This is a genomic window from Allobosea sp. Root381, assembly GCF_001429395.1.
Classification (GTDB): domain Bacteria; phylum Pseudomonadota; class Alphaproteobacteria; order Rhizobiales; family Beijerinckiaceae; genus Allobosea.
In genome coordinates this window covers 727,377-774,907 of sequence record NZ_LMJT01000001.1, presented here as the reverse complement: position 1 = coordinate 774,907, position 47,531 = coordinate 727,377, and the positions used below count along the sequence as shown (strand labels likewise).

Here is a 47,531-nt window from a genome sequence, read left to right as displayed (position 1 = left end):
CATCGGCACCAACAGCTTCAGCAATATCGAGAAGCTGCTCTTCGGTGCGGGCGACGACGTCGTCACCGGCGGCAATGGCGATGACGTCATCGACGGCGGCCTCGGCAACGACACGCTGAAGGGCGGCGCCGGCGACGACACGCTCTGGGGCGGCGCGGGCGACGACACGCTCGACGGCGGCTCGGGCGATGACGAAATCTTCGGCGGCATCGGCAACGACACGATCAAGGCCGGCTCCGGCGACGATCGGATCGAGGGCGGTGACGGCGACGATGTCATCGACGCGGGCTCGGGCGACGACATCGTGCTCGGCGGCGCGGGCAACGACGTGATCGACGGCGGCTCGGGTGCCGACCGCATCGAGGGCGGCGCCGGCGACGACATCCTGACCGGCGGTTCGGGCCACGACGCCTTCGTCTTCGCNGACGTGATCGACGGCGGCTCGGGTGCCGACCGCATCGAGGGCGGCGCCGGCGACGACATCCTGACCGGCGGTTCGGGCCACGACGCCTTCGTCTTCGCRCCGGGCTTCGGCCGCGACACGATCACCGACTTCAGGACGACGGGMTCGAGCGCGGACGTGCTGGAGTTCGACACGGACGTCTTCGCCGATTTCGAGGCCGCGATGGATGCGGCCGCGCAGGTCGGCAACGACACGGTGTTCACCGTCGATGCCGACACCACGCTGACGCTGAAGGGCATCCAGCTCGCAAGGCTCGCCCAGGACGACTTCCGCTTCGTCTGAGCGGACGGCTCGTAGCCGACAAAGGAAGGGGCGCCCGAAAGGCGCCCCTTTTCCTTTCAGTCGGAAAATTCAGCACTGTTACGAAACCGTTAACCCGGCGTCATGCGCGAGGGCGAGGAACGACGTACCGATCGGTCAGGGCCCTGGAGTGCGCACCGATCAGCTTGCGAAGCAAGCCGATCAGACCACGCGTTCGATGTTCTTGAATTGGAGACGGATCCGGTCCCAGGGCCCGATCGTCTGCACCCGGTCGGAGCGGTTTTCATTCGCCGCCCAGCGGCGAGGCCGCGCTTAAATGCCTAATGGAGACAAATCCGTGACGAACCTCACCATCTACGCGCATCGCGGCACCAATCCCTATCCCGATCATTCCCGCGACGCCTATGTCTGGGCCGTGAACTATGGGGCGGACTTCATTGAGCCGGACCTGTTCCTGACCAAGGACGGCGTGCTCGTCGCCAGCCACGACAACCACAACTACGCCAACCTGACCTATGCCGAGGCCAAGGCGATCGAGCCCGCGCTCATGACCTTCGGTGAGGTGATCGAGATCGCCAAGCAGATGTCGATCGAGACCGGCCGCCAGATCGGCGTGATCCCGGAGACCAAGAGCGCCAACTACGCGACCAGCGAAGCCGTCATCCGCGACCTGATCGCGCATGACTTCACCGACCCGAACCTTGTCGTGATCCAGAGCTTCCAGTCATCGAACCTCAAGATGCTGCATGAGACCATCATGCCGCAGTACGGCGTCGACCTGCCGCTCGCCTTCCTCGGCTACAACATGAGCGCGGCCACGATCGCGGACACCGCGACCTACGCCGACATCATCGCGCCGAACCAGGCCGCCCTGACCGCGGCCGGTATCGAAGCCGCGCACGCCGCCGGGCTGAAGGTCGTCACCTGGACGGTTCTCGGCACCGAGGCACAGATCCAGCGGCTGGTCGACCTTGGCGTCGATGGCGTCTTCGTCGATGCGACCAACACCGCCCGCGAGGCTCTCTCGAAGATCAACGGCGTGACCGTCGGCTACGGGACCGAGGGCGACGATGAGATCGCCGGGACCGACGGCGACGACCTGATCTACGGCATGGCGGGTGATGATGAGATCAGCGCCGGCGACGGTAACGATGTCGTCTATGGCGACGCCGGCGACGACATCATCGAAGGCGGGGCCGGCAATGATGTGCTGGTCGGCGGTGCCGGTGACGACGAGCTGTTCGGCGGCGCGGGCGACGACGTGCTCAAGGGYGGCGTCGGCGACGACCTGCTCGATGGCGGCGACGGCGTSGAYACGGCCGATTATTCCGACGACACGGCCGGCGTCACCGTCGACCTGTCGGCCGGCACGGCCTCGGGCGACGAGGCCGGCGACGACGAGCTCATCTCATGACGGCGACAACCGCCTGGTCGGCGGCGCCGGCGACGACGTGATCCGGGCCGGCGGCGGCGACGACATCATCGTCGCGGGTCCGGGCAACGACGTGATCGACGGCGGCGAAGGCTTCGACACGCTYGACCTCTCGGGCGCGACGGGGGCGATCAGCGTCGACTTCGCGGCCGGCAAGGTCTCMGGCGAGGGCATCGGCACCAACAGCTTCAGCAATATCGAGAAGCTGCTCTTYGGTGCGGGCGACGACGTCGTCACCGGCGGCAATGGCGATGACGTCATCGACGGCGGCCTCGGCAACGACACGCTGAAGGGCGGCGCCGGCGACGACACGCTCTGGGGCGGCGCGGGCGACGACACGCTCGACGGCGGCTCGGGCGATGACGCGGCGGCTCGGGCGATGACGCCATCTACGGCGGCATCGGCAACGACACGATCAAGGCCGGCTCCGGCAATGACGTGATCGATGCCGGCGACGGCGACGATGTCATCGACGCGGGCTCCGGCGACGACCTCGTGCTGGGCGGCGAAGGCAACGACGTGATCGACGGCGGCTCGGGTGCCGACCGTATCGAGGGCGGCGCCGGCGACGACATCCTGACCGGCGGGTCCGGCCACGACGTCTTCTTCTTCGCGGCCGGCTTCGGCAAGGACACGGTCACCGACTTCAGGACGACGGGCTCGAGTTCGGACGTCCTCGAGTTCGACACGGACGTCTTCGCCGATTTCGCGGCGGCGATGGAAGCGGNCGCGGCCGGCTTCGGCAAGGACACGGTCACCGACTTCAGGACGACGGGCTCGAGTTCGGACGTCCTCGAGTTCGACACGGACGTCTTCGCCGATTTCGCGGCGGCGATGGAAGCGGCTGCGCAGGTCGGCAACGACACGGTGTTCACCGTCGATGCCGACACCACGCTGACGCTGAAGGGCATCCAGCTCGCCAGCCTCGCCCAGGACGACTTCCGCTTCGTCTGAGCGGAAAACAGGTCCAGACGACAACGAGGAAGGGCGCCGAACTGGCGCCCTTTTTCGTGCTTTTTGCGCCGGCAGCGCGCCAGCTCCGGACATTGGGATGTCCCGGAAAACGGCCGCTCGCGTCGAACCCGGAGGCGATTTTCAGTTCAGAACGGACTTTCGATCACGGCGCGTGGCCATTCTCGGTCGTCAGTTCGCGCTCTTCACGATGGCATCGAAATCGCTGTCGAGACGCTTCAGTGCCGCCTCGATATGCGCGCGCCTGTCCTTGATCCAGTCGCGCTGCGCGGCCAGGGAGGCTTCGGCCGCCTTCAGCATCCGCTCCATTTCGGCTGGTTGCGGGCCGCCGACGGTAGCGCGGTTCTTGACGATGGCGACGGGATCGAGGGTCTCGCGGAACTCGGTCTCCGACATCGGCAGGACGCCGGCCTCGACCTTCATCTCCTTGACGGTGCTCGCAAAGATCCGGACCGCCTCGGCATAGGGGAAAGCCGTCGGCTTGATGTCATGGGCCTTGGCGTGGTCGACGACTTCGGATGCGAAATGATGGCCGACGCGGAAGGGCAGCTTGTATTTGCGCATCAGCAAGTCGGCGAGTTCCTGCGACGCGGTCCAGTCGCTGTTGAGCTCTTCGAGCGCGCGATCAGGACTGATCACCAACGCCTTCACGATACGCTCGAGATCGCGCAGCGAGGCGACGGCGCTGTCGATCAACGCGGCATTGGCCTTGACGTCCTTGGCGTCCGGCATTCCCGGGCCGAGATTATGCGCCTTGAAGACCGGCCCCAGCGCCTGAGCCAACACGCCCGATGCGGCCTCGCGCGTGCCGTTCAGCAGGCCGGGATTGCGCTTCTGCGGCATGGCGCTCGAGACATAGGTGTTGCTGCCGCCCTCCTGCAAAAGGATCCAGGGGCGTGATTGCGCATATTGCGTCATCACATCCTCGACGAAGGCTCCAACATGCAGCGCGGTGCCCGTGACGATGCCTGCGATCTCGACCGGCAGGTCGGCGGAGGCGATCTGCGAGGCATCGTAGGCATTGTCGACCAGCGCGGGGAAGCCGAGGAAAGCCGCCATGCGCTGGCGGTTCAGCGGCCAACTCGTCCCGTTGAGCACGGTGGTGCCCATCGGCGACCGGTCGATGCGCGCATAGGCTTCGCGGATGCGCTGGGCGTCGCGATCGAGCCCCGCGACATGGCCGAGCAGATAATGCCCGTAGCTGTTGGGCTGGGCGGCGACGCCATTGGTATAGTTCGGCACGACGGTGCCGGCATGGGTGCGGGCGAGCGAGACCAGCGCGGCTGAAGTCTTCTCCAGCTGATCGGCCAGGCGCAACAGTCCGTCGCGCAGCATCGCGGCGCGGTAGGTCGCATGCATGTCCTGGCTCGATCGTCCTGCATGCAGAAGCGTGACCTCGACACCGGCGGCCTCGATCAGAAGCGGCTCGAAGGAGATCACGGTCGAGGGACGCTTCGCTCCGGGCTTGCCGCCCTCGGCGATGACTTTTGCGACGCCGGCGGCGATCTTCGGCGCGAGCGCCTTGTCGAGCAGGCCCTCGTCGCTGTTGATGACGAGGGTGGCCTTGTTCATCTCGCCGAGCCAGAAGAACTCGTCCCGCGGTGGCGCCGTTTGCGCCAGTGCCGATAGCGATAGCGAGCAAAGCAGGGCTGTGCCGAGACCCAGCGGCTTCATCGACATGAGCGCGTCCTCCGGTGTTTTTTAGTCTGCTCACAATGACCGCAGTGGTCACTGCTGGCCCGACTTGACGACAACCTCCGGCCGATCGCAACCCGTCGGTACCGCTCAGGGGCGTTTCCGACGCGCACGGCAGGCTGCATCGGACATCGCGCGTCGGTAGCGAAGGACAGCTTCCCGGCAAGCTCTCAATGTCTGGCAATGGTGCAGACTGCCTGCCGTCGCCGGGCGAAGCGACGCGTGCAGAGTTCATTATGGCATCGGCCCGAAAAGCGGCATGCGGCGTTCGGGACACGACGATGCAAGGTCAAAGGCCGACATCATCGGGCCGAATATGATGTTTGGTCGCTGGTAGGTTCATCACCGCGATCCCGGTGGCACGCCGGCCTGGCGCGGCCGGGCAGGATCATCGGCGTTCCAGAAAGGGAATCGGCTGTGATGATGCAGGCGATGCCGAAGATGTGCTCGATAGATGTGCTCGATGGTTCGGCCGCGCGCCATCGAGGAGGGCAGGCCAGCGCCTTGAAATCTCAGTGGCCGACGCGCGGGCGCTCCTGCGCGGCCCGGACGAGCGCCAGGAACCGGTAGATGCCATGGACGAACCTGCCATAGGGCATCGTCACGAAGAGAGCGAAGACGACGCCGAGATGGAGCGCCAGCAACAGGCCCATGGCGGGCGTGGCGCGGAGAAACAGCAGCGCGAGGCCGGTCACGCTCGTCAGCAGCAGCATCAGCAGGAAGGCGGCGTCCATGCCGTAGGGCGTACCTTCGCGAAGCTGTGGATCGCGACGCCATTTCTCTGCGATGAGGCCAATCGGGCCGATCACGAGCCCGATGCCGCCGAGAGTGCCGAGCAGCACCGGCAGGTCATACCAGGGGTAGGGCGCCTGCATGCCCAGGAGGTAGTGATAGAGCGTCGCCGTCGACGTCGAACCGAAGCACAGCATGAAGCCGTAGAAGGTCAGGTGATGGTAGACCCGGCGGCGGTCGTCTGGCCGCTCGCCTGCATTCATGCAGCCGGCGCGCCCTCCGTCGAGATAGCGCAGGCTTCCTGCGTCCTTCACCGCCTGCCAGAGCGAGCGACGGTCGCCGGGGATTGCACCGGGCGCGCCGATATCGCGCCAGAATGCGCGGGCGCCCATGGCGATCGCGACATTCGCATAGAGAAAGGCGAGCCCGAAGATCGCGACCATCGTGTTGTGCGGCATCAGCCTGTAAAAGGCGCCCGGGCCGGTATGGACCCCGAACAGAACGGCCGGCTCCGTCCAGGCGACGAAGCCGGCGATGAACGCGGTGACGGCTGCGGCCAAGGCGACGGCGATGAACAGGCCGTTGCGCTCGAAGACGCCGGCGAAGGCGCGCGGCCAGGCATAATGCGCATAGGATTGCGTGCGCACCTCGGCGAGCGTCGCCGGGACATGCACCGCGAATTCGTGCGGCGGCGAGAACTGGCAATCGTAGTAGCAGGCGCCGCAGTTGTGGCAGAGATTGGCGAGGTAGTTGAGATCCCCGTCCGAGAAGGACCGGCGCATCTCCATGGCCGGGAAGACCGCGCAAAGCCCCTCGCAATAGCGGCAGGAATTGCAGACCGTCATCAGCCTGTCAGCCTCGGCGAGGGCCGGCGTCGCGTGGTCCTGCAGGGATCCCGCCGTTCCGGCCGGCCCCGAGCCAGCCGTGTCCCGCAGCCAGGCGAGCTCCGTCATCACGAGGCGCTCTCGTGAAGCCGGCTTTCCGCCCGTGCGCTCTTCGCCGCCTGGCAGCCGGCGACGCGCCCGAAGACGGCTCCGATCGTCATGCCGATGCCTGCGGCATAGCCTTCGCCCAGCACATTGCCGGCCATGATCTCGCCGGCCGCGAACATGTTGGCCGCGCCGCGTCCATCCGCCATCAGCATCCGCGCCTCATCGTTCACCCGCACGCCGAGATAGGTGAAGGTGATGCCGGGTCGGACCGGATAGGCGTAGAACGGCGCCGTCGCGATCGGCCGCGCCCAATGCGATTTGGGTGGATCCAGCCCCTCGGTCCGGCAATCGTCGAGGATGCTGTCGTCGAAGCGGCCCGGCCGGCAGGCGGCGTTGAACGCCGAAACGGTTTTGTCGAGCGCGCCCGGATCGAGCCCGAGCCGGGCGGCCAGTTCGCCCATCGTCGGCGCGCTGATCGGCGGATAGAGCGACGGCATGAAAAGCTCCAGCGAAGACGCATCGAAGAGGATGTAGGCGATCTGGTCGGGCTGGGCGGCGACGAGCCGCCCCCAGATCGCATAGCGCTTGGGCCAGATGTCCTCGCCCTCGTCGTAGAAGCGCTTCGCCTCTTGGTTGACGACGATGCCGAAGACGACGCAGTCCAGCCTGGTGATGATGCCGCCATCGTATTTCGGGGCGCGGGCATCGATCGCGACCGCATGGCACTGCGTGGGATCGCCGACCTCCTGCACGCCGTTCTCGAGCAGCAGCTTCAGGATCGTGCCCATGTTGTTGCGCGTGCCGCGGATCAGGAAGTTCTCGGCCGCCTCGCCCCAATGGCGCTTCAGCCATTCGATGTTGGATTCGAACCCGCCGGCCGCCGCGACAAGAGCCTGCGCCGGCACGCGCTCCGTACCGATGAACGCAGCCCGGAACCGGCCATCCTCGATGTCGAGACCGGTGACCTCGGCCCTGTAGCGGATGACGACACCGAGATCTTCCGCCGTGCGATACAGCGCGTTCAGCATGGCGCGGCCGCCGCCGAGAAAGAAGGAGTTGGTGCGGCCGAGCGAAAGCGTGCCGCCGAGCGAGGGCTGCCAGCGCACGCCCTGCTCCTCGATCCAGCCGAGCATCGACTTCGATTCCCGGATCATGAAGCGCGCCAGCGCCTCGTCGGTCTTGCCCTTGGTGACGCGCAGGAGATCGTCGAAGAACTCCTCCTCGCCATAGGGGCCCGACAGGCTTTCGGTCGCGGCGTCATGGGCGCAGCGCATGTTGCGGGTGTGGCGCGTGTTGCCGCCCCGCCAGAATGCGTCGGCGGCTTCCAGCACGAGCACCCGCGCGCCCTCCCGACGCGCGGCAATGGCCGCGCACAGCGCCGCGTTGCCGCCGCCGACGACCAGGACGTTCGGCCTCTCCTGCACCCCGGCAGCCATCGTCATGCGGATCGGCCAGCCTCGCCTATCATCAGGGCACCCAGGTGGTTTCAGGCGCCTCCTCGGTCCCGGCCGCCGCCAGGACGATGCGGGCCGGCGGCCGGCTGTGCTGGGGGCTGACCTCCATGAGCCGGGAGAGTTGACTCATCTCCGAGACGCTGTCGAGCGTCTCCAGACGTTCGAAGAGCGGCGCCACCTGCTCGCGCGGCAGAGCCCGTTCCGCGCAGTCGGAGAACTTGTCCCACAGTTCCTGCGAGGACATCGGATAGGCGCCGCCGCGGCCGACGAGATTCTCGATCCGGCGGCTGACGCGGCGGCCGTCCTTCAGATCGACGATCACCTCGGAGCCCCATTGTTCGGGCGCGTCGTCGCGCATCTCGGGATGGGCGCTCGCCTGCGTCACATCCAGAAGATGCTGGATCACCGGGTCGAAATGGGCCTCGCCCTCGAAATCCTTCAGCCGCACCGTGCCGTCCTTGAGCGCGCGCGCGCAGACATACTGGACGCTGAACTTCGCCTCCAACGCGGTCTGCGGGCGCGGATTATCGGTGTGCCGAAGCCTCCGGCCATGCGGCAGGAGCGTGATCGCCGCGACATCGTCGGGCCGCAGGCCATGCTCGCGGCGCAGCTGCTGCATCATGAAGATGGCGGAATGCGTGCTGCCGCAGCAGGGATACTGCTTCAGCCCGATGGTGTCGTCGGCGATCTCCAGCGGGTCGGCCCAGTTCTCGAAGAGCTTGTCGACGTCGTAGGTGCCCTGGCCGTTGAAGACGTCGAGAAAGCCCTGCTTGTGCTCCATCGCATCGAGTGCTGCATCGAAGCCGCGCTCGGCCAGAAGCGCCGCCAGCAGGCCGCTGCGACCGCATTGGCCGATATGAAGCGGCTTCGTCATCGTGCCGAAATTGGCCTTCAGCCCGCTGGCCGACGATGCCGCGATCGCCAGCGCCGTCGCGGTGCGCCTGGCGTCGAGCCCGATGAAATGCGCTGCCGCGGCGGCGGCGCCGAACACGCCGAGCGTCGCCGTCGGATGCCAGCCCTTGTCGTAATGGTGGAAATTGACCGCCCGGGCGAGGCGGATCTCCGTCTCGACGCCGACGGCATAGGCCGCAATCAGCGCCTTGCCCGTGCTGCCGCGCTCGTCGGCGAGTGCGAAGAGCAGCGGCACGAGTGGCACCGACTGATGGCCGCCGAGATGCCCGCTGAAATCGTCGAAATCGAGCGCATGCGAGGCCGTGCCGTTGATCAGCGCCGCATCGAGCATGCTCGTGCGCTGCGCCGTTCCCATCAGCAAGGCCTTGCCTGGAGCCTCGGCGACACCCGGCGTCTCAGCGAGGATGCGGGTGCAGGGCTCGCCAGCGCCGGCGAGCGTGACCCCGATCGTGTCGAGGATGCAGGTTCTCGCCTGCTTCAGCGCCTTCGCGCTGACCTGCCCGGCGTCGAAGCCGGCAATGCGGGCGCCCAGCCGGGCCAGAATCGTGTCTGTATCCGCGTTCTTCGACATGGCGAGGCTCACATCGTTGCCGCATTGCGGCCGGCGATGCGCCCGAAGGTCGCGCCCGAGACGAGGCCGGTTCCCGCCGGATAGTTGTCGTAGAACAGCCCGCCGACCATTTCGCCGCAGCAGAACAGCCCGTTGATCGCGCGCCAATCGGTGCCGATGACCTGCGCGTCCTTGTTCACCTTGAGACCGCCGAAGGTGAAGGTGATGCCGCCGGTGGCGCTGTAGGCGACATAGGGCGGCTTATCGAGCTTCACGGCCCAGTTCGTCTTGGGCAGCGCTAGCCCCGTGGTCGAGACTCCGTCCTTCCGGGTCGGGTCGTAGCGGTCGTCGGCATCGTTGGCGGCGGCGTTGTATTCGGTGATCGTGCGCAAAGCCTGCGCCTTGTCCTCGATATCGAGCTGGTCGATCAGCCCCTCGATGGTGTCGGAGGTGATCGGCTGGCTGGTCTGGTAGCGCGGTTCCAGCAGGTGCACGACCTTCTGGTCGAAGATCTGCCAGGCCTTGGCGCCGGGTTCCGCGAGGATCGCGCGCCCGAACTTGGCATAGGTGAAGAGCGCGCCGTCCTCGCCCTCGTCGACGAAGCGCAGGCCCTTGCGGTTCAGCATGAGGCTGTAGACGTAGCTCAGCCGGTTGCTGCGGTCCGTCATCTCGCGTGGCGCGAAATCGCCCCAGTCGGCGCTGATCGGGGTGGCGTGGCAGCCGCTCCACTGCCCCCAGGGCATGGCGCCGATCTGCATCGCCATGCGCAGGCCGTCACCCTGGTTGTGCGGCGTGCCGCGCACCTTCGCGCCGCCGACCAGCGGCCCGATATGCTGGGTGCGCATCTGCACATTGGCCTCGAAGCCGCCGCAACCCAGCACCACGGATTTCGCCCCATAGGTCGAGACCCCGTCATCGCTGCGAACCTTGACGCCGCTGACGCGCCCCTTCTCGTCCGTCAGCAACTCGGTGACGGCATGGCCGTACCGGATGTCGATGCCCATCTCCTCGGCGGTCTGGAACCAGCTGCGCGACAGGCCGACGCCCTCATGGGCCGCCCGCACGACCAGGCCGCGCGCCCAGACCATCATGTTGCCCTTGCGGACGGCCGACAATGTTACGGCCGGCTCCATCTTGATGCCGCCGGTCTTGTTCATCCAGAAGACCGTATCCTTGGAATTGTCGACGAGGACGCGCGACAGCTCCGGGTCGGTCCGGCCGCTGGTCACCCGCATCAGGTCGCCGTGATAGTCGCCGCGCGTATAGGGCTGGATGCCCTCGTAGAAGTTCTCGAACTGCTCCTCGGCGTCAGGGACCAGCGGGCCGAGCTCGCGCGGATCGTCGAAGGCGAAGCGCAGCACGCCGCCGCTCCAATGGGTATTGCCGCCCCGCATCTCGCGCGGTGCCTTTTCGAGCACCAGAACGCGCTCCGCGCCGTTTTCCTTGGCGGAAACGGAGGCGGCGAGCGCGGCGTTGCCGGCGCCGACAACGATGACGTCGAAATTGTCCTGCATAGGGTGCTCCTTGGGCGCGAACATCCACGGCGCCTTCTTGGGCGCGCTTGGCTTTGTTGGATGCATTCTTATGGGTACGACTGTATACAAAGGAACGCAAGTCAAATCTCGCCGAGGGCTCGCCTCATGCCGCGCAGCCGGAATTCGTCGGAAAGACGGGTTGCCCCTTCTGCGCGCCGCTCAGCCTGGCGCGCCATCCAGTCGCTGGAGCATATGCTCGCGCGAGCGTTGGATATGGCTGCGCATCGCCGCCTCGGCCATGGCCGGGTCCCGCCGCTTCAACGCATCGAGGATGGCGTGGTGCTCGTCATAGGCGTCGCGGGCGCGGCCGCCGAGCGTGCTGGACCGGTAGCGATAGATCCGCAGCAGATCGTACATGTCGTTGCACAGCATCTGGATCAGCCGCGCATTGCCGCTGGCGCTGACGATCCTGAAATGGAAGTCGAAATCGGGTGTTCTCTGGTAGTAGCCCGTCCCCGCCTGAACGTCGCGAGCCTCGCCATGCTGGGCGAGAAGCGCTTCGAGCTCGGCGAGCTGAGCATCCGTTATGGCCTGCGCCGCGAGGCGGCAGGCCATGCCTTCCAGCGCCTCGCGCACGATCATGAGCTCCGCGAGATCGTCGCGGGACAGCTCCGTGACGTGAACGCCGATATTGGTCGTGCGCCTCAGCAACTGGCGGCCCTCGAGGCGGCGGATCGCCTCGCGCAGCGGCCCCCTGCTGACCCCGAAGGAGACGGCGAGGCGCTGTTCGCTGAGGCGGCTGCCGGGCGCAAGCTCGCCGCTGACGATCGCAGCTTCCAGCCGCTCGGTCACCGCGTCGACCAGCGATTTCGCCCTGACGGGGCTCGTCAGCAATTCCTTCGACGGCGCAGACATAAGCTCTCCATCGTCAGCCGAAGCGACCGCTCGGCTTCGGCGAGTCAACTGTTGACAGTCCTACAATAGCGGTTCCACAGTTACGACGGAAGCCACAGAAGTGGCCGTATCATGGGAGGCATCATGCACGCGACAGCGCAATTCGCGCTCGGCGACACCACGCTCAAGCCGGCGCTTGCCCTCGCCGAGATGGCAGCGAGTCTGTCGTTCGAGGATGTGCCTGCCGCGGCGCGACATCGCGGCAAGCTCTCGATTCTTGACGCTCTCGGCGTCGGTCTCGCGTCGAACGCCTTTCCCTATGCCGGCCGGGCGCTCGCCGGCATCACCGCCATGGCTGGCCCCGGCGGCAGCTGCAGCGTGCTCGGCCGCAGTGAGCGCCTGCCGGTGCGCGACGCCGCGCTGGCGAACGGCATCCTGATTCACGGCCTCGATTTCGACGATACGCACCTGACCAGCATCGTTCATCCGACGGCCGCCTGCCTGCCTTGCGCCCTGTCGCTTGGCGAGGCGCTGCAGATCGACGGCCGCAGCTTCCTGACCGCCTATTTCGCCGGAATGGAAACCGCCGTGCGGGTCGGAGCGGCTGTCCGCGGCGGCTTCCACCATGTCGGTTTCCACGCCACCGGGATCGTCGCGCATTTTTCCTCTGCGGTGATCGCGGCCAAGCTGCTCGGGCTGGACGCGCGCCAGATCGTCGAAGTGCAGGGCATTGCGGCGAGCACGGCCGCGGGCGTGCAGGTGTTCCTGGAGGAGGGCGCCTGGACGAAGCGCTTTCATCCTGGCTGGGCAGCGGTCGCGGGTATCACCGCCGCCTATCTCGCCAAAGCCGACTTCAAGGGGCCGAGCCGACCTTATGAAGGCCGGTTCGGCCTGTTCGACACGCATCTCCAGCACAAGGCCGACAACGTCGATCTCGAGGTGATGGTGTCCGAACTCGGCTGCCGCTGGCACTTCGCCGACACCGCCCTGAAACCCTATCCCGTCTGCCACTTCATCCATGGCTGCGCCGATGCGGCGATCGAGCTCGGGGGACTGGTGGACTGGACCGAGATCGCCTCGGTCGAAGCCTTCCTGCCACGCGACACGATGCCGATCGTCGCCGAGCCGGCCCATGCCAAGGAACGTCCGACGACCGATTACGAGGCGAAGTTCAGCGCCCAGTTCGTCGTCGCGACCTGCCTGATCAAGCAACGGTTCAACCTGCCCGAGTTGCGGGACGAGGCTTTGCGTGATCCGGAGGTCCGCGAGCTCGCGACACGGGTGAAGTGCTCGGTCGATCCCGCATCCGCCTTCCCGGAGTTTTTCTCCGGTGGCGTCCGCCTCGTGCTCAAGGACGGCCGCGAGCTCTTCCGTCATGTCCGGGTGAACAGCGGAGCCGGCGAACGCGCGCTCGACACCGACGCGGTCGCGGCGAAGTTCATGGCTTCCGCCTCGCTCGCCATCGACGAGCGCAAGGCTGCAGCCATCCGCGACATCGTGCTGGATATCGAGAACCACTCGGTCGCTGCGCTTGCGACGGCGCTTCGGTTCGATCGCTGACGCTGGCGATCAGGCGCCCGGCGCGGCGAGGACGCGGATGGGCTTGCCCATCCGCCAGGCCTGGATCGCGTCGACCGTGTCCTGGTAGAATGCGCGGTATGCGCCTTCGGTGACGAAGCCCAGATGCGGGCTCAGCACGACATTCGGCGCGGTGCGCAGCGGATGATCTTTCGGCAGGGGTTCGATGTCGTAGACGTCGAGCCCTGCGCGAATGCGCCCCTCCTTCAACGCGGCCAGCAGGGCGGCCTCGTTGACGATCGGCCCGCGCGAGGTGTTGACGAGGATCGCGCCGGGCTTCATCGCGTCGATCTCGGCTGCACCGACGAGATCCTTGCTCGCGGCCCCGCCGGGGATATGGATCGATATCGCATCCGAGGTCTCGAATAGCGACGTCTTCGACACGGCCTCCGCGCCATGGGGGGCCGCCTTCTCCTGCGTCAGGTTGGGGCTCCAGGCGACGACCCGCATGCCAAAGGCGCGGCCGATCGGCGCCATGCGGCTGCCGAGCTTGCCGAGGCCGATCAGGCCGAGCGTCTTGCCGCCGAGCGTCGTCCCGATGGTCTGCTGCCAGCTGCCCTCCCGCATGCGCTGGAATTCGTCCGGCAGATGGCGCGCCGCCGCCAGTATCAACGCCCAGGCCAGCTCCGGTGTCGCATGTTCGGACTCGCCGGCACTGGTGTGACAGACCGTGATCCCCTGCGCGACCGCGGCGTCGAAATCGATGACCCGCACCCGTCCGCCGGTGACCACGACGAGCTTCAGCCGCGGCAGCTTCTCGATCAGGCTGCGGGGCAGGGGCAGGCGCTCGCGCATCAGGCACAGCACGTCGTAGTCCGCCAGGCGTGCCGCTGCCTCCTCGGAACCGAGGGGTTCGCCGAAGACGTCGACCGTGACGTCGTCGCCGAGGCTCGACCAGTCGACATAGCGACGCGCGACATTCTGGTAGTCGTCCAGCACAGCGACACGGATCATCGGAAGACCTCCACCTCGACCGGAAACAGCGCCGCAGGATCGTCCATCTCGATAAGATGGAAGACGTTGAAGCGATAGGCCGCACCGGCCGAGAGCTCGGGCGGCGTGAACGGAAAGGCGAGATTGCCCGCCGTGGAGAGCCGGCCCTCATAGCCATGGTGCAGGAGATATTGCTTCGTCGTGCGGATCACCTCCTCGGCCCGCTCGGCCGTCGGCGCGATGCATTCGCCCATGACGAAAGCCTCGCGCGGCAGGCTCGCTGCCGCCTCCGCCCAGTTCCTGACGCCGTCCACCCCGTAGAGGCGGAAGCCCAGCCGGTAGTCCTCCGGCTGGTCCTCGCAGACCAGATCCCGAACTACATTCGTTACCTGGGCGAAGATCTCGCGGTGACCAGCGATGAAGCGCGGATCGGCCGCGCCGGCCAGCAGCAGAGCACGGTGGCCGACGAAGGCCGCTCCCTCGAGCTTCAGCGTCCGGCGCTCCGCGGGCCGGAATACCGCGCCCTCGACACGGGTGCGTCGCGCGTCGAGGGCGCGATAGGTGACGTCGCGCAGATCGGCCCAGCCATCGGGCTCGCGGATTTCGAAGGGATCGGCCTGCTCGTAGAGGCTGTGTGCGGCGACGGAGGCGGGTGTCGCTGCGCGGCTCAGTGCCATGCTCTCCAGTTCGAAGCCATCGTCATCGAGAACGCCGAGGATCGTGTCGCGACCGCCGGGCATGCAGCACAGCGAGGCGCATTCGACGATCTTGGCCATGTGCATTGCGATGCCCGGCGGAAAGCCCAGCATCGCCGGGATGCTCGCGAAGATGCCAGTGTCGCAGGCGCGGCCGAGCACGACAACGTCGACATCGGCCTCCAGCGCGCGCCTGAATGCCTCGAGCCCGAGCTGCGCGACGAGATGGCTGGACGCGTCGACCTCCGCCTCCGTGAGCGGCGGCATTGTGTCCATGGGGCGCACCTTGCCGGCGGCGATCCCGGCCTTCAGCACATCGCGCGGCATGTCGGACGCGACGACGCCCATCCGGAAGCGCAGTCCGTCCTCGGCGGCGATCTCGCGGATGATCTCCAGCGTAGCGTCGAGATGCGGCTTCGCGCCGGCGGATCCCGCCGAGCCGACGATCAGCGGGATGTCGAGGCGCCTTGCGGCATTCAGCACTTTCCTCAGATCGCGCCTGGCGCCGCTGCGGGTCGGTGCGAGCTTGCCGCCGCCAAGATAGTTCGGGCCGATGTCGATCGAGCCCATGTCGACCCCGATCATGTCGGGCGACCGGGTAAGCCCAGCCTCTAGTGCCGGGGTCGGGATGCCGTAGCCGAGCTGGCCCGATGCACCGAGCGAGCGCAGAGGGCGGCGCTGGCGGGCGAAGTCGTCGAGGAGCCGGCCGATCGCGGTCACAGTTCGATCTCCAGCAGCGGCGCGTGCTGCTGCGCGCCGTAGACGTCGCGGTCGCCGATATCGCCGGAGACGACGTCGCGCGGGAGCGTGATCTTCACCGCCAGCGCGGGCCGGTAGGCGATAACGGCGACCTCGTTCTCGCTGCGGCCATAGGCTCGCGCGACCTTCTCGCGCAGTGCCGCCAGACGGGCGGAAACCGCTTCGAATGCCGTGGCATCGGGGAGCATCACGTCGAAAGTCAGCAGGCAGGGACCGGCATTCTTGCTGCGGATCACCCGGGCGATCTCCTGCAGCCTGAGCGGGGGCGATGACGTCACTTGATCAGCTCCGAGGCCTGGTCGCCGTTGACCACGCGGATGGGCGCGCCGGCCAGCCAGGCCTTCGCGTTCTCGAGAGACTGCTCGTAGAAGATCCGATGGTTTTCCTCCGTGACGAAGCCGATATGCGGCGTCGCCAGCACGTTCGGCAGCGAGCGGTAGGGATGGTCGACCGGCAGCGGCTCGACATCGTAGACGTCGAGCCCGGCGCCGCCTATGCGCCGCTCGAACAGAGCAGCGGTCAGGGCCTTCTGATCGACCAGCGCCGGCCGCGAGGTGTTGACGAGATAAGCGTCGCGCTTCATCCGCGCGATGTCCGCGGCGCTCACGATCCCGACGGTGCTGTCGGCCAGTGGGATATGGATCGTCAGGACATCGGAGTTGGCGAAGAGCTCCTCCTTGGATACGCAGGTCACGCCGTGGGGTGCCGTCCGCTCGGGCGTCAGGTTGGGGCTCCAGGCGGTGACGTTCATGCCGAAGAGCTTGCCGATCTGCGAGACCGGCACGCCCATGCTGCCCAGGCCGAGCACGCCGAGGGTCTTGCCCGAAAGCCCACGGCCGAAGCCGACCTGCCAGCCGCCCGCGCGGAAGGAGGCGGCCTCGGCATGGATGCGGCGCATCAGCCCCAGGATCAGCCCCCAGGTCAGTTCGACGGTGGTGTGATGATGCACTTCGGTCGAGCAGACGGTGATGCCGAGCTCGCGCGTCGCCGGGAGGTCGACGGAGCGCGAGATGCGCATGCCCGTCGCCAGCATCAGTTTCAGCCGCGGCAGCGCCTCCAGCACTGCGCGGGGGAATTCCGTGCGCTCGCGGATCCGCATCACCGCATCGAAGTCACGCAGCCGCGCGACGAGCTGGCGCGGGTCATGGGCGTGATCGGTGAAGGGCACGACTTCGATCTGCTGTGCGCTGCTCCAGTCCGCCATGCGCAGCGCGGCGTTCTGGTAGTCGTCGAGGATGGCCAGGCGCATCGATCGCGATCCTTTGTCGTCTGCGTGCGGAAATGCGGCTGCCGAGGGCTCAGGCAAGAAAGGCGGGCAGCGTCAGGCCGAACTTCGCGGCGGCCTGCGCGAGACCGGCGCGATCTTCGGCTGAGAGCGGGATGCCCTCGCGCTGCCGGCGCGCGGCAAGGCGAGCCTCGGGCTCGCCGGGAAACAGGATCTCCGCTCCCGGCTCGACCGGCGGGCATGCCTTGGCGCGGGAGGCGAGCGCGTCCATCCGCGCGCGGTAGTCGGCGGCCGAGACCGCGAGGTCAGGCCGCAGGGCGATGAAGAGATGGCCGACATCCTGCGGCCGGTCCTCATCGGCGTACTGGTTGCCGACCTCGCCGCCGAAGGCCGCGCCGGACATCACGCCGCCCAGCACCTCCATCATCAACGACAGGCCGGAGCCCTTGGGGCCGCCGAGCGGCAGGATGATGCCATCATAGGCGGCTTTCGCGTCGGTGGTCGGATTGCCGTCGCGGTCGAGCGCCCAGCCCGCCGGAATCGTGCCGCCGGACGCCGCGGCGCGCCGAATCTTGCCGCGCGCCACGACCGAGGTCGCCATGTCGAGCACGAGCGGCGGCCCGTCGATGCCGCCCGGAGCGCCGAAGGCGAACGGGCTCGTTCCCAGGAAGGGCGTTCGCCCGCCCCAGATCGGCATGGCGGGGGAGGCGTTGGTGAAGACGAAGGCGGCATAGCCGCCGGCGATGGCCTGGAGCAGATAGCTCGCCGCCATGCCGAAATGCGTGCCGCGGCGGACATAGGCCAGGCCCATGCCGCAGCGGCCGGCGCGAGCCATCGCCTCCGCCATGGCCCTGCTGGCGGTGACGAAGCCGAGCCCGTTGGCGCCGTCGACGAGGGCCGCGACCGGGGCGAGTTCGGTCACGGCGAGCGGTGCGTGCGGATCGACGAGGCCGATTGCGATGCGATGGAGATAGATCGGCACGCGGCCGACGCCATGCGAAACGACGCCGCGCAGATCCGCTTGGACGAGGCAGTCGGCCACGGTAGCGGCGTCGGCATCGGGCACGCCCGCCTTGGCGAACAGCGCCGCCACGAAATCCTGCAGATCGGCCGCGGCGATGGCAGGCGCAGGCATCTCGGCCGTGTTCATGCCCGGGCTTCGTCCGCCAGCGCGACGAGGCGGCAAAACTCCTGCGGGAAGCGCAGCGTCACCGTGTCGCCGATGTCGAAATCCGAGCGCGAATGCACCTTCACGCGGGTGCCCGAGGCATCGACGAGGTATTCCGTATAGGCACCGAGATAATGGCTTTCGAGAACGCGGCCCTCGAGCACATTGATGCCGTCCTCGCTGCGCCCGTTGGCGCCCGGCATGATCTCCACGCTTTCCGGCCGCAGCATGGCCTGATAGCGCGCGGCTTCGGGGGCGCCGGTATCGTCGAGCTGCAAGGCGATGCCGCTGGGCGTCGACCAGCCGTTGCCCTTGCCGCGCTCGACATCGATGAAACTGGCGCGCCCGACGAAATCCGCGACGAACCGGTTGGCGGGGCGACGATAGAGCTCCTTCGGCGTTCCGGCCTGGGTGATGCGGCCATGCTCCATGACGACGACGCGATCGGACATCGAGAGCGCCTCTTCCTGGTCGTGGGTGACATAGACGGTCGCCACGTCCAGCTCCCGCTGCAGGCGCTTGATCTCGATGCGGGTGCCCTCGCGCAGCTTGGCGTCGAGATTGGACAGCGGCTCGTCGAAGAGCAGCACGCGCGGCCGCCCGACGATGGCCCGTGCGAGCGCCACGCGCTGCTGCTGCCCGCCCGAGAGCTGCGAGGGATGACGCTCGCGCAGATGGCGCATGCCGACGATCTCGAGTGCCTCGTCGACCTGCTTTGCCACATCAGCCGCCGGCACTCCCCTGATCGACAACGGGAAGCCGACATTGCCTGCGACGGTCATGTGCGGCCAGATCGCATAGGATTGGAAGACCATGCCGATCTGCCGCTGATGGGCCGGCACGAGCGCATCCTGCTCGGGCGCCGAGACGATGCGGCCGTCGATCTGGATGACGCCTCCATCGGCGTCCTCCAGCCCCGCGAGGCAGCGAAGCGTCGTGGTCTTGCCGCAGCCGGAGGGGCCGAGAAGCGAGATGAACTCGCCCTTGCCGACATCGAAGGAGATGCCATGGACGACGGTCAGGCTGCCATAGCGCTTGACCAGGTTCTGGACGTTGATGCTCACGATTGAACCTCCTCAGCCGCGCCGCGCGGTCGGCACCAGCCGCATGATCAGAGCCATTGCGATGAATATGATGAGCGTCGCGACGACGGCGAGCGCACTCGCCAGCCCCCAGTTTGCCTGCTCGAAGAAGGACCAGATCGAGATCGAGATCACGGCCGTGTGGACCGAGTAGATCAGGATCGCCGAGGAGATCTCGCGGAAGAACGCCATGAACAGCAGGAAGTAGGCGCCCTGCACCGAGGGTGTCACCAGGGGCAGCAGGATGCGCCAGATGCCTTGCGCGCGCGTCGCGCCGTTGACCCATGCCGCTTCCTCGAGGCTCTTGTCGATCTGGACCATCTGGCCGCCGATCGTCTCGGTGGCGTAGGGCAGGAAGCGCGTGACGAAGGCGATGATCATCAGCGTCAGCGTGCCGTAGAGCGGCAAGGGCAGATAGGCATAGGCCCAGAGCAGACCCAGGCCGAGGACCACGCCGGGAACGCCGAACGGCAGGCTGACGACGAAATCGAGCGCGCGATAGCCGCGTGGCTGAAGCCGCAAGGTGAAGTAGCAGCAGAGAAGGCCTAGGGTGACGCCCACCGCCGCGCCGACGCCGGAAACGATCAGGGTATTGGTGAAGCTGCGGACCGTGGAGGCGCTTTCCCAGATGAAGATGTAGTTGCGCAGCGTATACATCCCCTCCAGCGGGTTCACGGTGAACCACTTCAGCAGCGAGGTGTAGATCAGGATCACCATCGGCATGACCAGGCCGAGGAAGATGAAGCCGAAGCAGAGCAGGTTCGCCGCCCAGCGCCAGCGCCCGAGGGGAATGAGCTTCAGCCGCCCCGCCTTGCCCGTCACGGTGGTCAGGCGCCCCGCCGTGGTTATCCGCCGCTGCGCCCAGATCGCCGCGCCCGTGATCAGGCTGAGCGCGACGCCGATCGCCGCCGCGAGCCCGTAGTCGGTCGGGGTGAAGCGCACGAGCAGGTAGAGCTGCGTCGCCAGCATCGTGACCTGCCCGGGTATGCCGAGCAGGGCCGGAATCGCGAACTGCTCGATCGTCATCACGAAGGTGAGGATGAAGCTCGAGATCAGCGAATAGCCAAGCAGCGGCAGCGTGACGCGCAGCAGCACCTGGTGAGGCTTGGCGCCCGCGGTGTTCGCGGCCTCCTCATAGATCGGATCCATGCCCGAGATCGGCCCGCGCATGGTGAGATAGACGAACGGGACCTGGTGCAGCGACATCACGAAGACGATGCCGGCCGATGTGTAGATGTCCGCCCTGAGCCACGACATCCCGAGGACGTCGTCGATGATCGTGTTGTAGATCCCGCCGGGCGCACCGACGATGATCCAGGCCATCGCCAGGATGAAGGACGGGAAGTAGAAGCTCAGGCCGATCAGCGCGACGACGATGTTGCCGTAGCGGAAGTCGGTGCGGTGGACGATCAGGGCGATCGTCGTGCCCACGACGATCGAGATCACGGAGGTGAAGAGCCCGATGATCAGCGTCGTGGTCATCGAGGAGAGCACGCCGCTGGAGGCGAGCCCCGCATAGTTCTGCAGCGTCCACTCGCCGGGAAGCCCCGGGGCGCTGGTGCGGAAACTGCCATAGACCAGCGCGACGACGGGGATCGCCACCATCGCGACCACGATCAGGAACGTCGCCCAGTAGACGCCGGTCAGGACAGCGCCGCCCGCTCCTGCGCGGCTACGGGCCCGGGAGACCGCGGGAGGACCGGCGGCAATTGCTTGTTCTGACATGTCGGGTTCCCTGGACGCGCCGCGGTGACGCTTCCGCGCCCCGCGTTCCCCCCCGTTACGTGAGATCCGCGCGGCGCAGAGGCGCCGCGCCCTTTCGCTGCGTCAGCGGATGCCGAAGGTCGAACGCCATTTATCGACGATGGCGGTCTGCCGTTCGGGCGTCAGGATCTTCTCCCCATCGACCACATTGCTGAGTTCCGCCGTGGCCGGCAGCTTGCTCAGCGGCGGCGCGCCCTTGCGCGTGACGGACAGGCCGCAATAGGTCTGGAGATGGACCTGGCCCTGCTCGGTCATGAGCCAGTTCAGGAAGACCTTGGCGGCGTTGGGGTTCGGCGCCTTGGCGGCGACGAAGGCCTTGTTGGCCGAAAGCGTCGTGCCCGATTTCGGATAGACGAAACCGATCGGGGCGCCGTCGTCGAGCAACGGGTTCAGCGGCAGGTCGGTCAATTCCGCGACACGGACGTCGCCACGGACCACAGCCTGGATAATGCCGCCGGAGCCCTCGAAGAAGCGGACTTCATTGGCCTTGAGCTTGTCCGCCGCGTCCTTGATGCCGATATCCTCCCAGAAGGCGCAGATCTGCTGGATCGAGACCGAGCGCCAGGGCGGGTTCATTCCGACGCGGCCCTTCCACTTCGGATCGAACAGGTCCGCCCATTCCTTGGGCGCATCGGCCGGGCGCACCTGCGCCTTGTTCCAGATGATGCATTCGCGCGCATGCTGGATGGTGAAGAGCATGTCCTCTTCGTTGTATTCGGGCGCGAAGTTGGCGATCTCGGGCGGCGTCCACTTTGCCATCCAGCCCTTCTTCATGCCCTCGCCGATCCGCTCGTCAGGGAAGGTCACAAGCACGTCGCACAGATTGCGCCCGGCCGAGAACTCGGTCTGGAAGCGTTCGATCAGCGGATTGCTGCCAAGGCGGATCTGCTCGGTCTGGATGCCCGGATTCGCCTCGCGGAAGCGCTGGAGCAGCGGCTCGATGCCGTTGGGCTGCCAGTTGTTGTAGATGACGACCTTGCCTTCCTTCTTGGCAGCATCGAGATCAAGCTTGGCTTGCTGCGCGCGGACAGGGCCCGCCGCCGCGAGCGCCGCGGCGCCTGCAATCACCGCGCGACGCGTCGGCTTGCCACCAGAAATTCCGTTTTCGGCCATGACGTTTTCTCCCGGTTAACCGCGCGTCTCTGACGGACGCTGTGCGGCAAGTGTCACCCGCTCTTGTGTAAACTGTCAACAGTTGACTTTAATCAGGATCAGGGAATAGCTGTTGCCGTTCGAGGCGGCCTGTTCCGGTCGCGCATCGGAGAAGTGCTTGATGCTCAAAACCATCGATCAATCGCCGCCCGCGAGCCTGCGGCGGAAGCTCCGCCAGCGGATAGCGCGGCGAGACGCCTTCCTGCTGCCCGGTGCCGCCAATGCGCTGACCGCCCGGATCGCCGAGGACCTCGGCTACGAAGCCGTCTATCTCACGGGCGCTGGCTTCACGAACATGCAGCTGGGCATGCCCGATCTCGGGCTCCTGTCGGTGACGGAGCTGGCGGAAGCGGCGGCCAGGATCAGCGACGTCACCAGCATTTCCCTGGTGGTCGATATCGACACCGGCTTCGGCAACGCGCTCAACGTCTATCGCACGGTCCATCTGCTCGAACGCGCCGGCGCTGCCGCGCTTCAGATCGAAGACCAGATCTTTCCCAAGAAATGCGGCCATTTCTCCGGAAAGGGCGTGGTGCCGCTGCCCGAGATGCTCTCGAAGATCCACGCCGCCCTCGATGCGCGCCGCGACGAAGATACCCTGATCATCGCCCGCACCGATGCGCGCGCGGTCGAGGGGTTCGATCGCGCGCTGGAACGGGCCCATGCGATGACCGAGGCCGGGGCCGATGTGATCTTCGTCGAGGCGCCGGAAAGCGCCGATGAACTCCGGCGGATCGGACAGCTGCCGGCTCCGCAGCTGGTCAATGTCGTCATGGGCGGCAAGACACCGATGCTGCCGCGCGAAGATCTGGCCGAGATGGGCTTCTCGATCGCGCTCTATGCCAATGCCGCCCTGCAGGCGATGGTTCTCGCCGCGCAAGAGGTGCTCGGCTCTCTCCGTGACGTCGGCTCGCTGGCGAATGCCGAAGACCGGCTCGCAAGCTTCTCCGAGCGGCAGCGCATCGTCGGGAAGCCGGCTTTCGACGCGCTCGAGGCGCGTTACAAGGGCGCCTGAAGCCGTCCTCATCCGCCCTCGCTATCCCCGCCGCGGTCGCGCTTGCGCTCTCGTTCGAGGATACCGCGGCGAACCTCCAATGCGCCGAGGATATGGGCCTGGGCCAGCCGTTCGGCCCTCGCATCGTCACGCTCGACGATCGCCTGGATGATCGCGGCGTGTTCGGCATGGGCGATCGCGGGCCGCCCGCTCGCCGCGAGCGTCGTCGGGCCGAGCAGGGCGATCGCATCGTGCAGTGCATTCAGGCTCTTGCCGAGATAGCGATTATGCGCCGCCGTATGGATGGCCTCGTGCAATTCGCGATTATGCCGATAAAGCGCATTGGGCTCCGGCGTCAGCGCCGCTTCCTGTTCGAGAAGGCGGGTCAGCAGCGCGATGTCGCGCGGGCTGGCATGGCGCGCGGCCATGGCCGCTGCGGTGCCCTCGACGGCCGCGCGCATCTCGTAGAGTTCCTCGACCGCATCCTCATCCAGGACCGACACGACGAGGCCCATGCGGGGCCTCAGGTCGAGCAGGCCCTCGATCTCAAGCCGGGACAGGGCCTGGCGCGTCGGCGTCCGGCTGATCCCGAGCAGTTGCGCGAGCTCGATCTCGCGCATCCTTCGCCCCGGCGAGAACCTGCCTTCGACGATCTCCCGGCGCAGCATGGCATAGGCATAGTCGGCGGCGGATGCGAACCGGTCCCGGTCGAGCAGTGCAGTCTCGTCGTTCATGGCGATCTCCCGCGCGCGTTGCGGCACCCGGTGTTCCGCACCGGAAGATCGGTAACTGCGCGCTCGCGGATCGAGAAGGGCCGAGCGATGATATCCGGCAGAATTTCGAGGCACGGCGCAACCGCTTCGTGCGCTGCGGAGAGCGCCGCATCGAAGGCCGGAATTCGCTGGCTTATCGAACGCATCGACAAGCCGATAGCATTCTTGTACGTAATTGTATACAGCGGCATTCGAAGGAGAGATCTGATGCCTCAATCCCGCTTGAGAGCCAGTTTCATGCGTGGCGGAACCTCGAAAGCGGTCGTCTTCAACCGCAGCGACCTGCCATCCGACCCTGCGGACTGGGACGCGATCTTCCTGGCGGTGATGGGATCGCCGGACGGCAATGGCCGCCAGCTCGACGGCATGGGTGGCGGGGTCTCGTCGGTCTCGAAGGTCTGCATCGTTGGGCCCTCCAGCCGCTCCGATGCCGATATCGACTACACATTTGCGCAGGTCGCGGTGAAGGAGGCCGTCGTCGACTACAGCGGCAATTGCGGCAACATGTCCTCGGCGATGGGCCCGTTTGCCGTGATGGAAGGGCTTGCATCCGTCCCGGCGGACGGTGAGGCGGCTGTCCGCGTCCACAACACCAATACCGGCAAGGTGATCGTCGCGCGCTTCCCGATGTCCGATGGAGAGCCCGCGACGCAGGGCGAGCTCGGCATCGACGGGGTCGCCGGTACCGGCGCGCCGGTGAGGCTCGAATTCGTCGATCCCGGCGGAACCAAGACGGGCCGGCTTCTGCCGACCGGCCAGGCGCGCGACCGGCTGACGGTGGTGGGCCTCGGCGAAATCGAGGTCTCGATGGTCGACGCCGCTAATCCTTGCGTCTTCGTCAGAGCCTCGGTGCTGGCCAAGAGCGGGCGCGAACTGCCCGACGAACTGGAGCGGGACGGCGCGTTCCTGCAGCGGATGGAAGCTATCCGCTGTGCAGCCTCCGTGGCGATGGGGATTGCCCCGGACGAGGCGACCGCGGCGAAGATTCCAAGCGTGCCGAAGGTTGCGATGATCGCCGCTCCGGCGGAGATGCCGACGCTCTCGGGCCGGATCATCAAAGCCGACGAGATGTCGATCGCCATCCGGATGATCTCGATCGGCCAGCCGCATCGAGCCGTGCCGATCACGGGTGCGACCTGCCTCGCGATCGCCGTGCGCGTCGCGGGTTCGCTGCCCCATGAACTGGCGCGGCAGGATGGCGGCCCGATCACCGTTGCCCATCCCTCAGGCACCACGGTCGTCGATGCCGAGGTCGCGCATGCCGACGATCCGGCACGGGCCCGGGCGGTTCACGGCGCGGTCTACCGCACCGCGCGGCGCCTGTTCGACGGGCATGTCTATTATCAGCCGCGACAGGCGGCCGAGCCGGCGAGGCTGGCCGCCGAATGAGCCTGACCGCCGCTTTCACCACGACCCTGCTCGGCCTGGCCGAGGCCGGCCTCGACGACACCGCAAGGCAGGCCGCGAGAAGCCTCGTCCTGGACGGGCTGGCGGTCGCCGCCCTCGGAGCAGGCGAGAAAGGGCCGACCATCCTGGCGGAGGTGGCGCCCGAAGCACAAAGGGCGGCTTCAGCCGCGCTGATCGGGCGCGAGAAGCGTGTTTCACCCGCCGACGCGGCCAGGATCAACGGTGCCGCCATGCATGTGCTCGATTTCGAGCCGATGTGGAATCCGGCCAATCATTCGCTGTCGACGACGCTGCCGGCCCTGATGGCGCTGGCCGAAACCGGGGCGGCCTCTTCCGACCGCCCGCTGGGGGAGCGCATCCTGAGCGCGCTCGCCATCGGCATCGAGGCGCAGGAGCGGCTGCGGCTCGCCTCCGGCCAGTTCGAGCCGGGCGAACTCGTCTTCCACCCGCCGGGCGCCGTCGGGCCGATCGGCAGCGCTGCGGCCTGCGGATTTCTGCTCGGGCTGGAGCCGGAGGCGTTGACGCACGCCGTCGGGATCGCGGCATCGCGTGCGGGCGGGCTCCAGGCCAATATCGGCAGCATGACGAAGGCTCTGCACTGCGGCCAGTCCGCGGCATCCGGCCTCGAGAGCGCCATGCTCGCCGCTCGCGGCTTCACCGCCGATGCCGACGCGCTCGGCCATCCCCGCGGCTATGGCCGCGCCTTCTTCGGCGACCGCTTCGATCCCGCCGCACTGACGCGGCGTCACGACGCGCTGCAGATCGTGCGGCCCGGACCGGCCTACAAGCTCTATCCGAGCCAGTACGGCACCCATTTCGTCATCACCGCCGCGCTGGCGGCACGCGCGCAACTGCCGCTCGGCGCGTCGATCGAGCGCGTGGTCATCCATTGTCCGCCGATGGACTATGTCGACCGGCACGCCCCGGCGACCGGGCTCGCCGGCAAGTTCAGCTTCCAGTATACCGCCGCGCTGGCCCTGCTCGACGGTGCCGTCACGGTCGCGAGCTTCACCGACGAGCGGCGTTTCGCTCCCGACATCGTCGCGCTTCTGAAGCGCATCACGATCGCGCCCGACCCGACGCGCCAGGGCCGTTTCGACGCGATGACGCTCGGCATCGACGTCACCCATGCCGGGGGCGACATTCGCGGGGAATGCGACGGTCCGCCGGGCATCTGGGGCAGGCCGGTTGCGCCCGAGCGCATCCGGGCCAAGGCCGCTGACTGCCTGACGTCGGCCATCGGCGCGGGGCCGGCCACGCGGGTCGTCTCGCTCTGCGACGCGTTCGAGACGCTCGATCGCGATGGGGTGACGCATCTCATGGCGCTGCTTGCCGGCTCGCGCGAAGAGGCCCGGGCGGCATGAGCGCGGAGACCGGGGCCTCCCCCATCCCGAAACGGCGGGTGGGCAATCTCGATCTCTTCCTCGCCTTCTCGGGTATCTCGATCATGGGTTTCGGCGGCGTGCTGCCCTGGGTGCGCTGGATGATCGTGGAGCGCAAGGGCTGGCTCGACGAGGACGAGTTCGTGAATGCGCTCTCGCTCTGCCAGATCCTGCCGGGCGGCAATGTCATGAACATCGCCGTCTATATCGGCGCGCGCTTCGGTGGCTTGGCCGGCGCGATCTCGGCCTTCGCCGGGCTTTTGCTCGCGCCCTGCCTGATCGTGCTCGGGCTCGGCGGTCTGTACCAGGCTTTCGGGCACCTGCCGGCCGTGCAAGGCATGTTCCGGGGCGCCGCCGCCTGCGCGGCCGGGCTCATTCTCGGCATGGGGCTGAGGATGGCCTGGCGCTATCGCGGCGACGCGCGGGCGCTGCCCGTCATCGCGGTGACGATCCTCGCCATGGTCTGGCTGCGCGTGCCGCTGCTCCTGCTCCTGGCGACCATCCTGCCCGCGAGCCTCGCGCTCGCCTGGTCGGCGAGGTCGCGGTGAGCGAGCGGCCCGTCCTCTTCGACCTCGCCTGGCAGTTCGCGGCGCTGTCGCTGATGTCGATCGGCGGCATCATCGCGGTGGTGCCGGAGATGCATGCGGCGGTCGTCGAACGCCATCAATGGATGGCGGCGCAGGATTTCGTGACCCTCTTCGCCCTGGCGCAGGCGGCGCCGGGACCGAATGTGATCGTGGTGACGCTGATCGGCTGGCGCGTCGCCGGCGGCCTCGGCGCCCTGGTGGCGACGATTGCCGTCGCAACCCCGTCCTTCCTCATTACCTATGGCGCCTCGCGGATTTGGCGCAGCGTCAACGGCCGCGACTGGTATCGCGTCTGCGAGCGCGGCATGGCCCCGGTCACCATCGGCCTGATCCTGTCTAGCGGCCTGCTCCTCTCCAAGGTCACGGTCGATCACTGGGGCAGCCTCGCCATCACGGCACTCACGGTGGTGAGCCTGCTGAAATGGCGCAACAGCCCGTTGATAGCGCTCGGATGTGCCGCACTCGCGGGCCTTGCCGGCTTCGTGTGAGCCGAATGGCGATGCCGTCAGCCGCGCCGCGTCGCCAGGATCAGCAGCCGCGGAAAGCGCAGCAGCACCTTGCCGTCGGCCTCGACCGGATAGGCCCGCGCGATCCGCTCGCGATAACGCTCCAGGAAGGCCGCGCGCTGCTCGGCCGGCAGCGGATCGATATAGGGCTTCAGCCCCGTGCTCTTGAACCATTCGATGATCGCATCATGGTCCTTCAGCGCATGGACATAGGTCGTCTGCCAGAGATCGACCTCGCACCCTGCCGCCGCCAGCCAGCGGCGATAATCCGAGAAGCTCCCGATCGGGGCCTTCGCCTCGCCCGCGCGTGCCAGCTGCTGCGCCCACGGCCCCTCCGCCGCGACCTCGGACATCGCCAGATGCGACGGCTCCGAAAGGTTGTTCGGCATCTGCACGGCGAGCACGCCGCCCGGCGTCAGCCCGCGCGTCAGGCGGGCGAAGAGACGTTCATGATCGGGGATCCATTGCAGCACGGCATTGGCGAAGATCAGGTCGTAGCGCGCCTGCGCCTCCCAGCTTTCGAGGTCGGCGAGAACGAAGGACAATTCCGGCAGCCGCTTTCGCGCCTTCTCGATCATGTCCGGCGAGGAATCGAGGCCCTCGACGGCCGCGCCAGGGAAACGCGCCGCGACAAGTTCCGTGCTGTTGCCTGGACCGCATCCGAGGTCGATGCAGCGCCGCGCGTCGGCCAGCCGCACCCGCTGGATCAAATCGATCGACGGTCGTGTCCGCTCGTCCTCGAAGCGCAGATATTGCTCGGCGTTCCAGTCGACGTGAGAAGGCATGTCGTGTTTCCGTTCCTTGATCGAACGAGGCCGAACTCGTGGCGAGCGCGGCACCTCGGATCTCGCCGGAAGCCTGTCTCGCCGGTCGATTCCGACTCTTGCCGGATTCACGTTAGAGCATCGGACCGGGAAGTGGAATCCGGTTTCCGATGAAATACGATGCTGAAACAAAGAGATAGACCGACACGTCGCGTCCGGTGGGACGCACGGCGATCTAGCCCGAGAGGCGTGCCGTCAACCACGCCTTTGTTGACATCAGGAGAAGCCCATGGACCGCCTGTCGACGATCAAAGCCCGCCTCGGCACCGCGCCGCCCGATCTGCGCAACGCCCTGTCCCGGCATGGCGCGCTGCGGGCCGGGATCAATCTCTCGAATTTCCTGCTGGTTTCGAGCCGCGGAGCCGATGGCGGTCCTGCCGGCGTCTCGCCGGACATGGCCGCCGCACTGGCACACAGCCTCGACCTGCCGCTCGTGCCCGTCGCCTACGCGTCGCCCGGGCTCGTCGCCGATGCGGCGGAGCGCGACGAATGGGATGTCGCGCTGCTGGGCGCGGAGCCCCAGCGCGCCGCCGCGATCGATTTCACCGCTCCCTACAGCGAGATCGAGGCGACCTATCTCGTGCCGGCCAACTCGCCGCTGCAGGAGGCATCGCAGGTCGACCAGCCCGGCCGGCGCATCGCCGTCGCCGCGCGCACCGCCTATGGCCTCTGGCTCGAACGCAACATCGGCCAGGCCGAGCTCCTGACCGCGGACGGCTTCGACGCAGCCACCGCGCTCTTCACGGCGCAAAATCTCGACGCCCTCGCTGGTCTGAGGCCGAAACTGATCGAGGATGTCGAAAACCTTCCCGGTACGCGCCTGCTGCCCGGTCGCTTCATGGCGGTGCAGCAGGCGCTTGGCGTGCCGAAAGCCGCCGGCGCGGCCATCGACTATCTGCAACGCTTCGTGAGGCTGGCCATCGAGACCGGCTACGTCGCCGAACTGATCGAAAGGCACAAGGTCCTCGGGCTGTCGGTCGCCGCCCCGCGGGATGGCCTGAGCGGCTGATTCTCACCCTGGATGCAAGCGACGTGGACCGAGATCGACGGGCCGCTTGGCGGAATGTCGCACGGCCCGCGTCCGATGGACTGGCGCGCGCCGCAGTGGTGCACTAGTATGCCAGTCAAAGGCCCGCTGTGTGCAGATCGCATGCTTGAAGAGGCCTCAACCCAGGGAGACGACATGACCAATCTGACACGCCGCACCATGGTTGCCGGCGCAGCCGGCCTGACGGCCCTCGCCGCGAGCCGGGCTTATGCGCAGGGTGCGCCCTCCGCCCCGGTTGCGCTCAACATCATCGACGTCGCCGGCAATCTCCAGCTGACGCAGGCCGCGATCGAACGCTTCGCCAAGGACAATCCGAAGATCATCTCGCGGCTGAATTTTTCGCGGGCGCCTTCGCCGGAGCTGCCGGCCAAGCTCAAGGCGCAGCAGGAGGCCAACCGGGTCGATATCGACCTCGTCCTGACCGGGCCCGGAGCGATGTCGGACGGCATCCAGCAGGGGCTGTGGATCGATGTCTGGAAGTCGCACACCGCCAGCCTGCCCAAGGCCGAGGATGTCTATCACGAGCAGGCGCTGATGATGCAGCGCAACTTCGGCCAGAACGAAGGCGTCGCGGTGGTCTATTCGCCGTCGGGCCCGCTGTTCGAGTACATTCCCGCCAGGCTCAAGACCGTGCCGAAGACGGCCGAGGAATTCCTCGCCTATGTGAAGCAGAACAAGAACCGCTTCACCTATGCGCGTCCCGTCAATTCCGGCCCCGGCTGGACCTGGCTGCAGGGGCTGCCCTACATCCTCGGGGATGCCGACCCGAGCGACCCGATGAAGGGCTGGGACAAGAGCTGGGCCTATCTCAAGGAGCTCGGCACCGGCATCGATTATTATCCGGGCGGCACGACGCCGACGATGAAGGAGCTCGGCGAAGGCACGCGCGACGTCATCGTCTCGACCTGCGGCTGGGACATCAACCCGCGCGCGCTCGGCATCGTTCCGAAGGAGGCCGAGGTCTTCGTCCTCGCCAATACGCACTGGATCCCGGACACGCAGTTCATGTGCATCCCCAAGGGTGTGCCGGCCGACAAGGTCAAGGCGGTGCTGGCGCTGATGTCCTACATGCTCAAGCCCGAGGCGCAGGCCGCCACCTATGACAAGGGCTATTTCTACCCGGGCCCGGCGGTGAAGGGCGTGACCCTCGACATGGCGCCGCAGGAGAGCCGCGACGTGCTCGCAGAATATGGCCGCCCGAAATATGACGAGTTGATCAAATCCCTGCCGACCCGGCCGCCGCTGACGCCGGAGCGCCTCGTTGCCGCCTTCCGGCGCTGGGACCAGGAGATCGGCGTCGGCCATACGCCGAAGTAGGGACTGGCCCATGCGGTTCGCTGCCATCGGCCTCGACCATCGCCATATCTATCACATGGTCGAAGGCCTGCTGGAGGCCGGCGCTGATTGCGCCGGCTTCGACCCGGCGACGAGCGATGCGCGCGTCCTCGCCGGCTTCCGGGAGCGCTTCCCGGATTTGCGACCCGCGGAAGCGCAGCGGCTGCTCGACGATCCCTCGATCGAGCTGATCGTCTGTGCGGGCGTCCCGAGCGAGCGCGCCGCGCTAGCGATCAGGGCGATGCGTGCCGGCAAGGACGTCATGGTCGACAAGCCGGGCGTGACGAGCCTCGACCAGCTCGCCGCGGCGGAGGCGGCGGTGGCGGAGACCGGGCGCATCTTCTCGGTCTGCTTTTCCGAGCGTTTCGTCGTGCCTGCGACGATCGTCGCGGGGAAGCTGATCGCGGATGGCGCGATCGGCCGCGTGGTCCAGACGATCGGGCTCGGGCCGCATCGGTTCAACCGCGCGATCCGGCCGGGCTGGTTCTTCGATGCAGCCTGCTATGGCGGTATCCTGACCGATATCGCCTCGCACCAGATCGACCAGTTCCTGCATTTCACCGGTTCGGAAGGCGCGGATATCGTTTCGTCCGGCATCGGGCATTTCGGCGCGGCCGACCTGCCCGAGTTTCAGGATTTCGGCGAGATCCTGCTGCGCAGCGACAGGGCAGGGGGCTATATCCGCGTCGACTGGTTCACGGCCGACGGGCTCCCGACCTGGGGCGATGGCCGCCTGACGATCCTGGGCACCGAGGGTACGATCGAGCTGCGCAAATATGTCGATATCGCCGGCCGGCCGGGCACGGACCATGTCTTTCTGGTCGACAAGACGGGCACGCGCCATCTCGACGCCTCGCGCGAGCCGCTGACCTATTTCCGCAACCTGATCGCCGATGTTGGCGCACGCACCGAAACGGCGGCTTTGCAGCGCCATACCTTCACCGTCTGCCGTCTCGCGCTCGAAGCGCAGGCGAAGGCGGCCTGGCTGCCGGCGAGTCGCCCGCCGCCCATTCCTGAGGACACCCGACCATGACACGCAAGCTCGGCATTGCCGTGATCGGGCTCGGCCCCGCTTCCCTGCCGCATTCGAAAAGCCTGCTCGATCTTTCGGATCGCGCAGAGGTTCGCTTCGCCGTGAGCCGTTCGGCGGAGCGCGCGCAGTCCTATGCCCGGCAGTTTCCGTTTCCGACAACGACCGATCTCGACGCCGTTCTCGCCGATCCCGCCGTCGATGCCATGATCGTGCTGACGCCTCCGAGCGCGCATCTCGAGATTTCCGCCCGCTGCCTCGAAGCCGGCAAGCATGTTCTGGTCGAGAAGCCGCTGGAACTCACCAGCGAGCGCGGTCAGCGTCTGGTCGATACGGCGCGGCGCACCGGGAAAATCTTCGGCGTCGTGCTGCAGCACCGCTTCCGCCCCGCAAGCCTGCGCTTGAAAGCCGCGCTCGACGGCGGTGAACTCGGCACCATCGAGGCGGCGTTCCTCGCCGTGCCGTGGTGGCGCCCGCAAAGCTATTATGACGAGCCGGGGCGCGGCACGCTGGCGCGCGATGGCGGCGGCGTCCTGCTGACCCAGGCCATCCATTCGCTCGATCTGTTCCGCTCGCTGGTCGGCGTCTCGAGGGTCGTCGCGGCGCAGGCCCGCACCACGGCGCTGCACAGGATGGAGACGGAGGACTACGTCTCTGCCCTGCTGGAGACGCGAGATGGTGCGCCGGCGACGCTGGTCGCGACCACCGCGGCCTATCCCGGCCATCCGGAGCGCATCGAGATCACCGGCACGAAAGGCTTCGCTGCCCTCATCGGCGGCCGGCTCCGCCTGGCCTTTCTCGACGGCCGCGAGGAGATCATCGAGGCGGAAGGGGCGACGGGCAGCGGTGCCAACATCATGGATTTCCCCCATGACGCCCACCGCGCCGTGATTGCCGACTTCCTCGATGCTGTCGAGGCGGGGCGCGACCCGGTCGTCACCGGCGAGGAGGCGCTCGCCTCGCAACGTCTCGTCGACGATATCCTGAAGGCGGCACGCGGCGGCGCGTGAGCATGCGCGCCGATTTCCGAACGGCATCGTCCTCCTGGCGGCGCGGATAGCGGGCGGGTCAACCTCAGAGATGATCTGACGACGCGCGCCCGCAGGTTGGTCGAACGCCGTTGCCTCTTGCCCGCTGTGCCGCGGTAGATGGCTATTTGCGGCCGTCTACCGGTACCGTCGATCAGTGCGAGAAGACGCTTTCAGTAAATATTCTAATTGTTCTAAGTCGAAAGATCTACGCTTCAATTGAATGGTTTCACATTAGATCGATAGTAAATGGCATGTAAATTTGAAATAGCATAATAAATTACTTTGAAAGTCACGATAATTGTGTTTGCAGAATCTTAAATACGCATAGTAAGCAGCCGCATCTTGGGCTGGATGGCTGCTATGAAGAACAATTACAATCTATACATATTGGCAACGCTGCTTCTTTCTGTGTCGCCTGCCGCGGTGGCCTATGCCCAAACCGTCAGGGATGCCGCGGCTACTGGCACGCCCGTCGCGCCGATCTCCCTCGACCCGATCACCGTGACGGCGACGCGCGGCGAGAAGCAGGTTCTGGACGTTCCGGGCACCGTCACGGTCATCCCCCGCACCGAACTCGAAGAGCGCATGACGCGCGACATCCAGGACCTGGTGCGCTACCAGCCCGGCGTCAGTGTCAACCGCCTCACCAGCGGCACGGATCCCTTCGGCAACTATGAAGGCTTCAACATCCGCGGCGTCGGCGGCAACCGCGTCCAGATGCAGGTCGACGGATCGCGCGTGATCGAGCGCATCACCGACGGCAACCGCAATTTCGTCGATATGCCGTTCCTGAAGAGCGTCGAGATCGTGCGCGGCCCGGGCTCGGTGCTCTGGGGCGCGGACGCGCTCGGCGGCATCGTCGCCTTCCGCACGCTCGACCCGGAAGACCTGCTCAAGGGCAAGGACAAGCCTTATGCGGTCAAGCTCGACGCCAGCTATGATAGCTTCAACCGCGCCTTCACCAAGACCGGCACCGCGGCGTTCAGGCTGACGCCGACACTGGAGGCCATCGTCGGGCTGAGCCAGACGACGGCGCATGAGGCCAAGCTCAGCACGGCCCGCGCCGATGGCGGCCGCTGGGGCTGCCCGGTGCCGAGCCTGCGCTATATCGGCTGCGACACGCTGAACCCGCTCGACAGCACCGTCTGGAACGGCTTCGGCAAGCTGGTCTTCAAGCCGACGACAGACCACATCTTCAAGCTGACCGGCGAATATTTCGACAATTCTTCGAAGGTCAACCAGCTCTGGGACTACAATGTCGTCAGCCTGGGCACCCGCAACGGCCCCTACATCCGCGACGAGGTGAAGTCGCGCCAGCGCATCGCCCTTGAGCATCAATGGGATGTCGGAGCCAGCTTCCTCGACTCGATCCGCTGGCAGGCATCCTTCTCGCCCCAGGAACGCGAAGTCACCAACAGCCGGATTCAGACGCTTGCGAATGGCCAGCAACGCTTCACGCGCGGCCTGCTCGATTATTCCGAGAAGTTTTCGCAGCTCGACATCCAGGCCAAATCGAGCTTCGCGCTCGGCCCGACCATGCACAAGCTGACCTACGGCTTCCAGGGCGACATCACCAGCACCGACTACAAGCGTCGCGACGACGTCCGGAACATGACGACCGGCGTGACCACCACGACGATCGCCGGCGGCTTCAACTTCGCCAACGCGACCACCACCCGTTACGACTTCTTCCTTCAGGACGAGATCGAGCTGCTGGGCGGCCGCTGGACGGTGACGCCGGGCCTTCGCTACGCCAACTACAAGATCGATCCGAGCATCGGGCCGGGCTATGTCATCGTGCCGGGCAAGGAGCCGCGCGAGATCGAGTCGCACAAGCTGATTCCGCAGGTCGGAACCATCTTCAAGCTCGACGATACCTATTCGCTCTATGCCCGCTACGCCCAGGGCTTCAAGATGCCGACCGCGCAGCAGCTCTACACCTCGCTGCCCTTCGGCACCCAGAACCTGATCCCGAACCCCGATCTGAAACCCGAGACCGTCAATTCCTATGAGGCCGGCGTCCGCGGGCGCTTCGCCAATGGCTGGTTCTCGGTCGGCGTCTTCCATGCCGACTACAAGGACTTCATCCAGAACTTCGTCACGATCCCCGGCACGACCGACCTGACCTACCGCAATCTCGCGAGCGTCAAGATTTCCGGCATCGAGGCTTCGGCCGAGTGGAAGTTCCACGAGCGCTGGATCGGCAATGTCGCGGTCAGCTACCAGTACGGCACGCAGCGGGCGGAAGCGGGCGCCCTGACGACGCCCTACAACTCCATCAGCCCGCTGACCGCCGTCGCCGGCCTGAAGTATCTGATGCCGGAATACGGGCTGGAGGCGGAGGTCATCGGCACCTTCGGATCGGCCGTCACCCGTGCCGCCGCCCCGACGACCTTCAAGCCGGGAGGTTACTCGGTGTTCGACGCCTTCCTGAACTGGAAGCCGACTTCGTACATCACCGTTCGCGGCGGCGTACAGAACATCTTCGACAAGCGCTATTTCGCGAACGTCTACAACTTCGACAAGGTCCCGGCCTCCGCTGCGGTGGCGGCGACCAATCCGCTCGAACTGCAGACCGCGCCGGGCCGCACCTTCAAGCTCGCGGCTTCGGTCGAGTTCTGATCCGACGACCGCTCACCTTTCGACGGCCGGACCCGAAAGGGCAGGGCCGCTCGGCGACGCTCCGTTCGAGACCCGGAGCGTCGCAACCTTTTTGGGAGACCATGATGACCGAGACTACCCATCCGCGCGAACGGCTGAGACAGAGCCCTGCCGAGATTCTCCAGCATCTGCCGGCGATGGGCCGCGTGATGCTGAGCGCCCGCGCCGGCGGCGCCATCCATGAGCGGATGGGCGCGGTCGGTTCCGTCACCGTCGCAGGCAACGAGGCGAGGCTCGCTGGCGAGTTCCACGACAGCGTGATCGACCTCTCGGTGGTGACGAGCCTCATTGCCGACCGCTCGGGCAAGATGCGCGACAAGGTGCTGCCCAAGCTCGAATGCCAGGACGCATCCGGCGAGACGCTGTTCAGCCTGATCGGCCTCGAAGGGCTCGAGCCTTTCGACAACGCGCTGGCCGCCCTCGGCGCAGGCGAGGCTCTGGAGCCGGCGCTGCGGGAGGCTCCCTCCGGCGATGCCACGCCGGAACTCGCGGAGGATGATATCGGCGCCGCGACCTTTGCCGCGATCCTGGCGAGCGGGCAGCCGATCGCCATCGACTTCAGCAAGCCCGGCCTGTTCCAGCACTGGGCCGGGGCCTTGCCCGAGCCGAAGCCGATGATGGGCTTCGTCAACGTGATGCAGGGCGATTTCCACCTGCATCTGAAGGGCGCCGCGCTCGGCGGCTGGCTCAGCAGCGGCGATGGCGACGATGTCCGGCTGGAGGCGCTCGATCCCGACGGCAAGCCGACGGGCCTCGTGCTGCGCGGCAAGGCTGCCGCCTTCGCCGCGGTGCCGAAGGTCCATGCCTCCCGTGGCTGAGGCCATGCCCGGCGCCGCGGCGCTCGCCCACCCGCGGGCGAGCTGGCTCTGCCCGCAGAGCGGGAAGCTCCTCTCCCAGGGCGAGCTGATGCAGGCGACGGCGCGCAAGCGCGTCGTCCTGCTGGGCGAGACCCATGACGTCGCCGAGATCCATCGCTGGCAGCTGCACGTTACGACCTGCCTGCATCTGCTGCGCCCGCAGATGGCGGTGGGCTTCGAGATGTTTCCGCGCCGCGTCCAGCCGGTCCTCGACGCCTGGGTCGCGGGCGAGATGGACACCGCGACTTTCATCGAGCGCTCGGACTGGGCACAGGTCTGGGGCTTCGATCCGGAGCTCTACCTGCCGCTGTTCCATTTCTGCCGGCAGCAGCGCGTCAAGATGCTCGCCCTGAACTGCCACCGCCCGCTGGTGACGCAGGTCGGCAAGCTCGGCTGGGACGTCATTCCCGTCGAGGAGCGCGACGGGGTGACGCCGGCCGCGCCGGCGACCGATGCCTATCGGCGCTATCTCGCCGCGATCACCGGCGGCTTCGCGACGACGCCGGAGCGGCCGGCGCTGGCTTCGGACCGTTTCGTCCAGGCCCAGCAATGCTGGGACCGCTCCTTCGCCTGCCGCATCGCCGACCATCTCGCGGTGGCGGAGGGGGATCCGCTCGTCGTCGGCATCATCGGCCGCGGCCATCTCGAATACGGCCACGGCACGCCCTATCAGCTGCGGTACCTCGGCATCGAGGACATCGCCGTGCTGCTGCCGACCGACCGCACCGGCCATGACGCCGCGGGCATCGACGGGATAGCCGACGCGATCTTCCGCCTCGATACGCCCGATCCGCCTTCGCCGCGTCGCGAGCGGCCCAGACCCGCCTGATCATAGGCGCCGCGACAGCAAGATCATGATGGCAGTCCTCAGACATATCGTTCGCTTGACGAGGCTCTGCATCAGCGGGCCGGGAGGCCGGCTGGGCCTGGTCCAGTTCGCGGCGATCGCCGCCCTCGGCCTGGCCAGCGTGCGCATCAGCGTCCTGCTGATCACCTGGAACGCGGATTTCTACAACGCCATCCAGAAGCTCGACGTGCCGGGCGTGATCCAGCAGGTGAAGGTCTATTTCGGCCTGACGGCGATCTCGGTCGTCATCCACCTCGCTTCCGCCTATCTCCGGAAGATGCTGCAGATCCGCTGGCGCCACTCGCTGACCGAGGCCGCGCTGGAGCGCTGGCTCTCGGGCAAGGCTTACTGGCATCTGCGCGACCGCTCCGAATCCGGCCTCGACAATCCCGACCAGCGCATCGCGGAGGACTGCCGCATCTTCGTCGACAAGCTCACCGACGAAGCGCTCGATCTGATCACGCGGATCGTCGGGCTGGTGACCTATGTCGCGATCCTCTGGTCGCTCGCGACCTTCGCACTTGCCTTTACCTTTGCCGGCTTCGACATCGAGATCCCGCGCTACATGGTCTGGGCGGCGCCGATCTATGTCGCGATCGCGACCGTGATCACCCACGGGCTCGGCGCGCCGCTGAAGAAGCTCGATTTCGAGCAGCAGCGGCGCGAGGCCGATTTCCGCTTCGCCCTGGCGCGCCTGCGCCAGAATGTCGAGCCCATCGCATTGGCGGGCGGCGAGGCCGCCGAGCGCGGACAGCTCTCGGGGCGCTTCGCGGCTCTCACGGCGAACTGGCACCAGCTCGCCAATCGCGAACTGATCCTGGGCTTCTTCTCGCGGCCCTATTTCCAGACCGTGCTGACGATCCCGATCTTTCTGGCGCTGCCCGCCTATCTCGCCGGCCGCGTGACCTTCGGCGGGCTGATGCAGCTGCGTTCCGCCTTCCAGAACGTGGTCACCACGCTGTCCTGGTTCATCTTCTCCTACAAGGACCTAGCGCAACTGGCGGCTACGGCGAGCCGGCTCAGCCATTTCCTCGCCGCAGCCGAAGCGGCAGGCGAGGCGACGCCGGGCGCCGGCCCTGACATCGCGCCGGGCGAGCGCATCCGCGCCAGCCGGCTTGCCTTGTCCACCCCGGATGGCCGGGCGCTGGCGCCTTTGCCCGAGCTGGAGCTCAAGCCGGGCGGGACCTACTGGATCGCCGCGCCATCCGGCCATGGCAAGAGCACGCTGGTCAAGGCGCTGGCCGGGCTCTGGCGGCATGGCGAGGGCGAAATCGAGCGTCCGTCATCGGCCTCCTTCTCGTCGCAGCACGTCTATTTTCCGCTGGGGAGCCTCGCTGCCGCGCTGGCTTATCCCGAGCTGCCGGAGGCCTTTGCCGAGGGCGACTACCGCCGCGCGCTCGAGGCCGTCGGCATGGCGCATATCTGGACGGAAGACGAAGCCGAATGGCCGCGCATCCGCGACGGCCTCTCCGGCGGCGAGCGCCAGCGCCTGGCGCTCGCACGGCATCACCTCCACCGGCCTGCCTGGGCGGTGCTCGACGAGGCCACGAGTGCGCTCGATCCTGCGGCGGAGGAGCAGCTTCTTGCCGAACTGCGGCGGGCGCTGCCCATGGCCGCGCTGGTGCTGATCGCCCATCGCGCGCCACACGGGGTCGGCGAGATCACGCGGATCGACTTGGCGATCACGCCCGAAATACCTGCCGGAGAGAGGGCGCCGGTTCCCGCAACAGCGCTATAGAGCATGCCGCGTCGCGCTTCGCCCCCGCGACGCTCCGACCATTCGCTTTCCTGCCCGTCGAGCCGAGAACCCGCATGATCCGCATTCCGCTCCTCACGCGCCTGGGCGAAGCGCTGCGAAAGCGCCTCTTGCCGCTGGCCAATCTGCCGCGGCTGCTGCGCTCGCTCTGGCGCACCTCGCCGGGACTGGCCGGCGCGATCGCGGCATCGCGCCTGCTCAGGGCGCTCCAGGCGCCGGCGATGCTTTTCGTCGCCAAGCTGATCATCGACGAAATTCTGCGCCAGGGGCAGGGGGCAGCGCCGGGGCCCTCATTGGCGGAATGGATCGAGAGCGGTCGGGTCACCACGCTTGCCGGCTGGATCCTGGTCGAGTTCCTGCTCGTCGCGGGCGGCAATGCGCTGACGCGTTTCGGCACGATGGCGGAGGGGCTGCTGGCGGAGCGTCACGGGCATACGCAGGCTTTCGCCCTGGTCAGGCAGGCGGCGGCGCTGGATCTCAGGGACATCGAGAGCAGCGCGGCCCAGGACAAGCTGCAGCGCGCCAATGCGGCGACGATGATCGGCGGCACGCTTGTCTCGATCCTTCTCAACCAGATCCAGAGTGCGATCACCCTGGTCGCGCTGCTTGCTGGGCTGGTGTTTTTCGTGCCGGCGCTCATCCTGCTGGTCGGTCTCGCGCTGGTGCCCGTCTTCGTCGTCGAGGCCCGCTTCAACGCGCTGCAATATGAGGCCGCGATCGTGCTGACGCCGGAGCGGCGGCGGATGGGTTATCTGCAACAGCTCGGCATCGCCGCGCTGAATGCCAAGGAGGTCAAGCTCTTCGGTCTCGGTGCCCATATCACCGCGCGGATGGCCGAGGCCGCCGATCGCATCATGAGTTCCAACCGCAGCATCGCGGTCCGCAGGGCCTTGTGGGGCAGCGTGGTTGGCGCCATCGGGTCGCTCGCCTATTACGGCGCCTATGCGGTCATCGTCTGGCGAACCCTCACCGGCGAGCTCAGCATCGGCGACCTGACCTTCCTCGCCGGCTCGCTGCTGCGGCTCAACGGCCTTCTGGAAGGCCTTGTCGTCGGCATGGCGCAGATCGGCTCGCAGGCCCAGTATCTGAATGATTTCTATGCCTTCATCGGCATGCGCTCGGCAGTCGTCGCCCCGCAGCACCCGAAGCCGTTTCCAGCGCCGCTGCGTCAGGGCGTCGTCTTCGACAATGTCGGCTTCCGCTATCCGGGCAAGGACGACTGGGCGCTGCGCCATCTCAGCTTCTCGCTGCCGGCGGGGCAGACGCTGGCGCTGGTGGGTGAGAACGGTGCCGGGAAGACCACGATCGTCAAGCTGCTGACGCGTCTCTACGAGCCCGACGAGGGCCGCATCCTGGTGGACGGCGTCGATCTGCGCGAGATCGAACTCGGTGAGCTGCGCGAGAATGTCGGCGCGATCTTCCAGGACTTCGTGCGCTACAACCTGACGGCGGCGGAGAATATCGGGGTCGGCCGCATCGGCCATCTCGCCGACCGGCCGGGCATCGTCGCGGCGGCGCAGAAGAGCCAGGCCGATCTGGTGATCACGGGCCTTCCCGGCGGCTATGACCAGATGCTCGGCCTCTCGTTCATGCAGGGGCTCGATCTTTCGGGAGGCCAGTGGCAGCGGCTCGCCATCGCGCGCGCCTATTTCCGCGATGCGCAGGTACTGATCCTGGACGAACCGACCGCTGCGCTCGACGCGCGCGCCGAGGCCGAGATCTTCGAGCGCTTCCGGCATCTCAGCGAGAGCACCACGACGTTGCTGATCTCCCACCGCTTCGCGACCGTGCGCATGGCCGACCGTATCCTGGTGCTGGAGAACGGCGCGATCCTCGAAAGCGGCAGCCATGGCGAGCTGATGGCGCTGCGCGGCCGCTACGCCGAGCTCTTCGAGCTGCAGGCGGCCGGCTTCCAATAGGCCGCGCCGGCCGCGCGCAGATCAGCGGGCGAAAGCGAGGGGGCGGCCCGTGTCGGGATGACTCGTCACGGCCATCCGCACGCCGTAGATCGCCTCGAGCCGGTCGGTCGTCATGATGTCGGCAGGTGTGCCGCGTGCGATCAGGCGCCCCGAATGCAGCGCGATGATTTCGTCGCAATAGGCCGCAGCCATGTTGACGTCGTGCAGCACGACGACGACGCCGAGCTGGCGCTCCCTCGCGAGGCGCCGCACCAGCGACAGAACCTCGATCTGGTGGGAGATGTCGAGCGCCGAGATCGGCTCGTCCAGCAGCAGGTATTCCGCGTCCTGCGCGACCAGCATTGCCAGCCAGACCCGCTGGCGCTCGCCGCCGGAGAGCGTATCGACCAGCCGTTCGCCGAAGCGCTCGGTATCGGTAAGTGCCATCGCCTCGCTGACCTTCTCGCGATCGCGCTGCCCGAAGCGGCCAAGCGCGCCGTGCCAGGGATAGCGGCCGAGCGCCACCAACTCCTTCACCAGCATGCCCGTCGCCGGCGGCGTCTGCTGCGGCAGATAGGCGACCTTGCGGGCGAAGGCACGGTCGTTCCAGTCGTTCAGGAGCCTGCCCTCGAAGCGCACGGCGCCGTCGGAGACGGGCTCCTGCCGCGCCAGCAGCTTCAGCAGCGTGGACTTGCCCGAGCCGTTATGGCCGATGAGCCCGATGACCTGGCGGCCGGGCAGGTCGAGCGTCAGCGGCTCGAGGAGCTGGCGCCCGGCGACGGCAAAGCTCGCGCCTTCGAGGGCGAAGAGCGGTGCGCCGCCGCCCGCCACGGGGCCTCGGTCGTCCTCCTCGGGAGCGGTGTTGAGCGCTGTTGTCATCGTGGCAACGGGTCCAGTCAGTGTTCCGGGGCCGGGCTGATAAAGTCCTGCATCGTTGTGCGCGTCAGTCGCGCTCTTGCAAGGGCGGTTCGCCTCCCCGGCGCCAATAGGCTGCCGCGATATGGCGCTCCTTCGGCAAGGCGCGGTCCTTGCGGAGATAGGCCCGCAAGGCGCGCGCTTGGACCTGCTCGCAGCCGATCAGGGCATAGGTCACGACACCCTCCGGCCACTCGACCGCGCGCACCGCCCGCTCCAGCAGGTCGGTGGTGCCGGCCTCTGCGCCGTTGCGGTGCAGCCAGGAGAGATCGATCGCGGCCGCGGAGCTGATCGGCTGCTCCTCCCCGTCATCCGCGACCTCGATCAGCAGTGTCGCGCGTGCCTGTGACGGCAGGCTCTCCGCGATGCGTGCGATGACCGGCAACGCCGTCTCGTCGCCGCAGAGCAGGTACCAGTCGGCCAGCACGATCTCGCCGCCGCCGGGGCCGGTCAGCCCTACCGGGTCGCCCGGTTGCGCCGACAGCGCCCAGACCGAGCCGGCGCTGTCGTCATGCAGCACGACGTCGATGTCGACCGTGCTGCGCGCCTTGTCGATACTGCGGATCGTATAGACCCGGCCGGTCAGCTCGTCCTCGCCCTTCGGCCAGATGACGCGGCCATCGCCGGCGATCGAGGGCCAGACCGGGACGCGACGCTTGGGCGGAATCAGAACCCTGACATGCAGCCCACCATCCTCCAGCTTGCCGGCATCCTCGACCGCCAGGGTAACGCGCTGCATCCGCGGCGTGATCCGCCGGCTCGAGCGCACCGTGGCGCGGTGAAAGAACGGGATCTCGGAGACGCTACTGCCATCGCCGCTCCAGGCGAAGACGGGCACCCCGTCGGGCGAAAACTCGACCACATGCTCCGCGACGGAGGATTTCACCACGAAGAGATAGCTCAGGTTCGGGGACCGGGTGCTTACATGCAGCGCCCCAGCGGCGGCCTCGAGCTCGACCGTCCCGAAGGGGCTTTCCAGCCGCCCGATCCCGCCGTCCCGCGTCACGGTGCCATGTTCGGCGAAATGGCTGCAGAGCTTCTCCAGCATGGTGGCCGGGTCGCTGAGGGGGATGCGGGTCGACGCGACGAGCATGTCCGGTTCAGCCATTGCGTTCCGCTCCTCGGCTCAAAAGCCAGATCAGGTAGGGGCCGCCGATCAGGGCTGCGAAAAGCCCGACCGGGACCTGATAGGGAAAGACGACGGCCCGCGACAGCCAGTCCGCGAGGACCATCAGCGCAGCACCGAACACGATCGCCGCGGCGAGCTGGTGCCGGCCATGGGCGAAGCCCGACAGCCGGGCCAGGTGTGGGCCGACGAGCCCGATCAGGCTGAGCGGGCCGATCATCAGCGAAGCCGTGCCCGTCAACAGAGCCGCGAAGCCGGCGGGTGCGAGCCGGCTCGTCGTCTGCGGCAGGCCGACCGCGCGGCTGACGGTCGCGCCGAGCGGCAACACGTCGAGCCAGCGCGAAAACAGGAACAGCGGCAGGACCAGGAAGAGACAGGCGGCAAGCCCTGTCCAGGCCTCGATCGGGCCGGCCCGGTTGGTCGAACCGGAGAGCCAGAGCAGCAGCGCATAGGAGCGCATGTCGCCCTGCGCCAGCATGGTCGAGACGACCGCCATGCACAGCGCACCCATGGCGATGCCGGCGAGCAGAAGGCGCGTCGGGCCGTAGCCGGGGCGAGCGGCGACGCCCAGCATGATCAGCGCCACGGCTAGCGAGCCCGAAGCCGCGCCGAGCAGCATTTGAACCGGCCCCACGACGGGCGCGAACAGCAGCATCAGCGCGAGCCCGAGACCGGCACCGGCGCTGACGCCGAGCACTTCCGGTCCGGCCAAAGGGTTTCCGGTCAGCCGTTGCATCAGCGTGCCGGCCGCGGCGAGCATCGCGCCCGCGGTTGCCGCGACGACGATGCGCGGCGCGCGGAAGGGCATCAGATCGGCAAGCAGCGGCCCGGTCGCTATGCTCCAGCCGTCCGGGCCGGGGCCGAGTATCAGCGCGATGGCGCAGAACAACGCCAGCAGAACGCCCCCCGCCAGGACGGCGACCCAGGGATGGCCGAGCCTGGCTATCGTATGCCGGCCGCCGATCGTCCGCGGCGGGATGGTGTGGCGCAGCTGCCGGGCCATCCAGAGCAGCAGCGGGCCACCGAGCAGCGCTGTGGCGGCGCCGGTCGGTGCAAGGTCGGCCGTCGCCGAGCCGAGCAGTTGCACCGCACTATCGGTCACCGAGAGTAGGATCGCACCCGCGAAGGGGGCAGCGATGAGGAGGTCGCGCAGGCGGCGTGCTCCCGCTGCCCGGGCGATCACCGGGGCAGCGAGCCCGACGAAACCGATGATGCCGACCTCGGCCGTGACCGAAGCCGCCAGCCAGACGGCGACGAGCAGGACGAGCAGGCGCATGGCTGGGAGGGCAAGGCCGAGGCTGCGCGCATTGTCGTCGTCGAGCGTGAGCAAGGTGAGCGGGCGCAGCAGCAGCGCCGCGGCGATGGCGCCCAGCAGGAGGCGCGGCGCCAGCATCAGCGGCGCGTCCCAGCTCTGCTGGTTGAGCGAGCCGGCGCCCCAGATGAAGAGCGACAGCACATACTCGCCCTTGGCCAGGATGACGGTCGCGCTGAGGGCGGCGGCGATGAGCGAGATCACCATGCCGGACAGCACGACCGTGACCGGATCGAGTTTCTGCCGCCAGGACAGCGCCAGCACGATCGCCACAGTGGCGAGGCCGCCGGCAAGTGCGGTCAACTCGCGCGACAGGGCGATCAGCGCCGGCGCGTGGACGGTCGCGACCGTCAGCGCGAGCTGGGCTCCGGACGCAATGCCGAGCGTGGAGGCATCAGCGATCGGGTTGCGCAGGACCTGCTGGAACAGCACGCCCGAGAGGCCGAGCGCCGCGCCGCAGATCAACGCCGTGGCGAAGCGTGGCATCAGGCTGTGCCAGAGCAGGATCCGTTCGAGTGCGGCGGTGACCGCGGGATCGCCGGGGAGCGCGGCACGGCCGAGGATGACCGCGGCGCCGAGCAGGAGCGCGATGGCGACTGGCAGCAGCCAGCGCAGCATGGCGAGCGGAAGCCGGCTGCTAGCCACGGGCTGCACCTGCGTAACGCTCGATGGCGGCGACGAGCAGCCGCGCGAAGCGGCGTGCCGCAGGCAGGGCACCGAAGGGGTTGACCGGCTCAAGCGTGAGAACGCGTCCAGCCACGACATTTGGCAGCGCATTCCAGAACGCGCTGCGGCCGAGGATGCGCGTGGCATCTTCCGGCACGGGCGGGATCACGACGATCCAGGCTTCCGGGATTCGGGCCAGCGCCTCGAGGCCGACCGGCGCCATGGCGGAATAGCTTGTGGCTTGCGTCCAGGCATTGGCGACGCCGAGGCGCGCCAGCACTTCCCCGAACATGCTGTCGGCGCCGAAGACGCGAAAATGGCGGGCATCGCCGAGATTGATCGGGATGACGGGGCGGCCTCCGAGGGCAGCGATCCGGCCGCGCAGCCCGGCGAATTCGGCTTTCGTCTCCGCGACGAAGCGCTGCGCCGCCGCCTCCGCGCCGAGCCGGCGGCCGATCGCCAGCGTCATCGCCTCGGCGGCAGAGAAGGGGGCGACGCCTTGTGCATAGATCGTGAAGCTCTCGACCGGCGCGATCAGCCCCAGTCGCTCCGCCGAGGAAGCATAGAAATTGGAGATGAAGATCAGCTCCGGCCGCACCAGCTGCAGCATCTCGAAATTGACGGTGCCGCGCAGGCCCAGATCCGCCACGGAGGCCGGCACGGCAGGCTCGACCGCGACCTCGCGGAACTGCAGCAGCTCGGTCGCGGCCACCGGCGTGATGCCGAGGGCCAGCAGCGTTTCCAGCACGGCCCAGTCCACCGTCGCCACGCGCGTTCCGCCCACGCCGGAACCTGCCGCGCCGCTCGCCGGGCTAGCCGCGGCAGCGGCAGCCGCAAGGGCGAGCAAGGTGCGCCGCGTCGGGGCCGCCGGCTGCGTCATGGCCGCGACTCGTGGATGCAGGGGATGCGGTTGGTCATGCGGAGCCGCGCTTCGTGAGACGAAAAGGCCGTGGCTCGCGCCACGGCCTCGACATAGGGCCGGACAGGCCGGCCTGCTACCATTTGTAGTTGGCCGACAGCGTCACGGTGCGGGCATCGCCATAGCCGCAGCTCGAATAGCCCTGGCAGCTCTTGACGTAGGTCTTGTCGAACAGGTTCGAGACGTTCACCGCGACGCCCCAGTCGCCGATCTTGTAGCGGATGGCGGCATCGACCAGCGTGACGGCGGGGACCTTCAGCGTGTTCTCGTTGTCGACCCAGGAGCTTCCGACATAGCGCACGCCGGCTCCAAGCCCGACGCCCTTCAGCGGCCCCTCCGTGAAGGTGTAGTCGAGCCAGCCCGACGCGGTGACTTCGGGCACGATCTGCGGCGTCTTGCCGACATAGGCGGGCCGCGTGTCCTTCGTCGTCTCCAGGTCGAAGGCGGTGAAGCTCGCCAGCACCTTGAGGTTCTCGGTGAGGTTGGCCTTCGCCTCGAATTCGACGCCGGTCGAGGTGACTTCGCCGAGCTGCTGCTGGCCGAAGGGGTTGAGCACCGTCGGAGCCGGGTTGACCACGTTCTGCTTGACGAGGTGGAACACCGACGCCGTGAACAGCGCATCCATGAAGGCCGGCTTGTACTTCAGGCCGGCCTCGTACTGATAGCCTTCCTCCGGCTTGAACGGCGTCGCCGGGCCGCCCGCAAGATTGGGGACGGCGTCGAAGACCGGGTTGAAGAAGGTCGCGGCGCTGACATAGGGCGTCAGCCCATTGGCGAACTCATAGGCCAGGCCGGCGCGGCCCGAGAAGGCGGCTTCGTTCTTGCTGTAGCTTGGCGAGAACAGCAGCCCCGGCGCGCTGACGGACTTCTTCTTCACATAGTCGTAGCGGCCGTTGAGCGTGACCAGCCAGCCATCGCCGAAGCGGATCTGGTCCTGCAGGTAGAGCCCCATCTGATTGTGGCTCAGGTCCTGGTCGAGATAGACCGAGGCCGGGCCCTGCGGCGCGCTGAAGACCGGGTTGGTGACGCTGATCGGCGTGGCGCCGCCCGAGGCCTGGGTGTGGTCGATGTTGAAGTACTTGTAGTCGGCGCCGAGCAGCAGCGAATGGCCGAGTGCTCCGGTCCGGAAGCTTCGCTCGAGCCGGTTGTCGATCAGGAAGGTGTTGACCGCGGTGCGCTCCTGGAAGCCGATGCGGTAAAGCTGGTAGTCAGGGGCCAGCGGCTGGAACCGGTCGCCGAAGGGAGCGTCCGGCCCGGCATAGCCGAAGCCGTAGGGGCCGAGCTGCGAGCCCCTCATCCGGCCGTAGCGGGCGTTCTGGCTGAAGCTCCAGCCATTGTCGAACTGGTGCTGGAACTCGTAGCCCAGCATCGTCTGGGTGCGCTTCTGGCTGTCGATGTCTGGCTCGCCGAGAAAGGCCTTGCGGCGGATCTTGCCGAAGGGCGCGTCGACGACCGTGCCGACATAGGGCAGGAAGCCGCCGCCGGCATGAATCTGGTCGAGCGCCTGATAATAGCCATAGGCGGTGAAA

38 protein-coding genes and 3 pseudogenes (1 of these 41 only partly in view) are annotated in these 47,531 nt (G+C 67.3%); 20 read left to right on the top strand and 21 right to left on the bottom strand.

Going from position 1 to position 47,531, the window contains the following annotated elements; all coding sequences use genetic code 11:
- Window position 1: 1 nt before the first annotated feature.
- The 5 genes and pseudogenes from ASE63_RS28205 to ASE63_RS27990 form a co-directional block, all read left to right on the top strand.
- Window positions 2-423 (top strand): annotated as a pseudogene (locus ASE63_RS28205) (calcium-binding protein); the annotation flags it as partial.
- A gap of 1 nt (window position 424) precedes the next feature.
- A pseudogene (locus ASE63_RS28200) lies at window positions 425-745 on the top strand (calcium-binding protein); the annotation flags it as partial.
- Between the two features lie 316 nt (window positions 746-1,061).
- A complete protein-coding gene (locus ASE63_RS28700) occupies window positions 1,062-2,138 on the top strand; it encodes a glycerophosphodiester phosphodiesterase family protein (RefSeq protein WP_056796434.1) in 1,077 nt (358 codons plus the stop codon).
- Between the two features lie 37 nt (window positions 2,139-2,175).
- Complete coding sequence (locus ASE63_RS03555) at window positions 2,176-2,598, top strand: hypothetical protein (RefSeq protein WP_056796431.1); 423 nt, start codon at window positions 2,176-2,178, stop codon at window positions 2,596-2,598.
- Window positions 2,544-2,883: pseudogene (locus ASE63_RS27990) on the top strand (calcium-binding protein); the annotation flags it as partial. The gene ASE63_RS03555 and the pseudogene ASE63_RS27990, both read left to right, overlap by 55 nt.
- A 416-nt stretch (window positions 2,884-3,299) precedes the next feature.
- Here the strand turns inward: ASE63_RS27990 and ASE63_RS03545 are convergent.
- From ASE63_RS03545 to ASE63_RS03520, 6 genes are all read right to left on the bottom strand, one after another.
- The gene (locus ASE63_RS03545; RefSeq protein WP_056796425.1) at window positions 3,300-4,808 is read right to left on the bottom strand and encodes an argininosuccinate lyase; all 1,509 of its coding nucleotides are present in this window, start codon (window positions 4,806-4,808) and stop codon (window positions 3,300-3,302) included.
- Between the two features lie 527 nt (window positions 4,809-5,335).
- Entirely contained in the window at window positions 5,336-6,508 is a 1,173-nt protein-coding gene (gene tcuB, locus ASE63_RS03540) for a tricarballylate utilization 4Fe-4S protein TcuB (RefSeq protein ID WP_082609606.1), read from the bottom strand.
- Entirely contained in the window at window positions 6,508-7,929 is a 1,422-nt protein-coding gene (tcuA, locus tag ASE63_RS03535; protein ID WP_082609605.1) for an FAD-dependent tricarballylate dehydrogenase TcuA, read from the bottom strand. Before tcuA (ASE63_RS03535) ends, tcuB begins: the two co-directional genes overlap by 1 nt.
- A gap of 25 nt (window positions 7,930-7,954) precedes the next feature.
- The gene (locus tag ASE63_RS03530; RefSeq protein WP_056796422.1) at window positions 7,955-9,424 is read right to left on the bottom strand and encodes an MmgE/PrpD family protein; all 1,470 of its coding nucleotides are present in this window, start codon (window positions 9,422-9,424) and stop codon (window positions 7,955-7,957) included.
- Window positions 9,425-9,432: 8 nt separating this feature from the next.
- Window positions 9,433-10,941 carry an FAD-dependent tricarballylate dehydrogenase TcuA gene (gene tcuA, locus ASE63_RS03525; RefSeq protein WP_244491256.1) on the bottom strand — a complete coding sequence of 503 codons (1,509 nt, stop codon included), beginning with the start codon at window positions 10,939-10,941 and terminating at the stop codon, window positions 9,433-9,435.
- 156 nt (window positions 10,942-11,097) lie between these two features.
- Complete coding sequence (locus tag ASE63_RS03520; protein WP_056796417.1) at window positions 11,098-11,793, bottom strand: GntR family transcriptional regulator; 696 nt, start codon at window positions 11,791-11,793, stop codon at window positions 11,098-11,100.
- Between the two features lie 123 nt (window positions 11,794-11,916).
- Here ASE63_RS03520 and ASE63_RS03515 point away from each other — a divergent pair, with 123 nt between their 5' ends.
- On the top strand, window positions 11,917-13,332 hold the full coding sequence (locus ASE63_RS03515) for an MmgE/PrpD family protein (protein ID WP_056796695.1): 1,416 nt from the start codon (window positions 11,917-11,919) through the stop codon (window positions 13,330-13,332).
- Between the two features lie 9 nt (window positions 13,333-13,341).
- On the opposite strand, the gene ASE63_RS03510 is transcribed toward ASE63_RS03515, so the two are convergent.
- The 8 genes from ASE63_RS03510 to ASE63_RS03475 form a co-directional block, all read right to left on the bottom strand.
- On the bottom strand, window positions 13,342-14,304 hold the full coding sequence (locus ASE63_RS03510) for a D-2-hydroxyacid dehydrogenase family protein (RefSeq protein WP_056796413.1): 963 nt from the start codon (window positions 14,302-14,304) through the stop codon (window positions 13,342-13,344).
- A complete protein-coding gene (locus ASE63_RS03505) occupies window positions 14,301-15,698 on the bottom strand; it encodes an acyclic terpene utilization AtuA family protein (RefSeq protein ID WP_056796410.1) in 1,398 nt (465 codons plus the stop codon). Before ASE63_RS03505 ends, ASE63_RS03510 begins: the two co-directional genes overlap by 4 nt.
- Entirely contained in the window at window positions 15,695-16,015 is a 321-nt protein-coding gene (locus tag ASE63_RS03500; RefSeq protein ID WP_056796407.1) for a DUF4387 domain-containing protein, read from the bottom strand. The genes ASE63_RS03505 and ASE63_RS03500 overlap by 4 nt, the downstream gene beginning before the upstream one ends.
- Window positions 16,012-16,986, bottom strand: coding sequence for a D-2-hydroxyacid dehydrogenase family protein (locus ASE63_RS03495; protein WP_056796405.1), 975 nt, complete (start codon window positions 16,984-16,986; stop codon window positions 16,012-16,014). Before ASE63_RS03495 ends, ASE63_RS03500 begins: the two co-directional genes overlap by 4 nt.
- A 49-nt stretch (window positions 16,987-17,035) precedes the next feature.
- Window positions 17,036-18,112, bottom strand: a complete 1,077-nt coding sequence (locus tag ASE63_RS03490) for an Ldh family oxidoreductase (protein ID WP_056796402.1) — start codon at window positions 18,110-18,112, stop codon at window positions 17,036-17,038.
- On the bottom strand, window positions 18,109-19,194 hold the full coding sequence (locus ASE63_RS03485) for an ABC transporter ATP-binding protein (RefSeq protein ID WP_156410160.1): 1,086 nt from the start codon (window positions 19,192-19,194) through the stop codon (window positions 18,109-18,111). The genes ASE63_RS03490 and ASE63_RS03485 overlap by 4 nt, the downstream gene beginning before the upstream one ends.
- A 12-nt stretch (window positions 19,195-19,206) precedes the next feature.
- Complete coding sequence (locus tag ASE63_RS03480; RefSeq protein ID WP_082609604.1) at window positions 19,207-20,937, bottom strand: iron ABC transporter permease; 1,731 nt, start codon at window positions 20,935-20,937, stop codon at window positions 19,207-19,209.
- A gap of 102 nt (window positions 20,938-21,039) precedes the next feature.
- Window positions 21,040-22,089 carry an extracellular solute-binding protein gene (locus ASE63_RS03475; protein ID WP_082609603.1) on the bottom strand — a complete coding sequence of 350 codons (1,050 nt, stop codon included), beginning with the start codon at window positions 22,087-22,089 and terminating at the stop codon, window positions 21,040-21,042.
- 160 nt (window positions 22,090-22,249) lie between these two features.
- On the opposite strand from ASE63_RS03475, the gene ASE63_RS03470 reads away from it, so the two are divergent.
- A complete protein-coding gene (locus ASE63_RS03470; protein ID WP_056796392.1) occupies window positions 22,250-23,143 on the top strand; it encodes an oxaloacetate decarboxylase in 894 nt (297 codons plus the stop codon).
- Between the two features lie 8 nt (window positions 23,144-23,151).
- Here ASE63_RS03470 and ASE63_RS03465 read toward each other — a convergent pair whose 3' ends face one another.
- Entirely contained in the window at window positions 23,152-23,856 is a 705-nt protein-coding gene (locus ASE63_RS03465; RefSeq protein WP_056796389.1) for a GntR family transcriptional regulator, read from the bottom strand.
- 246 nt (window positions 23,857-24,102) lie between these two features.
- Here ASE63_RS03465 and ASE63_RS03460 point away from each other — a divergent pair, with 246 nt between their 5' ends.
- The 4 genes from ASE63_RS03460 to ASE63_RS03445 are packed head-to-tail and all read left to right on the top strand — an operon-like array spanning window position 24,103 to window position 27,759.
- Window positions 24,103-25,284: a PrpF domain-containing protein gene (locus ASE63_RS03460; RefSeq protein WP_056796386.1), complete on the top strand. Its 1,182-nt coding sequence runs from the start codon at window positions 24,103-24,105 to the stop codon at window positions 25,282-25,284.
- Window positions 25,281-26,666, top strand: coding sequence for an MmgE/PrpD family protein (locus tag ASE63_RS03455; protein WP_056796383.1), 1,386 nt, complete (start codon window positions 25,281-25,283; stop codon window positions 26,664-26,666). The genes ASE63_RS03460 and ASE63_RS03455 overlap by 4 nt, the downstream gene beginning before the upstream one ends.
- Window positions 26,663-27,232, top strand: a complete 570-nt coding sequence (locus ASE63_RS03450; protein ID WP_082609602.1) for a chromate transporter — start codon at window positions 26,663-26,665, stop codon at window positions 27,230-27,232. Before ASE63_RS03455 ends, ASE63_RS03450 begins: the two co-directional genes overlap by 4 nt.
- Window positions 27,229-27,759, top strand: coding sequence for a chromate transporter (locus tag ASE63_RS03445; protein WP_056796377.1), 531 nt, complete (start codon window positions 27,229-27,231; stop codon window positions 27,757-27,759). Before ASE63_RS03450 ends, ASE63_RS03445 begins: the two co-directional genes overlap by 4 nt.
- Window positions 27,760-27,776: 17 nt before the next feature.
- Here the strand turns inward: ASE63_RS03445 and tam are convergent, their stop codons facing one another.
- Entirely contained in the window at window positions 27,777-28,562 is a 786-nt protein-coding gene (gene tam, locus ASE63_RS03440) for a trans-aconitate 2-methyltransferase (protein ID WP_056796373.1), read from the bottom strand.
- A gap of 268 nt (window positions 28,563-28,830) precedes the next feature.
- Between tam and ASE63_RS03435 the strand changes: the two genes are divergently transcribed.
- From ASE63_RS03435 to ASE63_RS03395, 9 genes are all read left to right on the top strand, one after another.
- Window positions 28,831-29,610 carry a transporter substrate-binding domain-containing protein gene (locus tag ASE63_RS03435; protein ID WP_056796370.1) on the top strand — a complete coding sequence of 260 codons (780 nt, stop codon included), beginning with the start codon at window positions 28,831-28,833 and terminating at the stop codon, window positions 29,608-29,610.
- Between the two features lie 174 nt (window positions 29,611-29,784).
- Window positions 29,785-30,966: an extracellular solute-binding protein gene (locus tag ASE63_RS03430; protein ID WP_056796369.1), complete on the top strand. Its 1,182-nt coding sequence runs from the start codon at window positions 29,785-29,787 to the stop codon at window positions 30,964-30,966.
- Between the two features lie 10 nt (window positions 30,967-30,976).
- Window positions 30,977-32,017 carry a Gfo/Idh/MocA family oxidoreductase gene (locus ASE63_RS03425; protein WP_056796365.1) on the top strand — a complete coding sequence of 347 codons (1,041 nt, stop codon included), beginning with the start codon at window positions 30,977-30,979 and terminating at the stop codon, window positions 32,015-32,017.
- Window positions 32,014-33,024, top strand: a complete 1,011-nt coding sequence (locus tag ASE63_RS03420) for a Gfo/Idh/MocA family oxidoreductase (protein ID WP_056796362.1) — start codon at window positions 32,014-32,016, stop codon at window positions 33,022-33,024. Before ASE63_RS03425 ends, ASE63_RS03420 begins: the two co-directional genes overlap by 4 nt.
- A gap of 381 nt (window positions 33,025-33,405) precedes the next feature.
- Complete coding sequence (locus ASE63_RS03415) at window positions 33,406-35,667, top strand: TonB-dependent hemoglobin/transferrin/lactoferrin family receptor (RefSeq protein ID WP_056796358.1); 2,262 nt, start codon at window positions 33,406-33,408, stop codon at window positions 35,665-35,667.
- A 104-nt stretch (window positions 35,668-35,771) separates the two neighbouring features.
- On the top strand, window positions 35,772-36,524 hold the full coding sequence (locus ASE63_RS03410; protein ID WP_162261708.1) for a hypothetical protein: 753 nt from the start codon (window positions 35,772-35,774) through the stop codon (window positions 36,522-36,524).
- Complete coding sequence (locus tag ASE63_RS03405; protein WP_211200565.1) at window positions 36,508-37,392, top strand: ChaN family lipoprotein; 885 nt, start codon at window positions 36,508-36,510, stop codon at window positions 37,390-37,392. Before ASE63_RS03410 ends, ASE63_RS03405 begins: the two co-directional genes overlap by 17 nt.
- A 28-nt stretch (window positions 37,393-37,420) precedes the next feature.
- Window positions 37,421-39,148 (top strand): ABC transporter ATP-binding protein/permease, encoded by a 1,728-nt coding sequence (locus tag ASE63_RS03400; protein WP_200962513.1) that lies wholly within the window; start codon window positions 37,421-37,423, stop codon window positions 39,146-39,148.
- A gap of 74 nt (window positions 39,149-39,222) precedes the next feature.
- Entirely contained in the window at window positions 39,223-41,085 is a 1,863-nt protein-coding gene (locus ASE63_RS03395) for an ABC transporter ATP-binding protein (protein ID WP_056796350.1), read from the top strand.
- Between the two features lie 21 nt (window positions 41,086-41,106).
- Here the strand turns inward: ASE63_RS03395 and ASE63_RS03390 are convergent, their stop codons facing one another.
- The 5 genes from ASE63_RS03390 to ASE63_RS03370 all read right to left on the bottom strand — a co-directional run.
- A complete protein-coding gene (locus tag ASE63_RS03390; RefSeq protein ID WP_082609599.1) occupies window positions 41,107-41,943 on the bottom strand; it encodes an ATP-binding cassette domain-containing protein in 837 nt (278 codons plus the stop codon).
- 64 nt (window positions 41,944-42,007) lie between these two features.
- Window positions 42,008-43,087 carry a siderophore-interacting protein gene (locus ASE63_RS03385; protein WP_056796347.1) on the bottom strand — a complete coding sequence of 360 codons (1,080 nt, stop codon included), beginning with the start codon at window positions 43,085-43,087 and terminating at the stop codon, window positions 42,008-42,010.
- Window positions 43,080-45,062, bottom strand: coding sequence for a Fe(3+)-hydroxamate ABC transporter permease FhuB (fhuB, locus tag ASE63_RS03380; RefSeq protein ID WP_200962522.1), 1,983 nt, complete (start codon window positions 45,060-45,062; stop codon window positions 43,080-43,082). The genes ASE63_RS03385 and fhuB overlap by 8 nt, the downstream gene beginning before the upstream one ends.
- On the bottom strand, window positions 45,055-45,963 hold the full coding sequence (locus ASE63_RS03375; protein ID WP_056796345.1) for an ABC transporter substrate-binding protein: 909 nt from the start codon (window positions 45,961-45,963) through the stop codon (window positions 45,055-45,057). Before ASE63_RS03375 ends, fhuB begins: the two co-directional genes overlap by 8 nt.
- A 115-nt stretch (window positions 45,964-46,078) precedes the next feature.
- On the bottom strand, window positions 46,079-47,531 hold the 3' portion of the coding sequence (locus ASE63_RS03370; RefSeq protein WP_056796342.1) for a TonB-dependent siderophore receptor. The gene runs 773 nt beyond the window's last position; 1,453 of the gene's 2,226 nt are visible here — the last part of the coding sequence; its start codon lies off the right edge, out of view; its stop codon occupies window positions 46,079-46,081.

Excerpts from the sequence above, each read along its gene's own strand:
- ASE63_RS03385 (WP_056796347.1), bottom strand. The coding sequence starts at position 43,087 with ATGGCTGAACCGGACATGCTCGTCGCGTCGACCCGCATCCCCCTCAGC.
- tcuA (WP_082609605.1), bottom strand. The coding sequence starts at position 7,929 with ATGACGATGGCTGCCGGGGTGCAGGAGAGGCCGAACGTCCTGGTCGTC.
- ASE63_RS03400 (WP_200962513.1), top strand. The coding sequence starts at position 37,421 with ATGGCAGTCCTCAGACATATCGTTCGCTTGACGAGGCTCTGCATCAGC.
- ASE63_RS03455 (WP_056796383.1), top strand. The coding sequence starts at position 25,281 with ATGAGCCTGACCGCCGCTTTCACCACGACCCTGCTCGGCCTGGCCGAG.
- ASE63_RS03480 (WP_082609604.1), bottom strand. The coding sequence starts at position 20,937 with ATGTCAGAACAAGCAATTGCCGCCGGTCCTCCCGCGGTCTCCCGGGCC.
- ASE63_RS03490 (WP_056796402.1), bottom strand. The coding sequence starts at position 18,112 with ATGAACACGGCCGAGATGCCTGCGCCTGCCATCGCCGCGGCCGATCTG.
- ASE63_RS03510 (WP_056796413.1), bottom strand. The coding sequence starts at position 14,304 with ATGATCCGTGTCGCTGTGCTGGACGACTACCAGAATGTCGCGCGTCGC.
- ASE63_RS03425 (WP_056796365.1), top strand. The coding sequence starts at position 30,977 with ATGCGGTTCGCTGCCATCGGCCTCGACCATCGCCATATCTATCACATG.
- ASE63_RS03390 (WP_082609599.1), bottom strand. The coding sequence starts at position 41,943 with ATGACAACAGCGCTCAACACCGCTCCCGAGGAGGACGACCGAGGCCCC.
- ASE63_RS03475 (WP_082609603.1), bottom strand. The coding sequence starts at position 22,089 with ATGGCCGAAAACGGAATTTCTGGTGGCAAGCCGACGCGTCGCGCGGTG.
- ASE63_RS03460 (WP_056796386.1), top strand. The coding sequence starts at position 24,103 with ATGCCTCAATCCCGCTTGAGAGCCAGTTTCATGCGTGGCGGAACCTCG.
- ASE63_RS03415 (WP_056796358.1), top strand. The coding sequence starts at position 33,406 with ATGAAGAACAATTACAATCTATACATATTGGCAACGCTGCTTCTTTCT.
- ASE63_RS03530 (WP_056796422.1), bottom strand. The coding sequence starts at position 9,424 with ATGTCGAAGAACGCGGATACAGACACGATTCTGGCCCGGCTGGGCGCC.
- ASE63_RS03430 (WP_056796369.1), top strand. The coding sequence starts at position 29,785 with ATGACCAATCTGACACGCCGCACCATGGTTGCCGGCGCAGCCGGCCTG.
- ASE63_RS03410 (WP_162261708.1), top strand. The coding sequence starts at position 35,772 with ATGACCGAGACTACCCATCCGCGCGAACGGCTGAGACAGAGCCCTGCC.
- ASE63_RS03395 (WP_056796350.1), top strand. The coding sequence starts at position 39,223 with ATGATCCGCATTCCGCTCCTCACGCGCCTGGGCGAAGCGCTGCGAAAG.
- ASE63_RS03420 (WP_056796362.1), top strand. The coding sequence starts at position 32,014 with ATGACACGCAAGCTCGGCATTGCCGTGATCGGGCTCGGCCCCGCTTCC.
- ASE63_RS03465 (WP_056796389.1), bottom strand. The coding sequence starts at position 23,856 with ATGAACGACGAGACTGCACTGCTCGACCGGGACCGGTTCGCATCCGCC.
- ASE63_RS03375 (WP_056796345.1), bottom strand. The coding sequence starts at position 45,963 with ATGACGCAGCCGGCGGCCCCGACGCGGCGCACCTTGCTCGCCCTTGCG.
- ASE63_RS03435 (WP_056796370.1), top strand. The coding sequence starts at position 28,831 with ATGGACCGCCTGTCGACGATCAAAGCCCGCCTCGGCACCGCGCCGCCC.
- ASE63_RS03495 (WP_056796405.1), bottom strand. The coding sequence starts at position 16,986 with ATGCGCCTGGCCATCCTCGACGACTACCAGAACGCCGCGCTGCGCATG.
- ASE63_RS03470 (WP_056796392.1), top strand. The coding sequence starts at position 22,250 with ATGCTCAAAACCATCGATCAATCGCCGCCCGCGAGCCTGCGGCGGAAG.
- ASE63_RS03450 (WP_082609602.1), top strand. The coding sequence starts at position 26,663 with ATGAGCGCGGAGACCGGGGCCTCCCCCATCCCGAAACGGCGGGTGGGC.
- ASE63_RS03545 (WP_056796425.1), bottom strand. The coding sequence starts at position 4,808 with ATGTCGATGAAGCCGCTGGGTCTCGGCACAGCCCTGCTTTGCTCGCTA.
- ASE63_RS03515 (WP_056796695.1), top strand. The coding sequence starts at position 11,917 with ATGCACGCGACAGCGCAATTCGCGCTCGGCGACACCACGCTCAAGCCG.
- tcuA (WP_244491256.1), bottom strand. The coding sequence starts at position 10,941 with ATGTTCGCGCCCAAGGAGCACCCTATGCAGGACAATTTCGACGTCATC.
- ASE63_RS03405 (WP_211200565.1), top strand. The coding sequence starts at position 36,508 with ATGCCTCCCGTGGCTGAGGCCATGCCCGGCGCCGCGGCGCTCGCCCAC.
- ASE63_RS03520 (WP_056796417.1), bottom strand. The coding sequence starts at position 11,793 with ATGTCTGCGCCGTCGAAGGAATTGCTGACGAGCCCCGTCAGGGCGAAA.
- tcuB (WP_082609606.1), bottom strand. The coding sequence starts at position 6,508 with ATGACGGAGCTCGCCTGGCTGCGGGACACGGCTGGCTCGGGGCCGGCC.
- tam (WP_056796373.1), bottom strand. The coding sequence starts at position 28,562 with ATGCCTTCTCACGTCGACTGGAACGCCGAGCAATATCTGCGCTTCGAG.